This is a genomic window from Pantoea sp. JZ29 (genome assembly GCF_035190385.1).
GTDB lineage: Bacteria > Pseudomonadota > Gammaproteobacteria > Enterobacterales > Enterobacteriaceae > Pantoea > Pantoea stewartii.
This window is the reverse complement of sequence record NZ_CP045241.1, coordinates 1,728,691-1,786,361: the sequence shown is the minus strand read 5'-3', so window position 1 is coordinate 1,786,361 and position 57,671 is coordinate 1,728,691. Positions and strand designations below refer to the sequence as shown.

51 protein-coding genes, 1 tRNA gene and 6 pseudogenes (1 of these 58 running past the window's edge) are annotated in these 57,671 nt (G+C 50.7%); 7 read left to right on the top strand and 51 right to left on the bottom strand.

The window, feature by feature from the left end:
- On the top strand, positions 1 to 440 hold the end of the coding sequence (locus GC090_RS08325; RefSeq protein WP_033742089.1) for a glycosyltransferase family protein. It extends 781 nt beyond the left edge of the window; only the last 440 of its 1,221 coding nucleotides appear in the window; its start codon lies off the left edge, out of view; it ends in the stop codon at positions 438 to 440.
- A gap of 94 nt (positions 441 to 534) precedes the next feature.
- On the opposite strand, the gene GC090_RS08320 is transcribed toward GC090_RS08325, so the two are convergent.
- The 5 genes from GC090_RS08320 to GC090_RS08300 form a co-directional block, all read right to left on the bottom strand.
- On the bottom strand, positions 535 to 717 hold the full coding sequence (locus GC090_RS08320; RefSeq protein ID WP_033742091.1) for a YodC family protein: 183 nt from the start codon (positions 715 to 717) through the stop codon (positions 535 to 537).
- A 172-nt stretch (positions 718 to 889) separates the two neighbouring features.
- On the bottom strand, positions 890 to 1,021 hold the full coding sequence (locus GC090_RS08315) for a hypothetical protein (protein WP_006119592.1): 132 nt from the start codon (positions 1,019 to 1,021) through the stop codon (positions 890 to 892).
- Between the two features lie 44 nt (positions 1,022 to 1,065).
- Positions 1,066 to 1,968, bottom strand: a complete 903-nt coding sequence (locus GC090_RS08310) for a DUF808 domain-containing protein (protein ID WP_054633597.1) — start codon at positions 1,966 to 1,968, stop codon at positions 1,066 to 1,068.
- Positions 1,969 to 2,067: 99 nt separating this feature from the next.
- Positions 2,068 to 2,343 (bottom strand): hypothetical protein, encoded by a 276-nt coding sequence (locus GC090_RS08305; RefSeq protein WP_006119595.1) that lies wholly within the window; start codon positions 2,341 to 2,343, stop codon positions 2,068 to 2,070.
- Between the two features lie 65 nt (positions 2,344 to 2,408).
- Positions 2,409 to 2,888 (bottom strand): very short patch repair endonuclease, encoded by a 480-nt coding sequence (locus tag GC090_RS08300; protein ID WP_058701674.1) that lies wholly within the window; start codon positions 2,886 to 2,888, stop codon positions 2,409 to 2,411.
- Between the two features lie 233 nt (positions 2,889 to 3,121).
- On the opposite strand from GC090_RS08300, the gene dcm reads away from it, so the two are divergent.
- Together dcm and GC090_RS08290 are read left to right on the top strand one after the other, a co-directional pair.
- Positions 3,122 to 4,510, top strand: a complete 1,389-nt coding sequence (gene dcm / locus GC090_RS08295) for a DNA (cytosine-5-)-methyltransferase (RefSeq protein ID WP_263757882.1) — start codon at positions 3,122 to 3,124, stop codon at positions 4,508 to 4,510.
- A 101-nt stretch (positions 4,511 to 4,611) separates the two neighbouring features.
- Positions 4,612 to 6,228 (top strand): methyl-accepting chemotaxis protein, encoded by a 1,617-nt coding sequence (locus GC090_RS08290; RefSeq protein WP_324021553.1) that lies wholly within the window; start codon positions 4,612 to 4,614, stop codon positions 6,226 to 6,228.
- A 69-nt stretch (positions 6,229 to 6,297) separates the two neighbouring features.
- Here the strand turns inward: GC090_RS08290 and GC090_RS08285 are convergent, their stop codons facing one another.
- Positions 6,298 to 6,549, bottom strand: coding sequence for an Arc family DNA-binding protein (locus tag GC090_RS08285; protein WP_006119599.1), 252 nt, complete (start codon positions 6,547 to 6,549; stop codon positions 6,298 to 6,300).
- A gap of 73 nt (positions 6,550 to 6,622) precedes the next feature.
- Entirely contained in the window at positions 6,623 to 7,327 is a 705-nt protein-coding gene (locus GC090_RS08280; protein ID WP_033742101.1) for a phosphohydrolase, read from the bottom strand.
- A 610-nt stretch (positions 7,328 to 7,937) separates the two neighbouring features.
- On the opposite strand from GC090_RS08280, the gene GC090_RS08275 reads away from it, so the two are divergent.
- The 3 genes from GC090_RS08275 to GC090_RS08265 all read left to right on the top strand — a co-directional run bounded on the left by GC090_RS08275 (position 7,938) and on the right by GC090_RS08265 (position 9,742).
- The gene (locus GC090_RS08275) at positions 7,938 to 8,621 is read left to right on the top strand and encodes an ASCH domain-containing protein (RefSeq protein ID WP_033742103.1); all 684 of its coding nucleotides are present in this window, start codon (positions 7,938 to 7,940) and stop codon (positions 8,619 to 8,621) included.
- Positions 8,622 to 8,786: 165 nt separating this feature from the next.
- Positions 8,787 to 9,554: a DgsA anti-repressor MtfA gene (gene mtfA / locus GC090_RS08270; RefSeq protein WP_324021354.1), complete on the top strand. Its 768-nt coding sequence runs from the start codon at positions 8,787 to 8,789 to the stop codon at positions 9,552 to 9,554.
- 112 nt (positions 9,555 to 9,666) lie between these two features.
- Positions 9,667 to 9,742 (top strand) — tRNA-Asn (locus tag GC090_RS08265).
- A 201-nt stretch (positions 9,743 to 9,943) separates the two neighbouring features.
- On the opposite strand, the gene hemH is transcribed toward GC090_RS08265, so the two are convergent.
- The gene (gene hemH / locus GC090_RS08260; RefSeq protein ID WP_006119604.1) at positions 9,944 to 10,906 is read right to left on the bottom strand and encodes a ferrochelatase; all 963 of its coding nucleotides are present in this window, start codon (positions 10,904 to 10,906) and stop codon (positions 9,944 to 9,946) included.
- Between the two features lie 674 nt (positions 10,907 to 11,580).
- On the opposite strand from hemH, the gene GC090_RS08255 reads away from it, so the two are divergent.
- The gene (locus tag GC090_RS08255) at positions 11,581 to 12,819 is read left to right on the top strand and encodes an MFS transporter (RefSeq protein ID WP_324021352.1); all 1,239 of its coding nucleotides are present in this window, start codon (positions 11,581 to 11,583) and stop codon (positions 12,817 to 12,819) included.
- Positions 12,820 to 13,114: 295 nt separating this feature from the next.
- Here the strand turns inward: GC090_RS08255 and GC090_RS08250 are convergent, their stop codons facing one another.
- The 43 genes and pseudogenes from GC090_RS08250 to GC090_RS08040 all read right to left on the bottom strand — a co-directional run bounded on the left by GC090_RS08250 (position 13,115) and on the right by GC090_RS08040 (position 57,134).
- The gene (locus GC090_RS08250) at positions 13,115 to 13,726 is read right to left on the bottom strand and encodes a hypothetical protein (protein WP_324021350.1); all 612 of its coding nucleotides are present in this window, start codon (positions 13,724 to 13,726) and stop codon (positions 13,115 to 13,117) included.
- 15 nt (positions 13,727 to 13,741) lie between these two features.
- Positions 13,742 to 17,838 (bottom strand): annotated as a pseudogene (locus tag GC090_RS08245) (RHS repeat-associated core domain-containing protein).
- 10 nt (positions 17,839 to 17,848) lie between these two features.
- Positions 17,849 to 17,977, bottom strand: coding sequence for a hypothetical protein (locus tag GC090_RS08240; RefSeq protein WP_096010432.1), 129 nt, complete (start codon positions 17,975 to 17,977; stop codon positions 17,849 to 17,851).
- Positions 17,974 to 19,524 (bottom strand): hypothetical protein, encoded by a 1,551-nt coding sequence (locus GC090_RS08235; RefSeq protein ID WP_054633588.1) that lies wholly within the window; start codon positions 19,522 to 19,524, stop codon positions 17,974 to 17,976. Before GC090_RS08235 ends, GC090_RS08240 begins: the two co-directional genes overlap by 4 nt.
- 12 nt (positions 19,525 to 19,536) lie before the next feature.
- Positions 19,537 to 21,750, bottom strand: a complete 2,214-nt coding sequence (locus tag GC090_RS08230; RefSeq protein WP_054633587.1) for a type VI secretion system Vgr family protein — start codon at positions 21,748 to 21,750, stop codon at positions 19,537 to 19,539.
- Positions 21,751 to 22,061: 311 nt separating this feature from the next.
- On the bottom strand, positions 22,062 to 23,069 hold the full coding sequence (locus GC090_RS08225) for a FecCD family ABC transporter permease (RefSeq protein ID WP_375093436.1): 1,008 nt from the start codon (positions 23,067 to 23,069) through the stop codon (positions 22,062 to 22,064).
- A complete protein-coding gene (locus GC090_RS08220; protein WP_324021551.1) occupies positions 23,066 to 23,980 on the bottom strand; it encodes an ABC transporter substrate-binding protein in 915 nt (304 codons plus the stop codon). Before GC090_RS08220 ends, GC090_RS08225 begins: the two co-directional genes overlap by 4 nt.
- Positions 23,981 to 24,029: 49 nt before the next feature.
- Complete coding sequence (locus GC090_RS08215) at positions 24,030 to 24,833, bottom strand: ABC transporter ATP-binding protein (protein WP_324021348.1); 804 nt, start codon at positions 24,831 to 24,833, stop codon at positions 24,030 to 24,032.
- A gap of 247 nt (positions 24,834 to 25,080) precedes the next feature.
- Positions 25,081 to 25,377 carry a hypothetical protein gene (locus GC090_RS08210; RefSeq protein WP_033742120.1) on the bottom strand — a complete coding sequence of 99 codons (297 nt, stop codon included), beginning with the start codon at positions 25,375 to 25,377 and terminating at the stop codon, positions 25,081 to 25,083.
- A gap of 83 nt (positions 25,378 to 25,460) precedes the next feature.
- Positions 25,461 to 25,949 (bottom strand): Hsp20 family protein, encoded by a 489-nt coding sequence (locus GC090_RS08205; RefSeq protein WP_033742122.1) that lies wholly within the window; start codon positions 25,947 to 25,949, stop codon positions 25,461 to 25,463.
- Positions 25,950 to 26,179: 230 nt separating this feature from the next.
- Positions 26,180 to 26,722 carry a carbohydrate porin gene (locus GC090_RS08200; protein ID WP_324021346.1) on the bottom strand — a complete coding sequence of 181 codons (543 nt, stop codon included), beginning with the start codon at positions 26,720 to 26,722 and terminating at the stop codon, positions 26,180 to 26,182.
- Positions 26,723 to 27,190: 468 nt separating this feature from the next.
- The gene (locus GC090_RS08195) at positions 27,191 to 27,568 is read right to left on the bottom strand and encodes a hypothetical protein (RefSeq protein WP_324021344.1); all 378 of its coding nucleotides are present in this window, start codon (positions 27,566 to 27,568) and stop codon (positions 27,191 to 27,193) included.
- A 1-nt stretch (position 27,569) separates the two neighbouring features.
- Positions 27,570 to 29,381: pseudogene (locus GC090_RS08190) on the bottom strand (RHS repeat-associated core domain-containing protein); the annotation flags it as partial.
- Between the two features lie 6 nt (positions 29,382 to 29,387).
- Positions 29,388 to 29,826, bottom strand: a pseudogene (locus GC090_RS08185) (DcrB-related protein).
- Positions 29,827 to 29,837: 11 nt separating this feature from the next.
- Positions 29,838 to 30,485, bottom strand: a complete 648-nt coding sequence (locus tag GC090_RS08180) for a hypothetical protein (protein WP_324021342.1) — start codon at positions 30,483 to 30,485, stop codon at positions 29,838 to 29,840.
- Between the two features lie 211 nt (positions 30,486 to 30,696).
- Positions 30,697 to 31,248 carry a hypothetical protein gene (locus GC090_RS08175; protein ID WP_324021340.1) on the bottom strand — a complete coding sequence of 184 codons (552 nt, stop codon included), beginning with the start codon at positions 31,246 to 31,248 and terminating at the stop codon, positions 30,697 to 30,699.
- Between the two features lie 900 nt (positions 31,249 to 32,148).
- Positions 32,149 to 32,340, bottom strand: coding sequence for a hypothetical protein (locus tag GC090_RS08170; RefSeq protein WP_277282495.1), 192 nt, complete (start codon positions 32,338 to 32,340; stop codon positions 32,149 to 32,151).
- A gap of 448 nt (positions 32,341 to 32,788) precedes the next feature.
- Positions 32,789 to 33,049 carry a hypothetical protein gene (locus tag GC090_RS08165; RefSeq protein ID WP_277282497.1) on the bottom strand — a complete coding sequence of 87 codons (261 nt, stop codon included), beginning with the start codon at positions 33,047 to 33,049 and terminating at the stop codon, positions 32,789 to 32,791.
- On the bottom strand, positions 33,042 to 34,313 hold the full coding sequence (locus GC090_RS08160) for a PAAR domain-containing protein (protein ID WP_324021338.1): 1,272 nt from the start codon (positions 34,311 to 34,313) through the stop codon (positions 33,042 to 33,044). Before GC090_RS08160 ends, GC090_RS08165 begins: the two co-directional genes overlap by 8 nt.
- Before the next feature lie 3 nt (positions 34,314 to 34,316).
- Positions 34,317 to 35,015 carry a DcrB-related protein gene (locus GC090_RS08155; protein WP_324021336.1) on the bottom strand — a complete coding sequence of 233 codons (699 nt, stop codon included), beginning with the start codon at positions 35,013 to 35,015 and terminating at the stop codon, positions 34,317 to 34,319.
- Complete coding sequence (locus tag GC090_RS08150; protein WP_324021334.1) at positions 34,957 to 35,112, bottom strand: DcrB-related protein; 156 nt, start codon at positions 35,110 to 35,112, stop codon at positions 34,957 to 34,959. Before GC090_RS08150 ends, GC090_RS08155 begins: the two co-directional genes overlap by 59 nt.
- Before the next feature lie 14 nt (positions 35,113 to 35,126).
- Positions 35,127 to 37,064, bottom strand: coding sequence for a type VI secretion system Vgr family protein (locus GC090_RS08145; RefSeq protein ID WP_324021332.1), 1,938 nt, complete (start codon positions 37,062 to 37,064; stop codon positions 35,127 to 35,129).
- An 11-nt stretch (positions 37,065 to 37,075) separates the two neighbouring features.
- Complete coding sequence (locus GC090_RS08140; protein WP_324021330.1) at positions 37,076 to 38,566, bottom strand: serine/threonine protein kinase; 1,491 nt, start codon at positions 38,564 to 38,566, stop codon at positions 37,076 to 37,078.
- A 29-nt stretch (positions 38,567 to 38,595) separates the two neighbouring features.
- Positions 38,596 to 41,205, bottom strand: a complete 2,610-nt coding sequence (tssH, locus tag GC090_RS08135; protein WP_324021328.1) for a type VI secretion system ATPase TssH — start codon at positions 41,203 to 41,205, stop codon at positions 38,596 to 38,598.
- Positions 41,206 to 41,260: 55 nt separating this feature from the next.
- Positions 41,261 to 42,307 (bottom strand): type VI secretion system baseplate subunit TssG, encoded by a 1,047-nt coding sequence (gene tssG, locus GC090_RS08130; RefSeq protein ID WP_039338228.1) that lies wholly within the window; start codon positions 42,305 to 42,307, stop codon positions 41,261 to 41,263.
- Positions 42,304 to 44,181, bottom strand: a complete 1,878-nt coding sequence (tssF, locus tag GC090_RS08125; RefSeq protein WP_033742148.1) for a type VI secretion system baseplate subunit TssF — start codon at positions 44,179 to 44,181, stop codon at positions 42,304 to 42,306. The genes tssG and tssF overlap by 4 nt, the downstream gene beginning before the upstream one ends.
- Before the next feature lie 2 nt (positions 44,182 to 44,183).
- Complete coding sequence (tssE, locus tag GC090_RS08120) at positions 44,184 to 44,759, bottom strand: type VI secretion system baseplate subunit TssE (protein WP_039338225.1); 576 nt, start codon at positions 44,757 to 44,759, stop codon at positions 44,184 to 44,186.
- Positions 44,749 to 45,576 (bottom strand): type VI secretion system accessory protein TagJ, encoded by an 828-nt coding sequence (locus GC090_RS08115; protein ID WP_324021326.1) that lies wholly within the window; start codon positions 45,574 to 45,576, stop codon positions 44,749 to 44,751. The genes tssE and GC090_RS08115 overlap by 11 nt, the downstream gene beginning before the upstream one ends.
- 16 nt (positions 45,577 to 45,592) lie before the next feature.
- Complete coding sequence (locus GC090_RS08110) at positions 45,593 to 46,597, bottom strand: hypothetical protein (protein WP_324021325.1); 1,005 nt, start codon at positions 46,595 to 46,597, stop codon at positions 45,593 to 45,595.
- Positions 46,598 to 46,607: 10 nt separating this feature from the next.
- Positions 46,608 to 47,399: a PP2C family protein-serine/threonine phosphatase gene (locus tag GC090_RS08105; RefSeq protein ID WP_324021323.1), complete on the bottom strand. Its 792-nt coding sequence runs from the start codon at positions 47,397 to 47,399 to the stop codon at positions 46,608 to 46,610.
- A complete protein-coding gene (gene tagH / locus GC090_RS08100) occupies positions 47,396 to 49,246 on the bottom strand; it encodes a type VI secretion system-associated FHA domain protein TagH (protein ID WP_324021321.1) in 1,851 nt (616 codons plus the stop codon). The genes GC090_RS08105 and tagH overlap by 4 nt, the downstream gene beginning before the upstream one ends.
- Positions 49,247 to 49,765: 519 nt before the next feature.
- Positions 49,766 to 50,179 (bottom strand): hypothetical protein, encoded by a 414-nt coding sequence (locus GC090_RS08095; RefSeq protein ID WP_205958591.1) that lies wholly within the window; start codon positions 50,177 to 50,179, stop codon positions 49,766 to 49,768.
- Positions 50,176 to 50,616, bottom strand: a pseudogene (locus GC090_RS08090) (hypothetical protein); the annotation flags it as partial. The gene GC090_RS08095 and the pseudogene GC090_RS08090, both read right to left, overlap by 4 nt.
- A 208-nt stretch (positions 50,617 to 50,824) precedes the next feature.
- Positions 50,825 to 51,226 (bottom strand): lysozyme inhibitor LprI family protein, encoded by a 402-nt coding sequence (locus GC090_RS08085; protein WP_110268306.1) that lies wholly within the window; start codon positions 51,224 to 51,226, stop codon positions 50,825 to 50,827.
- A 12-nt stretch (positions 51,227 to 51,238) separates the two neighbouring features.
- A complete protein-coding gene (locus GC090_RS08080; protein ID WP_324021319.1) occupies positions 51,239 to 51,652 on the bottom strand; it encodes a DUF8812 domain-containing protein in 414 nt (137 codons plus the stop codon).
- 329 nt (positions 51,653 to 51,981) lie between these two features.
- Entirely contained in the window at positions 51,982 to 52,791 is an 810-nt protein-coding gene (locus GC090_RS08075) for a lysozyme inhibitor LprI family protein (RefSeq protein ID WP_324021317.1), read from the bottom strand.
- A gap of 511 nt (positions 52,792 to 53,302) precedes the next feature.
- Positions 53,303 to 53,854, bottom strand: a complete 552-nt coding sequence (locus tag GC090_RS08070; protein WP_324021315.1) for a hypothetical protein — start codon at positions 53,852 to 53,854, stop codon at positions 53,303 to 53,305.
- 18 nt (positions 53,855 to 53,872) lie between these two features.
- A pseudogene (locus GC090_RS08065) lies at positions 53,873 to 54,352 on the bottom strand (N-acetylmuramidase family protein).
- Positions 54,353 to 54,416: 64 nt separating this feature from the next.
- On the bottom strand, positions 54,417 to 54,731 hold the full coding sequence (locus tag GC090_RS08060) for a peptidoglycan-binding domain-containing protein (protein WP_226376246.1): 315 nt from the start codon (positions 54,729 to 54,731) through the stop codon (positions 54,417 to 54,419).
- Positions 54,732 to 54,866: 135 nt separating this feature from the next.
- Positions 54,867 to 55,106: pseudogene (locus GC090_RS08055) on the bottom strand (FHA domain-containing protein); the annotation flags it as partial.
- Positions 55,107 to 55,246: 140 nt separating this feature from the next.
- Positions 55,247 to 55,648: a lysozyme inhibitor LprI family protein gene (locus tag GC090_RS08050; RefSeq protein ID WP_052133231.1), complete on the bottom strand. Its 402-nt coding sequence runs from the start codon at positions 55,646 to 55,648 to the stop codon at positions 55,247 to 55,249.
- A 12-nt stretch (positions 55,649 to 55,660) separates the two neighbouring features.
- A complete protein-coding gene (locus tag GC090_RS08045) occupies positions 55,661 to 56,530 on the bottom strand; it encodes a DUF8812 domain-containing protein (RefSeq protein WP_324021312.1) in 870 nt (289 codons plus the stop codon).
- A 121-nt stretch (positions 56,531 to 56,651) separates the two neighbouring features.
- Complete coding sequence (locus tag GC090_RS08040) at positions 56,652 to 57,134, bottom strand: Hcp family type VI secretion system effector (RefSeq protein ID WP_033742159.1); 483 nt, start codon at positions 57,132 to 57,134, stop codon at positions 56,652 to 56,654.
- Positions 57,135 to 57,671: the final 537 nt, after the last annotated feature.

Here is a 57,671-nt window from a genome sequence, read left to right as displayed (position 1 = left end):
GCCAGTCGTGCCAGGTTGAGATTGCGGATAATTATGACCACAAGCATCAACCGCTGGCAGAGGATGACGGAACAGGCGGCCTGAAGCGCATGAGCAACGATATTGTTCAGTCGCTTTTACGTAAACTTGCCACCATGGGCGTGCCGCTCACCAGTGACTCCTTCCGCGTGCTGAAAGCCACCTACTATCGCAATGCGTTAGATATGATGGAAATCTACAATCATGAGGCCGCCATGAACGGACTGAAATTCGATCAGCACGTGGAAGAGGCTGCGGTCGAGATGTTTACCCAGGCTATCCTGGATGCGGGTCAGTCCTTTATAGAACGCCCAAATGACAAGCCGTTTATCCCAAGCTGGAGTCGGGTTCAGTCTGCCTTCCCGGATATTCTGCAACGAATTTACAAGGCGGTGGAAGAGGATAATGACGGTAACGTCTAGCATGCCATAGGTGGAAGACAGGCTATCACGTGACGTGATGCCTGGAAGGAAGACAGATGGGCCAGGTGTACAACACCGGCCCGGTCATCTGCAATCAGGACGTTAACTGCGGTTGTGACTCACGAGTGTGGCTGAGCTCGTCTGTCCGAAACGCCTCGCTTCTGACCGCATAACCATCATACCAGCGGCACTCTACCATGCCACTGGCATGACCGGTCACCACCATCGTTTGCCCGCCGTCCTTATGCTGCACTTCATCACTGATTGCAAAAACCATGTTGCGCCCTCTTTATCCATTGACATTAATTCTTAATATTTATTTATAGCATGGTAAAAAAGTTGCTGCTGTTAAGGCGCGCAGAAAAAGGGCAAATTCAGAATAAAGTAGAAGGTTATCCTGGAAAGGAATAAAGCGGATAAGAGGCTATCCGCTTCAGAGGGAGGATGAATCAGATTTTGCAGCCTTCGCAATCCGCTTCGTCACTCAGGTCGTCAGGCACTTCGGCCGCCTTTTTTTCTGCCTTGGCTTCGGCCTGCTCTAACTGAGCATCTATATCGAATTCAAACATATCGTCGCTCATTGTTTTCTCCCCAGAACGCGTAAAAGAAGGCGCTGTTATACCGATTACCCACGCAGTTTGGCAATAAGGTTAACCACTAAAAGCACGATCGACCCAATGATAAAACCAATCACCAGGTTAGCGCCGTTACTCAGCAGCCCTGACACCAGACCGCTAAACGGAGCGATAGCATTTTCAATAAAGTGGTGCAAAGGCGTTATCCCGTGAACAATGATGCCCCCTCCCACCAGGAACATGGCCAGCGTACCCACCACGGTTAATATTTTCATCAGCCAGGGTGCCGCAGCCAGCAGCACGGCACCAACTGACTGGGCCACCCGTGACGATTTTTGCTTTAACCAGAATCCCAGATCATCGATTTTCACGATGCCCGCCACAATACCGTAAACGCCAATCGTGACCAGAATGGCAATGCCCGCCAGGATCAGAACCTGATTCAGCAGCGGTGCTTCCGAAACGATGCCCAGCGTAATCGCGACGATTTCGGCGGACAAAATGAAATCGGTGCGCACAGCCCCTTTAACCTTTTTCTTTTCAAATTCACGCGGGTCCTGCTTTGCCAGATTATCCAGACGCTGCTGACGGGCCTCCGGTGAATTTTGCTGCTTGTCGTGTTGCAGGCTGTGCAGCACTTTCTCGACACCTTCATAACAAAGGTAAGCGCCGCCAATCATCAACAGCGGCGTGATTAACCACGGCGCAAATGCCGAGATAATCAGCGCCAGCGGCACCAAAATCAGCTTGTTCAGAAACGAGCCTTTGGCCACGCCCCACACGACCGGCAGTTCGCGATTGGCTTTTACGCCACTGACCTGTTGCGCATTCAGTGACAGATCGTCACCCAGAACGCCCGCCGTCTTCTTTGCTGCGACTTTGCCCATTACAGAGATATCATCCAGCAGCGTGGCGATATCATCCAGCAACGTTAATAAACTGGTTCCTGCCAAAATATGTCCCTTATTCGGTCATCGACAACGACTTACATCGCAAACAGTGAAGGCCTCATCCTCGACGAAGCCCAACGGCATACGACGCGTGCGTTGTGACTATTCCGGTTCGTTATGTTGACAACATGGGCATCGTTCGATTTCCGTTACCGTCATCTCTGCGATGCCCTCACAATCCCATTCGACGCGCACCGCTTGCCCAGCCAGTCCTTCGCTATGCAGGTATTTACTGACCGGGCTTTCCGTCATGCCGGTAATTTCTTCCGTGGCCACCAGCGTTTCGCCCACATAAATTCTGGCGGTGGCTTTGGTATTCACCATGCGCTCATCACGAATCTGGTAGAGACGTTTAACCGTCAGTTTTATGCTGCTCATCTCGGTCTCCCGGTCACGGAAAAGCGTCTATCTAACATGTTATGTTACTGATGAGCAAGGCCCGATCATTCCTGCTCACGATAATGATGAATGCCCTGATGATCGATTTCAGCACTGTCATTCATCGCCAGTAACCACTCTTCCAGTCGTTCAAGCAACGCGTCGTCGTCGAGACGGAGTTTGCCACGCAGTGCACATTCCCAGATGATGAGAACCTTCCAGCCGCTCTCACGTAACTGCCGGACATAGCGATGGTCTCGTTCAACGTTGCTGTTAATCTTGCCTGTCCAGAACTCGGTGCGCGTGGCGGGTATCTTAAACAAATAGCAGTGATGACGATGCCAGAAGCAGCCGTGCACAAAGATAATGGCCTGATGAGCGGTCAGGACAAAATCAGGCCGCCCTGGCAGGTTTTTGTCCTGAACCCGGTAAGTGAATCCGCGATCTTTAAGCAACAGTGCGATGCGTTGCTCAATCGCAGTGTCCTGCTGGCGAATGGCGCGCATGTTTTTGCTGCGCGTTTCGCTGGAGTGAACGTCGGCCATAGCATCTCCTTAAAGGCTACTCATTCAACTTTAGTCGCCGTCCTGAAAAGCGAAAGCCACCTGGACAAAAGCGGCCATTTTTTTGCCGCTTCCGGACGGTAATCAGACGTCCGGTGCTACCTGTCCTGACTTTCCCACTCGCGTGTTTTGCAGCATACCGCCGCCGCGTCAGGCGGATTTCCTCATCGGGCAAGGAGTGATAGCATAGGCGCTTCACTGTTAAGGATATTTGCATGCACGCCGTCGCAACCGCTGAACCTCTTCTTTCTGCAGCTCTGCATTCCGATGAACTGAATCTGTTACACCAGGTCCTGTCGATCTATTCCGTCAGGGATATCGTTGCCCGACTGCATCAGGCCGGCTTTGCGCACTGGTCACCGACGCTCATCAACCGTATTCGTCAGGGTAAAAGCACGCTGCCCGTGCTGAGCACTGCGGAGCGGGATCTGTTCGAACGCTTATTGCCGTCTCGTCCTGCGCATTATGATGCACCTGCGTTTCGTTTTGTTGATCTGTTTGCCGGCATCGGGGGGATTCGTCGCGGATTTGAGCGCATTGGTGGAAAATGTGTCTTTACCAGTGAGTGGAATAAAGAGGCGATTCGCACGTACCGGGCCAACCATTACAGCGATCCGCTTGAGCACCACTTCAATACCGATATCCGCCAGGTCACGCAGCCTGCCGGGCTATACGATGAAGCAGCGATCTACTCCTCCATTGATGCAGCCATCCCCGATCATCAGGTGCTGCTGGCAGGCTTTCCTTGTCAGCCCTTTTCGCTGGCTGGCGTCAGTAAGAAGAATGCATTGGGTCGGGCGCATGGGTTCGAATGCCAGGCGCAGGGTACGCTGTTTTTTGATGTAGCACGCATTCTTGCCGCCAAAAAACCGCCCTTCTTCGTGCTGGAGAACGTGAAGAACCTTAAAAGCCATGACAAAGGCCGGACCTTTGCCATCATCATGGACACGCTGGATGAGCTGGGCTATGCCGTCGCGGATGCCGATGCCAGTGCACCGGATCCGAAAGTGATTGATGCCCGCCATTTCTTGCCTCAACACCGCGAGCGTATTGTGCTGGTGGGCATTCGACGGGACATTGCCGGCTGCGAGAATTTTACCCTGCGCGACATCAAACGCTTTTTCCCTGCCCAGGTGCCCAGCCTGCAAAGTTTGCTGGAAGCCGCACCTGATGATAAGTACATCCTGTCGCCGGTGCTGTGGCGTTATCTGTATCAGTATGCCAAAAAGCATAAAGCGCTGGGAAATGGCTTTGGCTTTGGTCTGAACGATCCGCGCAATCTGCAGTGCTGCGTGCGCACCCTGTCTGCCCGCTACTATAAAGATGGCTCTGAGATTTTGATCGATCGCGGCTGGGACGCGGATAAAGGCGAGCGTGATTTCCTTGATGCCACCAATATGGCGCATCGTCCCCGTCGTCTTACGCCCCGTGAATGCGCACGCATCATGGGCTTCGATGATGCCGGCAGTGAGCCTTTTCGCATTCCGGTCTCCGACACGCAAGCGTATAAACAGTTTGGTAATTCCGTTGTCGTCCCCGTTTTTGCCGCCGTGGCGCAGCTTCTCCTGCCCTACATCCGCGATTTACAGCATAAAACACGCTAAAAGTTGCGCTTAGGCGCAACCTTTCTCCTCTTTTCCCGCTGCCAGGCGATATTGTCACAACCTCGTCATACAAGCCCAGAATACTGCTGCTTTTTCACTTGATGGGTAGAATGATGTCACCTCTCACGTTGTTATCCCTGCGCAGTCTGAAGCGTCGCTATCGCGTCAAACTGCCCCCGGTGCCCACCTGGCTTACCAGCCTGCGCGGCAATTTTATGCTGTTCGTTGTGCTGTTTTGTTTGCTGCAATCCATCGGGATTGTTCTGCTGACCGCGCAGGTCAGCCATACCAAAGTGAACCTGACGCAGGCGAGTGCCATGCGCGACCGGCTGGCGCTGCTCGATCACGCTCGCATAGAGCTGCTGACGGCCAGCGATAACAGCCACCGGGCAGGCATTTATCTGATGGAAGATCAGAAAAGTGGATCGGTGGACAGTTGGAAGAGCCTGGCGGAAACCGCAAAATCCTCACTCGTGCATGCAGAACAGCTGTTTGCTCAGTACCATGCCGTTCCCAAGGGGGAGCTTGAGCAGGGTTTCATGATGTTAACCCAGGGCCTTGAAGAGCAGCTTAAAGGCCTGGAAGCCAATAATATCGATGCGTTCTTTATGGTGCCGATGCAGGCTTATCAACAGCAGTTTAACAGCGCCTGGTTTAACGAAATCACCCAGGCCAACAAACAGCTTTCTGCCGTCAACAACCTGACACTGGAGACGCTGACCACCAGCCGTAACCTGTCGCTGCTGGTCACAGGGCTGCTGTTTACGCTGTTGCTGACGGGTGGGGTTTTGCTGCTGCGCGGCGTGATTATTCCTTTAAGACTGGCCAGCCGCCAGCTGCAGGCTATTGCCACTGGCGACTTAGTCAGTTGCCCGCAACCGCCTCGTCTGCAATCGTTAGAAACCGCCGGATTGTTTAACGCGGTGGCGGATATGCGGCAAGGGCTGCGCACCATTGTGGCAGAAATTAATACCATAGCCGCCAGCGTGGCGGAGGGTGCGCGGGAAATGCAGCATACCAATGACCAGGTAAGCGAGCACTATAAGGTGCAAAACAGCAGCTTTAGTCATATTTCACAGCGCCTGCATCGTGTCTCGGAAGAGGTTGAAAACAGTACGCTGTTTTCGCAACAGGCCGCACAGCAGGCACATGTCGCGGATGAACTGATGCAGCAGTGCGCCAGTCAGGTCGATGAAATGGAGGTGCAGATGCGCCACATCGTCGATTCCTCAGGGGAAATCGCCGGTATTGTCGAGCTGCTGGACGGTCTTTCACTGCAAACGCGTCTGCTGGCGTTGAATGCGGCGATTGAATCAGCGCATGCAGGGATTTATGGACGCAGCTTTAGCGTCGTGGCAAAAGAGATGGGTACCCTGTCGAATAAAAGCGGCGAGTCAGCACAGCAGATTAACGGGCTGGTGAACAATACACAGCTGCATATTTCTGAGGGATTCAACAAGGTGAAGTCACTGGAAGCCTTGTTTTACCAAATCAGCCAGTCGGTCAGCGCCGTGGTCACCCAGTTAAAAGAACTGGAGGAAAACGCCACAGCACAAAGTCGCCGCGTGTCTGGCATTGCCGCCGAAGTGGTGGCGCTGGACAAGGAACTGCATACTAACGAGGGGCTTACGGCGCGGCAGGTGCGTACCGCCGATACCTTACAACATCAGGCCTCACGCCTGGCCGAAAGCGTGCAACAATTTCGCATTGCCGTCTGAATACGCGCTCTGAATAAAAAAGCCGCCTTTATCAAAGGCGGCTTTCATCGCGAGAACAACCGATAACCATTATTTCTTTTTCTTACTCTGCTTCTTAAGCAGCGTACGCAGTTGTTTAATTTCGCTGGAACTTAAAGCATCCGACGCGCCTTCTTCCGTGTTCTGACTGTCGATGGCGGGCTGAGAAGGTGCTTCGAGGCTGGCCTGCAGACGTTGCACGATCTCCTGACTCATTGATACCTGGTTTTCAAGCGCCAGCTGTTTAATGTGTTCTTTCAATGCAGGATCAATTTTAATCGTCAAATTAACAGTTTCGGTCATTTCCTCACTCCTTTTTTGTTATTGCTTCCACGCTACCGGATGACTGTATCGATTCCTATACTGTCATAAAAATTTAATATTCAGCGTGTAAGGGACTAAAATCACGAAGTACTGCTTCATCCAGACTAACCAGATTACCCTGCAGCTCAGCACACAACTTGGCCATATAGCGTACCAGGAAGTCCGCGTTGTGTTCTGCGAGTCTCCGCCCTGCTTCGGTTTGCATCGTTTCAGGCAACCTTAACAGCTTGGTTTGAAAGTGATCCAGTGTCCATTTCACATCATTAAGTTCACGCGCTTTCCCCAGCGGGTCTTCACTGTTGAACAGAGGACGGTTCATCGTACCGGCCGTGTAAAACACCCGGGCCAGCCCGATTGCACCCAGCGATTCCAGCCGATCGGCATCCTGAACGATTTTCGCTTCAGGGGTTTCAGGCGTGATGGCCGCGCTAAAACTGTGTGCCTGAACCGCGTGCATCACTCCAGCGATTAATTCGGCAGGAAAATCCGTAAAGTCCTGCTGCAGGATACGCTGCGTTTCGCTGGCGGCGTAAGTGGAAGCCTTATGACGTTCAGGATGGTTTTTCGGTAAGTTCACCACGTCATGAAAGTAGCAGGCAGTCAGGACGATCAGGGGGTCGGCAGATGTACCTGCCATAATGCGCTGCGCGCTCATCCAGACCCGACGTAAATGCGCAATATCGTGTGCGCCATCATCATGAATCCAGTTTTTTTCAAACCAGGTTTCATAGCGAGCCTGCCAAAGTGCAAGTGACATAATCTTTTCCTGTAAGGGTTATTTTCGTCTCAATTGACGACCTGTTACGCGTATAGGCTTTGTCATCATAACGAATGGCTAATGACATTTTCTTTACATCGCTAAGGAAAAAGCCGGTCGGGACCTTTAAATTCCTCTTAAAAATGAGACGCTGATCATTTTTATGGCAATTTGCTACCAGGAAAACAGCCATTTGCTGCTTTTTCAGCCTTGACTGATTCAGTTTTAGGCAGGATGAATAGTTTAATATTAATAATGATTAATCAGCGCTATTTTATCTCAGAGTGAGGGAATTAATGTCATAATAAAAATGTAAAAAACAATAAAAGCGGCGAAAATTATAGATGGATAAATCTGAAAAGGTTCCTATTTTTGCCGATATAACGTACTGTATTCTCACTATCAGATGTCCGGTAATACGCGTTAACAGCAGTGCTGATGATTTTTTATCCACACCTGTCCGGTGGATTAAAAATCATCACAACTGAGCGAACCACACGGTGGCCAATTATCAGGAATAATGATTTATATTTTTTATGATATTGCCACCATTTAGGTGCCCTTTTTGTTTCAGCAGTAACCGGGATCGACTAATAAAAAGAGGTAATCCATGAAAGAGCGACCGATTCTTTTTTCCGAACAGCGGGTCCGAGCCCTGCTGGTTGGCCAACAAACCCAAACCCGGCGCATAATGAAAACGCAGGCTTTTGGTCCAGGCCAGGATCATCATGAAGGGGTACATGCCTTTGATGTGCAGGCTAATCACCTGCACGGTGACAAAATGATGGCCATGAACGACATTCGTTATCATTGTCCTTACGGCATGCCTGGCGACAAGCTCTGGGTCCGCGAAACCTGGCGTGGCCCCATCGTGCCTGAACATGCGCTGGCGGATTATGAACGCGATCCCACCCCGTTTCGCTCGCCGGACTTTTGCCAGTACCGGGCGGACAGCAATGAACTGGGCCAACATACGTCAGGCGGACCGGACGCCGAGCAGTTTGGCTGGCAAACAGCCATTCATATGCCGCGCTGGGCAAGCCGCATCGACCTGATTATTACGGATGTGCGCGCAGAGCAGATTCAGGATATTAGTGAAGACGACATTATGGCGGAAGGTGTGCAGACCGACTCGCACTTCCTGAACAACTTCTTTACCATGAACGTCAATTCTGAACTGCCCAAAGAAGCCTATCGCAAAGCCTGGCAAAAACAGTATGGGGCAACCAGCTGGCAGGTTAACCCGTGGGTTTGGGTTATTGAGTTCGAGCGTGCCACGCGCGAATCAACTTAGCCTGCGCTTTGTGGGCTGAATCACAGACAATTTCCTTGCTAACAGGTTGAATATTGCTCCTTCATCCCTGAAGCCTGACGATGCCAGCATGCCGTTTTGATGCTGGCATTTTACTGTCTGGTCGCTCAGGGTTCTGCAATTGCAGCATTCAGTGCGGAACCAACGATGTTTAAATGGCCATGGAAAACACACAGCAATACGGATCTGACTGACCTGCCCTGGCAGGCCGGGCTGACACAGCCGATTTTTACCCTCCTCAACCACGATGAACGTCAGTCGCTGCAGGCCATGGCTCAGCATTTTCTGCAGCAAAAAAAACTGGTTCCGCTTGAAGGCTGTCAGCTTGATACGCTGCGTACCGTGCGCATTGCTTTGCTGTTCTGCCTACCGGTGCTGAAGCTGGGGCTCGACTGGCTGGACGGCTTTCACGAAGTGCTCATTTATCCCGAGCCTTTCAATGTGGATGACCTGTGGCAGGATGAGCATGGCCTGGTCCATCACGCTCCCGCCGTCCATGCCGGGCAAAGCTGGACGCAAGGGCCAATCGTGCTCAACTGGCTGGATATTCAGGACTCCTTCGATCTTTCCGGCTACAACCTGGTCATTCATGAAGTGGCGCACAAACTGGATGCGCGCGGTAGCGGTTATACCAGCGGCGTGCCAATGATGCCGCTACGTGAGGTTGCCCAATGGGAAAAAGATTTGCGTAGCGCGATGGCCGGGATTGAACATGAAGTGGAAAGTGTCGGTGAGCAGGCCGCCAGCATCGATCCTTATGCCGCCAGCGATCCGGCAGAGTGTTTCGCGGTATTATCCGAGTATTTTTTTACGGCCCCGGCCCTGCTGGCGGAGCGTTTCCCGGCCATGTACTGTCATCTTCAGCACTTTTATCAGCAGGACCCGTTAAGCAGAACAGGAGCCGCTCACGACTAAATCGCCTGCTTTGCAGACGCATTGCTTTAAAGCTAGCCAGTTGAATGCTAAACGCTTTTATACTGTTGACACCCTGAGCCGACCTCGTTACTATTCGCCTCGTTCACACGATTCCTCTGTAGTTCAGTCGGTAGAACGGCGGACTGTTAATCCGTATGTCACTGGTTCGAGTCCAGTCAGAGGAGCCAGAATTAAAAAAAGCCTGCTTACGAGCAGGCTTTTTGGTTTTCAGCCGATCGCCTTTCTCTGTCTTCTCTCCGCGCGTTGCTTTACGGCCAAATTTAGCAATCTGCCATCATAAAATGCTGCAGGTTAATAAAAAAAACAAAGCCAGAATGAACGCATTCTGGCTTTGTCGCTACCGGTCTTTAACAAGTGACGGACCGCAGCTATTTCGCGCCCTCCGCCAGCTGGCGCAGCATCTCAATATGAACAGGTTTATCATTGAGCGCAGGAATATAGGTGAAGGATGTCCCACCCGCATGCATAAAGATTTCCCTGTTCTGCTCATCCAGTTCTTCCAGCGTTTCCAGACAGTCTGCCGCAAAGCCCGGACTGATTACCTGCAGGCTTTTCACGCCTTCCGCAGGCAGATTTTTAATGGTTTCATCGGTATAGGGCGTCAACCAGGGTTCCCTGCCGAAGCGTGACTGGAAGGTCATCACTACTTTTAGCGAAGGCATGTTCAGGGCGTCGGTGAGTAATTTTGTCGTTAACGCACAACGCTCCTGATATTTGTCGCCTTCGTTTGAAAACCTGACCGGTATACCGTGATAGGAGACCAGTAAGGCATCCGGCACGCCATTGGCCTCAAACGATTCAAGCACGGAGGTTTTTAACGCATCGATATAAGCAGGATGATCGGCATAGTCGTTGATGAAGTTGATCGCCGGTGTGTAGCGGTTCTTCATCGTCTGCAGGTGACGACTCACGCTGTCGAAAACGGATGACACGGTGGACGAGGAAAACTGCGGATACAAAGGAATAACGATAATTTTATCGACACCTTTCGCCAGCAGCCTGTCGATAGCGCCCCCGATGCTCGGCTCACCATAACTCATGCCCAGCTCAACAGGCATGCCTGTCAGCGCTTCCAGTGCGCGCGCCTGACGGACGCTGTACACCATCAGCGGTGAACCTTCGTCCATCCAGATAGAGGAGTATAATTTGGCCACGCGTTTGGCGCGTAGCGGGATAATTACGCCATGCAGGATCGGGCACCACAGGATCCGGGGTAAATCGACCACTCTGTAGTCGTGCAAAAATTTCGATAAAAATGTTTTAACCGCAGCAGTCGTGGGTTCTTTTGGTGTTCCAAGGTTAACAATTAAAACACCCTGTTTATTCGTCATTAGCTGGGACCTCTGAAAACCCAAGGAAAAAAAGTGCCTGAACACTGTAGCACACTCAGGGACATCATCTCCTCCGTCTGCGCCTTTTGCGTCAGTGACGGCGAAACGAAGGCCTGGCGGGAACTTCTGCGACGACGTCGAGTCAGCCTGCCAACGTCTTTGCTGACGTCTTACGCCGCCTTATGAGCCCGGGCCATGAATGAAACAGTCAGGCGGGCTTTAACGTCTTTTACGCCGTAAAAAGCGTTATGCCCTGCGAGCCCGCCTTTATTTGCTTTTTGACACGGCTTTGCCTGACGGTCAAAAAACATTGGATCGTATCTTATCATCGCTGCGTCGACGAAAGACCAATAGCTCTGATAAGTCGCGTCCCTTCCGATCGGCTCGTACATTTTCTGTGGTGAATGATAAAAAGTAATCCGTCAATTCCCCATTATTCAGCGGGTTAAAATCACATCTTGTCGATATTTTGATTTGTTAAACTGAATATTGAGCATGCTAATATTTAGGGCTCTATCTGTGCTGACTGACGCTGCCCATGTCGTGAATATCGCGCGGACCGCCAGGCAGTAACATCGCCATGCTTTAGTCAGAAAAAACCAGACCGCATCATGGTCATCAATCAGACTGAGGCAATCACTTTTGCCGCGAGGCTTTTCGGGACAGGAATCAGGATGCGTACAGGCGTTTCAACAGGCGAAGACTCGCTGCTGCAACACAGGTCATTTGTGGCGTTTTGGCTCGCCCGAACCTGCTCTTCATTTGGTTTTCAGATGTTTTCCGTGGCCGTCAGCTGGCAAATCTATGCAATAACCCACAGCGCGATGGCGTTAGGCATGATTGGCCTGATGCAGTTTCTGCCCTCAGTGCTTCTGGCGTTGCCGGCAGGACATCTGGCCGATCAGTTCGACCGCCGCCGTATCGTGGTTATCGGCCAACTGATTGAGTGGGCCGCGCTGCTCGGCCTGGTGGCGCTGACGCTATTGCACTGGGCAGACAAACTTGAAATCTGGGGGCTGGTCTTTCTGATTTCGCTGGCGAAAGCCCTGGAATGGCCAGCCATTACCTCTATGTTGCCGGCGCTGGTCCCGCCACCGATTCTGGCGCGCGCCATGGCGGCCAGCTCTGTTGGCGGTCAGGCGGCGGTGATCGTCGGGCCAACGCTGGGTGGCCTGCTGTATATAGCCGGTCCCGAGGTGGTTTACGGGGTTTCAGCCCTGTTTTATTTATTCTCGCTGATACTGGTGGGTTGCTTACGTTATGAACGCCCTCCTCAGGAACGTGTGCCGATGACGCTGTCGAACATGTTTATGGGCGTGCGCTTTATTCGCGAACGCAAGGATGTTCTGGGCGTAATATCGCTCGACCTGTTCGCCGTGTTACTGGGCGGGGCGACCGCCCTGCTCCCTGTCTTCGTCCAGGATATTCTGCACACCGGGCCATGGGGACTTGGCCTGTTACGCGGTGCGCCGTCAGTGGGTGCCCTGTTGGTCGGTGTCTGGCTCAGCCGTCATAAGCTGGAAAAACATGTCGGCATGATTATGTTTGGTTCCGTGGCCGGTTTTGGCCTGGCGACGCTGCTGTTTGCGCTCTCAACAAAACTGTGGCTTTCTCTGCTGGCGCTGGCCGCACTGGGCGGTTTCGATATGGTGAGCATGGTGATCCGTGGCGCACTGGTTCAGCTGGATACACCGGATACGATGCGCGGCCGCGTCAATGCGGTTAACGCTATCTTTATCAATACCTCAAATCAGTTGGGTGAGTTTGAATCCGGGCTGCTCGCGGCATGGATGGGCGCGGTGCCCGCCGCCGTCATTGGCGGCGTCGGGACACTGGTGGTGGTTGGGCTCTGGATGATGCTCTTTCCGAATCTGCGGAAAAGGCAGAAGCTTGAGAATGAGACGGTGGTGTGAGTGGTGGGATTAGATGTCAAAAAAGTCAGATCGAGCGCTTAATGTTTTAATTAACAGCATATGGCTGGAACACTGAATTCTAAAGTTACTTACATAAAGGCGCGTCATTAACTGCACTGAAGCTGTTGAGATGCCGTATGTTAGAGCATTTTACTTTGCCAGAATAATAATGATTAACTGTGCGAGGATCTTGATCAGGCTTAGTTTAGCAGTGCATGAAAATATGCTTACTTACTCTATAGTATAGACAAGCAATAAAAGCCGGGATGATTTACCCCTACCCGGCTCATTTTATTTATGACTGTGGAAATCGTTGCTCTTGATAACCGTTAGGGAAAACATTTGTAATGCTTTCCAGCTCATCACCTTTGTATTTAAAGATGACATTAAAATCTGAAAAGGAGGTATCATGATGCTCTTTCTGACGCACAGCTATTTTTTCCAAAGTAATACCATCGTACATATACTCAGATGTACTACATCCATACATCCCCCAATTCATCTCTTTTTTTAACATTGACGCCTCAAAAAAAGATATTGATATATTCCTCAGCACTCCTGTGCTTGTAAAATAAATTCGTTCCAAAGAATCATCAGTGTAAATGCAGAATTCTTTATTGATTATATTTTCAGACTGGCCATATGTTTCAATTAATATTATACGGTCTTGCGAATCAAAGTAGTAAACGTATGTGTTTTTTATAACTGATGGTAATTTATTAAGTTTTCGGCCTTTTTTAAAACCAGCGCGCTCTATCTCATAAGGCCGCAAGTTATACAAAGCACCTTTACTTATTACAGTACGCTTCTTTTCTGACGATATAAAAGATGTATACTCGGCCAAACATCTTTCACTATTTGAACTTACTTCGACATATTTCTTTTCAACATCGGTTAACTCACACATAATACCTCCTAAAACTTAAAATATACCACGAGATATTTCTAAATTCATTTTATTCAGTTCCTTCAAGAAGTCAGCGCTATTATTCATTGAAGTTAAACGATCAAAAACCTTCTGTTTATAAGCGTTTGTATGAATACTTGCATGGTTAGGTAAAGTATTCCCGGGAGGAAGTTGAACTTTACTATTTGTAGGCAAAAATATTCCATTTTCAGGAGTATTGATATCTATTTTAAGCTTTTTCATTTTCACTTGAAGAGCAACCATTCGCGAATCAGTAGAGTTCGACATAACAATATGGTGCGCAGAGTTTTTGAAATTAGGCTCTATTTTACCAGCAGCCACCATATTTTGCCTAAGAATCTTAGCATCTCTGGAGCAACTCAATCCTAATGGATCGATCCATGAAAGCGGATTCGTCGCATAAGAGTAGAGATTAATCCCCCCGCCAGCCCTATCGGATCCTGACTGATATACGCCGCAATCTCAGGGTCATAATACCGATAGCGGTTATAATGTAACCCCGTCTCGGCATCAAAATACTGCCCCTGAAAACGCAGGGGGTTTTCGATCTGATCAGCAAAGATTTGGCCTTTTTCACCCCAGACACCGGTTTTTTCTGCCCAGACAATCTCACCAGTAACGGATGTCAGTCTGACTGGTGCGCCATTAGGATCGCAGTGATAGTGCCAGCTTTGTTTACTGTCCCCCTGTTGCGTCAGCAACGCCAGCGGTCGAAACGTGCCGGGATAATAGACGTATTCCCGCATCGTGCTGAACAGTGCAGCCTGTGCTTTTTGTCGCTTAAGGCGACTGCCTGTATCAAAGATACTCTGCGCGGCCAGAGGTTCATGTGTGCGGGTGAGCGTTTCGCCCACCAGCGCGTCCTCCTGCCAGTAGAACCAGCGCGTTTCGCTGTCGGTTTGCTTAAACACCCGGCGGCCCAGCCCATCATAGCCATAGCGCACCTGATGGTTCCCTTTACGCACCGCAATCAGTTGTCGATTTTCATCCCAGAGGAAATCTTCTTTTTCATCCTGATCACCCGCGGTCCCCGCGACTCGGCGTCGCTGGCGTAACTCACCGGCACGATCATAAACATAACGAACGCCCTGATGCACGCCCTCCCGGAACCAACCTTCCGCGCGGTCATTAACCTCACGGGTTTGCGTCTGCAAATGGCTACCTGTTGCATCCTGCACAAACTTTCGCAGTGCCCCGTCAGGGGTGATATGTGCCGTCAGCCTGCCCACAGGGTCATAACGATAGCGATCGTTGCCCCACTGGCTGTCGTGACGCGCAGTCATATTTCCGCTTTTGTCATAGACAAAGCCACTGGCAAACAGCGGTAAATCATTTTGTAGTACCTGCTGTGACGTAAGCCGTCCCTGGTGGTCGTAATTCAGGGTGCGCGTCAATGCCTCTGACAACTGTTCATGAATACACCGTCCCGCGGCATCATAATCAAAGGTGATCGGCGAATCAGTGTTGAGTTGCACGGTGCGTAAACGTTGATACGCATCGTACCGATAAACCACCCGATGGCCACTGTCGCTTTCACGCTCGTGCAAACGTCCCTGCTCGTCATAATGGTAGCGAAGTTGAAAGCCGTCCTGATCTTCTGTCAGTAACCGTCCCGCGTCATCGTAGCGCCAGCTGAGTCGCCGCCAGGGATTCTGGCAGAGCACCAGCCTTCCGCAGGGATCATAGTGGAACGTTGCCTGTAAGGTATCACCGCTACGTCGTTCACTCAGGCGCCCGGCTTTATCGTAGCCATAGTGCACCTCACGTCCGAGCGGATCGCAACGTGCGGCCAGGCGGCTGCCTTTGTCCCAACGGTACTGCGTTTTTTGTCCCCAATAATCCTGCTCGGCCGTCACACGTCCAAGCCCATCTCGTTCCATCTGCCAGCGTTGACCAGATTGATTAATCATGGCCAGCAGGCGGTCCTCAGGATCGTATTCATAACCCAGCCGGGCACCATCAGGCGTTTCACAGGCGGTGAGCATGCCTGTGCCGTTATAGTAAAAACGCGTGGTCTGCCCCACTTCATCGGTAAACGTGACAGGCTCATCTTCACGGTCATACTCAATCCGGACATCGCCACCCGCCGGGTCGACCGTGGCGATGAGGCGATCTTTCGAATCCCAGTAAAAACGGGTCACACCGTTACTGGCATCAGCACGTTCCAGTAAATTCCCACGTACGTTGTGCCTGAAACGCGTCTCTCCCGCGCCTGCCACGCTGACCACCAGCAGGAAACCAAAGCGGTCATACCGATACTCTGTTTGCGGTGCACCCGGCTCATTCGCCTGGGTCAGTTGGCCAAGCCGATCGAACTGATAACGGGCCGTCACACCGCCCGGATCGCGACTGGCAATAAGGTTGCCACCGCTGTCATAGTCGGCGTGCCAGACCGCACCTTTCTGATCGGTGATCGCCAGCGGCAGGCCATCCTCATTGTAAACGGCCTGCACCATGCTGCCGTCGGGTAAATGCTCAGCGACCATGCGGCCCTGCGCATCATATTCCCATTGATGAATGCTGCCATCCGGTTCAATCACTTCTACCGTTCGACCAAAGTCGTCGTAACGAAATACCGTATTCCCGCCACAGGGATCGATTTCGGCGATCGGCAGACCATTGTCGTCAAACGTAATACGTGAGAGGTGGCCCAGTGAATCCGTTACTTCAACCTCATTGAGCAGCGGTTCGTAAGCAAAGTGGTAGTCCCAGACGCCGCCGTCACCCCAGGCGTGAATGACGCGCCAGTCCTGATTGTACTGGTAATGAAATCCCTGGCCGTTTCGGTCAAAGTGACTGACCAGATAAAACTGTTGATAGTCAAAACGCCGGGGATGCGATAGCGCATCAATTTCGGCGCTAAGTTGACCATTGGCATGATATTCGTAGCGCGTCAGCGGCGTGATGTCACCGTCCAGCGCATTGTGCAGGCGTAAGCTACTCAGGCGGCCCTTATCATGAGTGACAAGGACCTCTCGTCCGGTCAACCCGTTAAGGCTGAATTCGCGAAGCCGAATCAGCATCTCGTCCTGCCATTCAAAGGCCCAGCCGTTTCCGTTACGATCGGATAATTGCTGTATCGGTAACCGCCCATCGGCACCGGTGAAATGCCACAGGATCCCCGCTTCCTGCTCAACGCACCAGGTCACCTGGCCCTGGGCGCTGTCTCGCCACAGGCGGCTGCCATCCGGCAACCCCATGACAGCATGTTTACGTCCGTCTTCCTGTGGCAGGGCGGCAAAAAGCGTCATCCCGTCAGGCTGAATAAAGAGCGCAATGCCCTCTTCAGTCAGGATTTCCAGCCGGGTATCCGCGGGTGTCAGCCAGCCATAGCCACAAAGTCCTGCCGTTTCAACATCGGCCGACGAATACGTCCGATGCCAGGCCAGCGGCAGCCGGCCCGGCAACAGGAAATCCTGCTGTTCAAGACTGACGCTGCCATCCCGAATATCGACCGGTTCCGCTCGCAGAACCTTACACTTGAGAACCCCTGGCTCCATATTACGAAACAATTTGCGCCTGTAGTCGCCAAAGCGTTTCATGAAATTTTGCCATTTCACCGACTTCCGGAACTTCTTCAGCCCTTTTCCCAGACCGCTCAACCCGGCACGCATCAGCAGCGCCATCAAATTGATTGTTGGTGGCCCGCCTACGATGACATTGTTGGGGATGGCCAGGTTGAACGTCAGCGGTAGCGTCAGAGACAACGGTTTGGGTTTAGTGACGCGCTTGAGGCGAAACGGGGGAATCATACCGACAATATTGCAACTCAGTACCGGCATGCCAATTCGGGAAAACGGTTCACCATCCACCGAAACCGTTTTACTGCCCATAAACAGCTCATCTTCAATCTGTGGGCCGCCGGGCGCACGCAACGGCGGCACCCAAACGCCGCCAACGGGGATATGTATCGACATTCCACCCGTTCCCGCGCTGGCCCGTTTGATGCTGTTAACATGCACCGTAGTGCCAATCAATGGCAGATAGTCAAACACATCAAACACAATACCGATGTGAGGCGTCGGTAAAGGCCAGGGATAGGTGTGAATGTCCAGTCCTAGCTGCGGATCAAAGTGCGCACCGGAATGCATGAATCAGGCCTCAGAAAATGGCTCGCAGCAGCGCGCGCAAAAATGTTCTGACTTCCGTCGCCAGACCGCTATCGGACAGGCTTAAGAACAGCAGCGCCAGGACCGTGACGACGACAATAAGGATGATGCGGTTTTTCACAATGTGTTGCTCCCTGCAGGTTGTGTGGCTAAGGGTTCAGTGCTTCCCCACGCAGGCAGGCTTTGCCATTCACCCGGCGGGGCATCAAAAGGATGGGCGATGTCAGGTAAGCCATTCCACTGCGGATGCAGTTTTTCACGGGCCAGGTGGATGACACGGCGAAAACTGTCATCGCCATTGCGGATGAGTGTTTCCCGCTCCTCGCGAATAAGTAAAAAGGTTGCCTCGAGCTGGCGTTGCAGCAGGCTGTCAGTTTGGCGGACCTGCGATGGGGTGGGCACAGGCGGCAGGTTCGCGTCGGCCTGCTGAATAAGCCGCTGTTTATCGGATTGCCAGCGAGATGCATAGGCTTCAAGCGCCTCTGTGCGGCGTTTATCGTGACTGCGCAGAAGATCCTGAAAGACCAGCGGCAGCGTGGTTTCGCCCCGCTCGGCCAGGGGCACATTCTCTGCGGCTCGCACGGCCTTACCATAGGCTTCCATGGCAGCCGGGCGTTGTCCGGCGAGCCATAAACAGAAGCCAGTCATGCGCCAGCCCTCAATCGCAAACACAGGATGGGGGATTACCTCTGCCTCACGCGCGGCCTGCCGGTAGCACTGTGCCGCTCGAACGTACTCTTTATGTGAAAACCAGGCACCGGCTTCGCCAAACGTACTCTGCGTTCGAAGCTGGCCTTTGACAACGGGGTCCGCCACGCTGCTGGACGCGTTTTGCGCCTCACGATAGTGGTCGACGGCCTTATTGTGATCCTGGCCTTTCAGCCAGCCGCCCGCAATAAGGTTATGCAACATCGCCTGTTGATCAGGCCAGCCTCGCCGCTGTGCAATGCCTAACGCCAGACTGCCGCGCGCAGCGACCTGCTGGGCGGTCCCTTTTTCCAGCAAGAGCATCGCATCGGCAAGGTAACGCCGCAGCAATGCCCGATCGGTATCAGGATCGCTTTGCTGCTGGGCGGTTTGATGCATCACCTTCATGCCATCGACCTGATCGACAATCAGTTGGACGCGATCAGGATGCGCGTCATGAAGTGGCTGCCAAAGCGGTTGTTCAAGCGTATCAATCAGCAGTAAACGCGGCGCAGGCGCGGAGGAAGCCAGCCAGCGTTTCAGCCAGCGCATCAACGCACTCTCGTCACTTACGGCAGCGGGTTTAAGCACCAGAACCAGGTAACGTACATCCTCTGCAAAATGATCGGCGAAGTCCTGTAACAGGCCGCAAAGCTGTTCAATGGTGTAGCAGGGCAGCAACACATCGCCATCCCAATGTGCCGCATCGGGCGTGGCGTCATAATGTTCAAGAAAGTCACGCGACAGTGCATCGCTATAGCCATAACCGGTTTCAAACGCCGTAGACAGACCAAGGAATATATCGGGTACGGAACGCCCCTCCGGATGCTGCTGAAGGGCGATGAACGCATCAAGTAGTGATTCGCCTGCGGCTGGAACGCGCCAGATAAACAGACCCGCGTCGGTCTTTTCCGTGGCGGTTAACCAGCTCAGCTCCAGCTCAGTCATAACACGTTCAGTGGGATTCTTTGCGGTGCTCATTTCTCATCCCTGTCAGGCATTGAGTTCAATTTTTTTGCCATTCACCATGACACCGGCGGCATTAATGGTAATCGTCGATCCGCCCGCCGTAATTTGCACGCTGCCATTGCTGATTAAAATCCCGCTCTCACCGACGTTGATATGAAACGTATCCGTGGCACTGTCGGCCACGCTTCCTTGAGTAAAGCGGGTATCGCCCCCCGTGATACTGAGCGTGCGCCCAGCGCCGATCGTCACATCCTGCTTTTGCGCAATGGTACGGGCCTCATTGCTGTTGACACTGACGTGACGATTACCCGTCACGTCGAGTGTCTGATTACCCGTCACCTGCACGGTTCGGTTTTGCTGCACGCTAACCTTTTCATTGCCCTGCACCGTACGGGTCCGATCCTGAATCACCGTTAGCGTTTGCTTCCCTTCTACTGTGCCGGTGTTATTGCTTTTCACCGTCGTGGTATGGTTTCCGGTAATGGTTTCATCGCGGTTTTGCTCAACGCTGAGCGTTTCATTACCTTTCACCGTTTCCGTACGATTTTGCTGAACCGTGGTGGTTTCATTGCCGCTGATGGTTTTACTGCGGTCCTGTCCAACCGAGATGGTTTCATTGCCATCCACGGTCCGTGTACGGTTCTGCTTGATATGGCTGGTTTCGTCTTTACCAACGGTTTTGGTGCGATTGCTGCCGACATCATGGGTTTCGTCGTTTTCAACCTCGGTATCCATATTACGTTCAGCATGCAACCAGAGCTGCTCTTCGCCGGGTTTATCTTCAAAACGCAGCGCATTGGCATTGTCAGGCGATCCATCCTTTGAGCGGCTCATGAATCCCATCTGCGTAGCGGCAGCGGGCAAAGCCCAGGGCGGCATGCTGGCCTCGTTATAGACGCGACCGGTGATAATTGGCCGGTCAGGGTCGCCATTAATAAAGTCGACCACCACTTCGTCGCCTACGCGTGGAATCTGCACGCCGCCGAAACCTTGTCCCGCCCACGCGCTGGAAACACGCACCCAGCAGGAACTGGTATCGTCACCTTTTGCCAGCCGATCCCAGTGAAACTTAACCTTGACCCGACCATAGCGATCGGTCCAGATACTTTCGCCTTTCGGCCCGACCACCTTCGCCGTTTGCGGGCCGCCCGTGCGCGGCCACGGCGTTTTCTGCTCAGGACGAAACACCACACCCGCTGGTATCACGCTAAACTCCGTACGATGAATCGTCTGGCTGTCCGGGCCACTGGCGTAGCGATTCTCCTCAAACTGGTAGTCAGCAGCAGTCACCAGATATTCACCGACATCGCTGAAAAAGGCCGCATTGGTGAGCTGGAACGTGCTGCCCGGCACAATCCCCATTGCCGTCGCGGTGCCGTGGGTTTGTTGATGCTCTACCTGCCAACGCTCCTGACGGATGCGGGCATAAAATTCGCCATGACCATGTTCCACAAACCGCCCCGGCCAGTCATACACATCAATGGTGCCGGGTGAAGGAGATGTTGGATTTTGTCGTGCCTGGAAGAGCCAGGCGTTAGGTTTGCGAAAATCGTAGTCGTCCAGACTGTATAAACCCGGCGTCACGCTGTCAGTAAGGGCCCACTGGCTTATCCCTTCTTCACTGGTGGAACCGCCTGAAGGCGTTTGATGATAGGGGATCACTTCATAGCCACTAAATGGCGTGTACTGCGCAGTGGCATCCGTGAGCACGATGGTATGCTTACCGGCCTCATGGCGAACGTGCCAGGTAATGCCTTCCAGCTCCATCAGTCGGTTGATGAAATCAAAACTGCTTTCCTGATACTGAACACAGTAATCCCAGCTGCGATAGCTACCCGACAGGTTATTTTCCACGTTAACCTGATACTCACTGAGTAACGTCTGCACGATTTGTGGAACGGTTTGCTCCTGAAAAATGCGCAGATTCCGGTCACGTTTCATCGGCCACAGATCTGGCTCAAGCGTTAACGTGTAAACAGCATAACGCGTGCCTGACATCTCTACCGCGCTCACCGCCACCCGCGTGATCTTGCCATTAAAGTAACGTGGATTTGCCAGACTTTGCGTCGGCACCACTACGGTAGCGGCTTTACCCAGCAACGCGCTGCGTTCGATACGCGCATCGGTCCCTAAAACCTGAAGCGTTAAGATAAACGATTCAGACAGGGCCTCTCGGCCAGATAGCTTCCAGAACAGCAAGCCTTCAACGGGTAACTGAACAGTAATGCGATTGAGCATAAATCGAACCCTGACGTCAGACTGAAGTCACGCGGGACTTCGTGAGTACGTTTGTTTTAAGGTTTAGGATGGATCGGATCGATTGTTTAAGTAAATAAGACAATGGCTAATATGTTACCCGAATGCAAAGAAGTGTGAATAGCTATTACATTCATAATAAAGCCAGGCAATCCGGCAATCCTCGGTGGAAATACCTTGATTGCAGAAGATCGCTCGCCATTATTGGCCAGCTGTCTCGGAATGAAATAATGAAATTACCTTACTGAGTCAGGCACCGTGAACCGGTCTTACTCAGCGGCGGATTTCAGCATTCAGGGTCGGGCGCGCGTCAGTTGGACAATCACAAACATCCCCCCAATGCCCGCCGTGATAATGCCAATGGGTAGCTCCTGCGGGGCCAGCAGCGTCCGACTGGCAATATCGCCAGCACACAACAAAATGGCGCCCCAGAGCGCGCACAGTGGGATCAGCAACCGGTGTTTCACACCCGTTACGTGCCGACACAGGTGCGGCACCATTAGTCCGACAAAGCCAATGACGCCGGTCAGTGCCACCAGCAACGCGGTTGCCAGCGCACAGCACAGAAACACCTCGATGCGTAACCGGTTGACGTGAATACCAAGCGAGAGTGCGGTTTGCTCGCCCGCCAGCAATCCATCCAACTGCCGCCCGCGCAGCGCTACAAACCCTGTCAGTAATGCCAGACTTACCAGTGCATAAGGCAGATTATGCCAGCTGGCTAATCCCAGCCCGCCCAGTGACCAGAACATCACCGAGCTGGCCGCGCGCTGGTCGCCTGAAAAAATCAAATAGCTGGTCACCGCACCAAACAGAAATGACACGGCCAGCCCGCAGAGAATCAAGTGCTCTGCTGAACGTTGCTTTTTGAAATGAAAAAGCAACATGACGGCGGCGGCTGAAAACAGCCCACCCGCGAAAGCGGCAACGGGCAAGGTTAACGCCGACAGCCGATCGCCAAAGCGGGTAATCACCAGTACAGCACCGGCTGAGGCCCCAGAGGACAGACCAAATAAAAACGGATCGGCTAAATCGTTACGGGTGGTGGTTTGCAATAAAGCCCCGACCATGGCCAGGCCAGCCCCCGTCATCACGGCCAGCAGCGTGCGCGGTAACCGTAGGTCGATCACGATTCGGGTTACCATTTCAGAGACGGGCGCGTCTGCCATGTCGAGTGCGGACAGCACCTGCGTTAAAGACAATGACACGGTGCCTTCCGCCGTGCTGATCAGCATCAGGATCGCCAGCAGCAGGCAGGACGCACTCATTATTCCTGGATAACGATACGGCGATCGATTCACGGCGCATCCGGCGAATAGAGCGCATGAGCCAGCTTCTCTACGGCCTGAATATTGGCCGGCCCCGGTGTGAGTTCAGCGTACTGTAACTTCAGGTAGCGATGGTGTTTTACCGCAGGCGTCAGCTTCATAAGCGGATGATTTTCCAGGAAGTGGCGCAGTGCCTCTGCCCCACTGCCGGTCTGATAGTCCAGCAAGATAATAAAATCCGGCTGCGTGGCCGCCACGCTCTCCCAGGAGGTGGTGCCCCAGCTCATCTCCAGCGATTCCATCGCGTTTTTACCTCCGGCGGCCTCAATGATGGCGGTCGGCATGGCATATTTTCCGCTGGTGAACGGTTTGTCTTCGCCTGAGTCGTAAACGAAGACTTTTCGAGGCGGCGTGTCAGCCGGACGCTGAGGTAAGGCCTGCAGTTGCTGTTTCCAGTCCTCTACCAGCGCCTCGGCCTCGGCCCGCTTGCCAAAAATTTTGCCCAGTTTAATCTCGTCGTTATAGAGCAGATCCATCGTCGCTTTCTGCTTGTCCTTCTGCGTAAAGACGCAGCTTTCACTCAGCACCAGGGTTTTAATGCCGTAGTGACGCAGTGAAGCAGGCGTAACGTCACCGCCCACTTTCATCCCGTAATTCCAGCCAGCAAAAAAGAAATCAGGGCTCGCGGCCAGCAACGTTTCCAGTGAGGGATATTTCGGTGCCAGCTCAGGGATGGATCCCATGGCCTGCTTAAAGGCCGGCGTCATCTTGTACCAGCCACTGATGCCGGTGAGACCGACAATACGGTTCTGCAGATGCAGCGCAAAAGCCATTTCTGCCATATTGAGGTCGTTAATCACGGCTCGCGCAGGCGGCGAGGTGAACGTCACGGGCTGGCCGCAACTGTCGACGGTGACAGGAAAATCACTTGCGCTGGCCCACATGGCTGGCGTCACGGCCAGAAACGCGGCAAAACCGATTTTACTCAATGCATCATGCACAGTCGGGCACCTCAAAAATACGTAAGCGCTTACCGCTGGCAGGATGTTTTACGGTAAAGCTGTTTAAGCCGAACACAGGCTGGAGATAGCGCGACGTCAGCGCGCGCGACGGGTGATCACACACAATTTGCTCGCCCTGCGACAGGATAAGCACACGATCGGCAAACGTATCAATCAGGGACAGGTCATGCAGTACCGCTATTGCCGTAATCCCTTTGTTTTTAATGAGTGCCAGTAGCTGCTGGCGGGCCAGCGGATCAAGATGGTTCGTCGGTTCATCCAGTAAGATCAATAACGGCTTTTGCGCCAGCACGCGCGCCAGTGCAGCACGTTGTCGCTCTCCCCCGGACAGCGCAGCCAGCGGGCGTGTTTTTAGTGCTGAAAGACCGGTTTCATCAATAGACTCGTGGACGATCCGTTGATTTACTCCTGCCGGGCAGGCGCCTAGATGCGGAATACGGCCCAACGCAACGTACTCTTCAACCGACAGCCTGAGATCGGGCATATCATTCTGCGCCATCACGGCTATGCAGGTGGCAAGCTGTTGCCGTGAAAACGTTGCCAGACATGCGCCGTTAAGCTGAATCGCCTGTGGCGGTGACGATAACTCACGGCACATTGCCCGCAGTAATGACGTCTTGCCACTGCCGTTTGGCCCGATGATGACCAGCCGCTCTCCCTCTCTGACGCTGAAGTGAATGTGATGCAAGAGCGGTTCGCCGTCCGTTCGGTTCAACTGCGCAATGTTGACCTGCAAAACAGGAGCGGATTGAGGTAACGCTATGGACGACGGCATGTTTTCACCCCACAAATAGATATGTTATAACATAACAATTGAGACGCAGAAAGACAAGCGGCGGGCACGAATGAAACAGGGTGCCGCGATGTCGGCACCCTGAAGAGAGAAAACGAAAACGGCTTATTTAAAACGGTTGTGAAACAGGCTGGCCGTCATCGCTAGCATGCCAGCACCCAACGAGGTATGTAGCATGAGTGTGTTGAGCATCGTCACCTCCTCTTCGTTTTGGTTGCACTTATTGGTTTTACACCGCCTCAGCCAGTTTTTCCTCACTGGCCTCTTTCTCAATCAGCCGCATTAATAGCGACAATCGACGTTCAGTGCGCTCTGGCGTATCGGGCGGCAGGTTGTAACGCAGGGAGTAAAGCTTGCCTTTTTCGTTGTAGAAATCCACCACCAGCACCGGCATGATACCGCCAGGCACTTTGTTGTAATTCACCGACAACCGGGTGCGGCCTAACTGTAACTTTGCCGCCATTACGGTTTCGCCAACCAGTTTGGGATAAAGAGCACGATCTTCGGGCACGCTGATGACTTTCATTACCGCCTCCTGATTCTCTGGCACCTTGATGACAAAGCGCGGAGAACGCCGTCAGCGCCCTCCGCTTTTTCGTTAACCTGCCATTAGGCCTGATGTTCAATGGCTTCCGCCGTACGGTGTTCGATCGGAATGCGACGAGGCTTCTCGCTTTCCGGTATCTCATGGTGCAGGCCGACGCGCAGCAAACCGTCCTGCAGGCGTGCGGTGGTCACTTTCATATGTTCCGGCACGCTGTAGCTCAGACGGAAGTCTGAACGACTGATACCACGGTGCAGCCAACCGCTGTTCTGCCCTTCTTTTTCCGTATCGTTATCGCTGACCTCCTCTTTCTGTCCGGTCACGGTCAGACGACCGCCTGCCACTTCGATTTCGAGCTCGCTTTCTTTCCAGCCCGGCACGCTGACGGTCAGTTCGTAGTGTTCGTTATCAACCTGCTTCAGGTCGTAAGAGGGGGAAACCGACACGGGCGCATCGCCGGTCAACTGGCTGAACAGCCTGTCGATACGGTTAAACCGGTCTGAAAAGGCAGAATCTGCGATAGAAGGAAATACGGGAAAATTACGTAATGCCATAGTGATAACCTCCTGAATTAATGGTTCATTCAAAAGCTCATCGGCGTGGGGATCTCCCCCGCTGCTCACAGACATTTATAGGATCATTTAGTGGGATTTCAAGCGAGGAAAATGAAATTTTTTTGGGCGTGAGTGGCTACATGGTTTTGCTCTTATCTCAGACGGACGCCCCATGTAAAAATGCCGTTTCATCCCTATCTGGTGCGGCGGTTTGGCGATCAGAAAGGGTATTAGAACCAGACACGTGTACCGTAGCGTTCGTTATCGCCGCTGTGCCGTTCAGCATTGATTTGTGACCAGCAAGCACCAAGGTAGACATCGAAATTTTGCATGTTCAGAACATGGCGAAAGTGGTATGAGGAGTGAAGGGTATGAATGGCATAATTGCCTGGAATAACGTCGTTCAGGCTGGCACCGTTCATTGGCTGTATTGTGAACGCTTTCACATCATTACGCACATAGATATAGCCAGGCTGGATGTCGCGCCACAACCCGTTCAGGCCGGCACTGAAGTTTTGTTCTTCCGTTGCATCCATATACGCCGTGCTGAGATTAATGACCGCCCCTGAATCCGGATTAGCTCGTTGCCCGTTCCAACTCAGGGTAGCGCCATATCCATTGCGTCTGGATTGATCCTTAAACTGACCCTGGCTGTTTGTGTAGCCATAGGCATTCTTCACCACGTTACTTTCCATTCCGACAGCGGCTGTCACGTCGCTGTGGTGCCACGCGATGACCGGACGTAAATAGTTGACATTTTTTGAGCTCCACAAAAACTTAAGACCGCAGTAATATCTGTAGTAATAAGACACTGATTGCATAAAACAAGCACAATTATTGGCGGACAAAGACACTAAATAACAACATTAGATTCGGGACTGATGCAAAAAAACATAGCAAACAATAAATCTGTTCACAGGGAAAAACCAGAGAGACTAATAAATATAGCGTGTCAATTCTGGTGTTAAACGAAATATGCAGAGTAGCAAAAAATCAATTTCCTATGTCATTACCTTATCAGACTCATGATGAGGATTAATCGTTCTGTGGCAACACCCTCCCCTAAATATAATATAAGAAAAAAATTAGTAGCAACCAACACCATTGAAAATACACATAACAAAAACTGCATTCAAATTTCAATTAATTCAAAGGAAATATATTGAAATGCTATTTGCAGCATTGAGACATAAAGTAAACTGAAAAATCAAAGCAGTATATTACCAACCTATACCGCTATATTACTCACTAAAAATCAATGTTTCACTTGCAAGGCCATGCTCTTTTAAATAATTACTCTCCCATTCATAATAATCATCAGGAGCCACTCGACTAAATCCCTTTTCAAAATATCTATCTCCATGAGACATTACCATAGCCCAATAATATTCATCGTCATGCCCTAACAGGCAAGCCTCAAAATAATCATGGGGAGGATTGTTAAAAAGAGGGTTGTCATCAATAATAGACTGCGCCTCATCTTCAGTCTTCATACCATAAAAGATCATGATCCCTTTAATGAGATTAACCCATGAGTAAAAATTTACTGTAACTGTTTCGTTAGAATTATTTTCACTTACGTATTTCAACCCATCTTTGATTTTCTCAGTACCAGCCATATCAGTTACATCCTCTTTTGAATTTATTAAATAATTCCGCAGCTTTTTGACTATAGATTGCAAACTGTGTCCCACCGGCTTTTGGTGGGCGGCCTCGTTTAAAATCTCTCAAATTTAAGAGCATAGGTCCACTGACTGCATCGTGACCATGCGATAGAGTCCCTTTACGTGCTTGGGCAACAAAATCTGCCCATTCGCTATTGGCTGAATCGAATACTTTAATATCAAGTTTAGCAAGTTCAGTATTTGGAACATCAAATTGAGTTATTGACATATTCCTGTCAGTTCTCATCTGGGCCCACTTTTCAGCCTGAGCTCTATCTGTCGTTACATAAAAGCCGCCTTTATCTGCAGGATCAAAATCCTTGTTTCCTTGACCAAATGAAGGATCAATGGGGCCTTTGATATCTCCCGCATGATAAAAAGTAGTAACATCTTTTCCTGTCAACCCCCACGGATCCACCCATCCCAGCGCATTCGGCGCATACTGATAAAGGTTGATCCCCCCCGCCAGCCCTATCGGGTCATGCTGGGTAAACCGGCCGCTGTCCGGGTCATAATAACGGAACAAATTACAGTGAAGCCCCGTTTCCCGGTCCAGGTACTGGCCCTGCATACGCAGGTTCTGCTCTACCACCGGAATTCGTTGATCCGATTCGCGCAGCAGTTTGCCCCACGGGCTGTTCACACCTTCCCGGGTCTGCTGGCCTTCAACGTCGGTCAGTCGCTCGGGCGTGCCGTTAGCCGCGCAGTGGAACCACAATATCTCCGGACTTTCCACGCCATCAATACGGGCCAGTGGCTCATAGCTCTGGCTGTCACTGTAGACATAAGTCAGCGGAATATCGTCGTGAATTTCCTGCAGCAGACGGTAACCTTCCCACACAAACCGCGTTGTGACAGCATGACCAGACGGCTTACCCTGTAACGATTGTTGGCAGGTTTTACTGATGCGTCGGCCCAGCGGATCGTAACGGAAGCTCACTTTGTTGCGTGGCTTGTTGCGATCACGCGGCTCGCTGATGACATCCGTCAGACGATGCTCACTATCGTAACGGTAGCGCCAGCGGGTCTGGCCGTCATCCTTCTCAGTGGTGCGGCCATGGATATCGTACTGCCAGCGAATCCCGTTGAGTTCGGTCACGCGGTTATGCATAACGTGGGAAGCGGCATGGCGATCCAGCGGGTTGCCTGCACCGTCCCAGCGCCAGTGTTCATTACCAGGCTGCGCGCCTTCCTGGGACAACAAACGACCTGCGTTATCGTAGTGCCATAATGTCTGGCTGAACGGATTATCGTCACGCTCTTCACGGATCAGGTTGTTGCCGTAATCGAAGTCGCGCCGGCGGGACCAGACGCGCGGTGCAGGTCGCTGGGCTTCCCCCCTGAAAACGTCACGGCGGCGCAGTCTGCCAAGACGATCGTATTCACTGCGCGTGGTCAGACCGCCCTGCGTGCGGCTGAGTTCCCGATGCAATTTGTCACGGGTAAACTCGGTCACCGGCAGGTTGTCGAGTGCGATGCTCAGTAAATGACCGCTACCGTAGTAAAGCTGCTTCAGGTTGCGGCCATCCGGCAGAGTTAGGGCTGTGCAATTACCCAGCGCGTCGTACTCCCAGGCCAGTGTGCCCTGCTCTCCCTGTTCACTCACGATGCGGCCCAGCGCATCATAGGTAAAGGTAATCTCCTGCTCAGCCTGCTGGCTCCACTCGGTGTCAGACAGTGGCAGATGCTGTGACACTTTACTTAGCTGACCACCACCACGGTAGTGATAGCGCGTCTGACCTTCCGGTGTCGTGCGCGCCAGCAGTTTCATACCCTATGCTTTCCGTAGATTGTTCAGACTCAAACTGTGTTTAAAACTCTCGCAGTTCTCTTCATCTTCTTCGTTTAAAGGACGCATTGCGGAGAGGGTAAAGATTATGAAAACATTGCTATCAGGAACCTAAGTGGCCAACTGTCGCTGCCACACAGCTTGTCCATTGCGCTCGAATGCGGTTTCGACCTTCAGCGCCTCTAGCGCTATCAATCCCAGCCATACCCCGTACAAACGCTGTCTACTGAATAGCGCCCATCTGACTGCGTAATGTATCCCATTGACGCTGGAACTCCGTCTCCGCATCGCTACCTTCAGGAATGACACCACGACTCACAACGAATGCCAGCCCACTGGCCTCATCCCGCAAAATATTCATGGTGGTGTCCTGCCACGCAGCAGGAAACAGCGCAAATGCGCCTTCATTGAACTGATAATTCATAGGGTGTACGTTTATTGATTGGGTGTGGCTGACGTATTCAGGCTTCGATATGTGCCATCGGCATCATCGGCGTTAGTGAGTATTTGAGTGTTGTCACGCGCCACTTTAATGTCGAAAAGACGAGGGGAGATATCCGGATCGCCGCCACAACTGACGTCATGGTTGTCTTCGCGAACCGTAATGATAAAGAAACTTTTATCACTGCTGTCGTCAACATCATACCTGAGACATTGATCGCTGAGTGTTGTGAGGTGATAAGTATGAATGGCTTCCGTTGCCGAACTGACAGCCTGGTCTGCGTTGATGTCATGCTGTCTGGCACTCATAGTGGTATTCAACATGATATGGCTGACCTTTTGCTGGTCAATTTCAAACATCAACTGCTTCTCACCCAGCTTATAGATAAGCCAGTGTTGATTATCGCTGTCACTTTCTTTGCCTGGGCCATAGGCTTGCCGGACCTGTTCCACGCTATCGCCCACCACTATATTGCGAGCCGTCGGCACGCTGGCAGCGTCCACAAGAATCTCCGCCAGAATGGTATGGCTGGCATTTCCCACCGCCGTTGCGCTGAACAACGCAAAGCCGTCATAGGTGTGTTGGAAATAGTTGTATCGCTGTTCATCGATGACCACTTCTCCGGCCACAACCGAGCTCAAGGCTTTGCCTGCACGGACGAAGCTCTGATTGTTCCATGCGTCACCAGGGGTGAAAGCGTAGTCGTTGAGCAGGACGGAAAAATCTCCCTCATTTAAAGCGGGAGCTACGGTTTCTGCAGTGGATTCAGCCCTGGCAATGCACGATACCAACATAAGGACAGCCACAAACAAAAAGCTGCCGAAAAGACGATTTATGAACATGGTGTTTTTATCAGGATAAAGGCAGAAGAGTATCAAATGAAACTGGTGTTGGCATTAGGTTACCATCAGGATCTTCAACAAGTTGCCACGAAAGATTTGCCCCTTTTAAGGTGACTTTGACTTTCCTGCGGTCGGGTTCGCCTGACGACGAAGGGAATGAAAGCATAACAGTGTTGCCACTCACGCGTCCGTGTAATATATGGGGATTATCATCACCCGGGCAATCAATTTGGTCGGCGTCCTTCATGTAACAATAGGTGCCAGTGACATTCTCATCGTGCTGAACCAAACTTACCGTTAACACTCCATCCCGGTCACTTTCGCCACGCCAACGTCCAGTGAAAGGTTTTGAAGAATTTGACTCTTCTTCGCGAATGGTCATCAATCTCAAAGAACAGCGCTGGCTTGAAGACAATTCAGCCTCATTATCCGCCGCGCTAGAAATCAGTGCATTGTAAGCGAAGCCATCGGAAAACTTTACTTGTTGAGCGATACATGCATTGGTGATAAAAACTGATGCTGATAAGACTAACGATAAGGAAAAAAATTTAAACATGATCATTATTTACTCAGCTAATATCGGAATGAACTTAAAGCCCTGGAATGAACAATGGATAAACTGAAGATGGCTTTAGTTAAGTTAATAAGTTAGAAGCTCGCAATCAAACAGCTAATAAATAGGAAAATGAACATTCATACAAGATGTAGATGAAGAAAAAGACCACCATAACAGAACAAAAAAAACCAATTAAAACTCACCTTTTATAATTTTTATTACTAACTTTCTTTATAAAGGATTGACACCATCATTCCCACTCCCCACTTTGCTCAAGAATTACTTCCTTATCCTGATCCACTTTTAAAGTAAGTGGGTTAAAAATTACAGTATAACCCACATTACTATTACTGAAAATCATTCCTTGCGCTTTATTAGAGTTTTCAGGCTGGAAGGTTTTACCGTCAAGCGTTATTTTCTTCCCATTTTTATTTTTTAGACCTATGTATTTAACTTTATCACATATAGTATAAAATCAGCCGTAGGTGTTCAATAAATCAACTGTAAAGCCGGACGTTGAAAAAACTTTCATATCGGAGTTTACATTTATTTCTTTTACTTCTTTAGTCAGTACATCATTTTTTGGAGCATAAAACTCTCCGCTTTCTGGGTTTTTAGCTAGCTTCCATAAAACTTTACCGCCTTTTAGTTCTAAACCAGCCTTCCCGTTTACCCCGCCGAAACTTGAGTCAAATTCGTATAATATTGCTCTCTGATTTTAGCAATGCATTTTGTTAGACCTTTCGAATCTTCAACATTATTGCCCACCACGATATTACACGCCGTTGGTACACTGGGTGTGTCCAAAAGAATCTCTGCCAGCACAGTCTGGCTGGCGTTTCCAACCACCGTTGCGCTGAATAACCGAAAGCCTTCATAGGCACGTTGGAAGTAGCTGCACCGCTGTTAATCGATGACCACTTCTCCAGCCACAACTGAACCCAGAGCTTTGCCTGCGCGTACGAAGCTTTGAGTGTTCCATTCGTCTTCTGGCGTGAAAGCGTAATCATTAATTAATACTGAGGAGTCGTTGTTATTAAGAGGGGGAGCTATTAATGTTTCAGTATAAGCCACCGCATAGACATTCCATGCTGGCATAATTATCATTAATATAAATAATGGTGGAACTAAAAAAACGATTTAATTTCATATATCACACCCTGAAAACGAAATAATCAACTAAAAATAGTCTTATGGAATCATTTCAGGGACGAACGATTTACTACTACTTAAAAAAAACATTAAAGCAACATCTGACATCAAAATACTTCCAGATGAGCAAGAGTACCAACCAAATAAAAATTAACGGGCACCTTGCACACTTCAGAATGTATTAACCAGCAAGCATCATCAATGTATCAAAGCACTGAAACAATCCAATTAATATTGAACAATTAAATTTTCTTCTTTCTAGAATTCGCCTGCCTGACTCTGTTTTTTAAATACAGAAACCACCAAAAAAACGCCCTATAGCAATTCAATATAAAAACATTAAAATGCGCTTTTTTGGGGAAAAATAAGTATTTTTTAATTACCTGATAAGAAATCACTTCACGACTTTAATATTTTTAACTTCTCTATCAGAGAATTTAGTCCAATCCTTACGGATAGACTCGGCCAACCTGATCAAATAATCAAAATCATCTTTATGAAGAAGATCATTTTCATCCAATACAAACTTCTTACTAACATCAAAATGCGAATTTGGGTAGAAATTTGGAATAAGAACGCCTATAAACCATTCACTACCCGAACGCAGTAAATTAAAATCACCCTGGCGTGACTTAACAATCTTAGCTTCAATCATAAACCTCTCCTGTTTTTAAGTCATAAACTTGATAGTCTATCCCTTTATTTAAATTCTTCATGGAAATAACCGCTTCATAATCACCATTAGGCAATTTACCACCAGGTAACCATAAGGGTTCAACATCTCTCGCTCCCCATTCGTTTCCAGAGGGTATTTTAGCATTATATTTTTCAGTTGGGTAAAATTCAACTTTAAGCAGATCTCCACTTTCCAACTGTTCTTTAGGAATACCTAATCTATCAGACATTATTGAATAATCACCATCAGATTCTTTTATAATAGCTTCCATATTACGCTGTGAGCTTACAAACTCTGATCTAAATTCATCTGGCTTACCTAAACCGTACTCTTCGTAGTCAGACCTTGATACGATTCTGGTAGCACCATCCGAGAATTCTTCAGCGTGTTGGCGTATATATTCTTTGGGCAAATATGTTGATGGATCAGGTTTTTCACCCTTTGGTATCCTAACTATTTCATCAAACTTTGATTCACTTATTGGAACACCGTTTGTTTTCTCGTATAAGCTTGATCGCCAGGCATCAAACTTCATCCCACCCTTGCCGCCGGCATATCCTCCAATGAAACTTCCCGCCAGCATAGACCATTTTTGACCATCGCTGCCTTCGCCAAATATCTTCCCACCCAGCCAGCTTCCTGTATAACCGCCACCAAACGCGCCCGCCACACCCAATAAAGCAATAGCTGGTGAGGCAATAACAGCAACAGCTGCACTCCCTACGCCCATCATCACCCAGTTAACCCAGCCCGGAATTTCAGGATTAATTACATCAGTTTGGTATTTACCACCGCCGATAAATACGTTACCAGAACCACTACTGATCTCTGCACTACAAGTTAAACGATCACCTATGCGTGCCGCCGGAAAATTGTTAATAAAAACCTTATCTGAACCTTCTGCAACTAACTGAAGCGAGCCACTATGTTCATCGCAATTTCCTTTAGACAAATGTGCACGCATTGCTGCTCTGCTATTCACAAACACGTTGAGAGAGCCGGATGTAAGTTTGCCTGTATTGTGCCGTTGAGCCCAGGACATACTTCCCAGAACTTCTCCTATTCCGCCTGCGGCACAAGCGCCCGCCGCCGCCGCTGAGACAACGGCTAATGCCGCACCACCTGTCACCACTACAGCTGCCGCACCTAATATTGCGCCGCCGATTAGTCCTGCAACCATCCACCCCTTTGAAGCGGTGTGTGCTATATCGTCAAGGTCTCTCGCCGCATTAAACTCCGCCATTCGCTATGCATCCTTCTGCCTCAGTAAAAATGCAATGACTTGCTCCTCACTGGACAATCTCTCTGGTCCATCGAAACCTTTAGCAATACCAATATTGTTCAAAAGTGACGAGACTTTGCTACCTGGTGAATGCCAAAGAGCGTAGCGTATTGGTTCTTCATCGTTCAACGCGGCGATATGCAAGGGATTACACTTAGAATCAAAAAACAAGTAATTTCCATTTAACGCTCTCTTTAAATCAACATGTTGATAGAGAGCGTTAACACCTTCGTGCGCTGTAATGATTTTGGTATCGTTATCAAGAGAGAAAAATATCTCAGGAGAATCTGATGCAACAGGCGTGGATTCACTCTCTTTCTCAACATGATTGAACTTAATGCTGTTGATGATCGTTTGATACTGTTTTTGATAATACTCGTTAAATTGGGAAGGGCATGTACCAATATAGCAAACAATTTTCTTCCCACCCAGCGGTTCATCAAGTAAGACAACTGTTTGTTTTTGCCAAATCTGAACCCCACCATTTTCAAAATGGTAGAAAAGCTCAACAGCCTGCACCCCATCAACTATAGTAAATTGTGATGTAATATTGGTAAACGCCTCAACAGTTGTACCCATTTCTTTTATGATTCGAGCTGCAACTTTATTGAACTGAATCATCACTTGATGCGGACGCCCGCGATACCACAAAAGTAAACTCACTTGCACTATTTTCACTTAGTGTGAATAAATTCATAGTGCGGTCTTTATATATATCGGGTAATTCAAGTGAAGCTTCCTGAAGTGTATAAATTGCCATTTTAAATCCCGGGACTATTTATCTGAAGAAGTAAAATAACTGTCTATTTCACTCTCAATTTTATTTTTTTGACCGCCACCTGGCGCTACAATTTCTGCTACTCCACCTGTGGGATTTAATTGCAACTTGCCACTCGAGGTGTTTATCTCACCGTTTTGGCCGACTGTCAGGTTGAAATTTTTGCCAATGAAGTTGATATCACCAGCCTGAGTTAACTCAATCGCACTTTCTCCACATTCGATTCTGATTTTATCGCCAGCAGCGATAATATAAGCGCCAAGAGCACTTTCAGAACGGTTCCCGGATGTTAACGTTTTACTGTCACCCTTCACACCTAATGTATGGTTGCCCTGAACACGCGTTTCGTGATCAGCGCCAACCGTCACGCTTCGATTATTAACGACGTTGTGACTTTCATCATTCTTGACATTAGTATCCAAATTACGCTGTGCCTGAAGCCATACCTGCTCCTCACCCGCCTTATCCTCAAAGCGCAATGCGTTAGCGGTGTCCGCCGTACCGTCTTTCGATCGGCTCAGAAAGCCCATCTGTGTGGCGGCAGCGGGCAGTGCCCACGGCGGCATACTGGCCTCATTGTAAACCCGGCCGATAATCAATGGACGGTCGGGATCGCCATTGATGAAATCCACCACCACTTCATCGTTGACGCGCGGGATCTGCACCCCGCCAAACCCCTGGCCTGCCCAGGCGCTTGACACCCGCACCCAGCATGAACTCGTGTCGTCACCCTTCGCCAGACGGTCCCAGTGAAACTTCACCTTCACCCGGCCGTATTTGTCCGTCCAGATGCTCTCGCCCTTCGGCCCTACCACCCTGGCCGTCTGCGGGCCGTGCGTCTTCGGCCACGGTGTTTCCGGGCGCGCACGGAAGGTTACCGCGGCAGGCAGCACCGTGAAGTCGATGTTGTGGCGCGTGGCACCCACGTCGCCGCTGGCGTAGCTGTTCTCTTCAAAGTCATAGTACGCCGACGTGACCAGGTATTTGCCGTTGTCGCTGAAGTGCGGCGCGTTCAGCAGCGCAAAGGTGTAGCCCGGCGCGATGCCCGTCGCCGTTCCGCTTCCGCTCACCTCGTGGTGCTCTGCCTGCCACACCTCCTGGCGGACGCGCGCGTAGTATTCGCCGTGACCGTGCTCGACAAAGTGGCCAGGCCAGTCGTACACGTCCACTGAACCCGGCGTCGGCGACACCGGATTCTGGCGCGCCTGCAGCATCCACGCGTTTGGCTTGCGGAAGTCGTAGTCGTCGGTGCTGTAGATGCCCGGCGTCACGCTCTCCGTCAGCGCCCACTGGCTCACGCCCTCCTCCGTCACGCTGCCGCCCGACGGCGTCACGTGGTACGCGATTGTCTCGTAGCCCGGGAACGGCTGATGCTGATCCGGCGCGTCGCACAGCACCAGCGTGTGCTTGTCCGCCTCGTGGCGGAAGAAATAGTAAATACCCTCCAGCTCCATCAGCCGGCTGATGAAGTCGAAGCTGCTCTCCTGATACTGCACACAGTATTCCCACACCCGGTAGCTGCCCGCCAGGCGCGTTTCCACGTTTACCGCGTACTCCTTCAGCAGCGTCTGCACAATCTGCGGCACCGTCTGGCTCTGGAAGATGCGCAGGTTGCGGTCGCGCTTCATCGGCCACAGGTCCGGCTCCACCGTCAGCGCGTAGACCGCATAGCGCACACCGCCCAGCTCCTCGCTGCGCACTCCTATCCGGGTGATTTTGCCGTTGATATAGCGCGGGTTCAGCGCGCTCATCAAGCCGTCCGTCGGCAGCGTGAAGGTGACCGGTTTACCCAGCAGCGACTGGCGGTCAATGCGCGCGTCCGTGGAAAGCAGCTCCGCTTCCAGCACGAACGATTCAGACAGCGCCTCGCGGCCGCTCAGACGACGGAACAGCAGTCCCTGCGCGGGAAGTTGTACAGTAATACGTGAAAACATAGACATACCTGTTAAATATGAGGATCAAGTAACCAGACGCCTTCCTGATTAATCGTCAACGTCTGTTCGCGTTCGCCGCTTTGACCTGTCACTGAAAACGTGTAATTGCCTGGTGCCAGTTGCAGTGCGGCAAAACCATTGGCTGCCGGTACAACCGCCTGCGGCTGGCCGTTCACCTCAACGCGCTCGCCGGGCTGTAATTTGATATACACCTGCGCGACGGGCGCAGGTGGCGGTGCCACCGGCTCCTGCGCTTTTTCCGGTTGGGCCTGAGCAGTCTGCGTTTGTGCTGGCGCCGTCTGGGTTTGAGCCGGTGTAACAGAGGGCTCCGTCGGTGCCTGCGACGCGGAGGAAGCTGCCGGGGCCGTTTCCGTCTGCGCAACGTTAGACGGTTCACCGTCCTGTTTGTCGCCGCCCGCCATCAGTAGACCTGCACACACGCCCACCAGCACGCCCGCCGCGACCAGGCCCGGTAACGCAAAGCGGTTACGCATCAGTTTCTTCAGCGGTGTGGCCGGTGCAGCGGCCTCGTCGTTTTCTTCTACCGGCACCAGCATCGTGCCCGGCCCGGTGTTTTTCACTTCCGGCAGCGGTTCGGGCGCTTTTTCTGGCAGCACCAGGGAGGCCGCAAAGGCGTCAATGCTTTGCGGACGATCTTCCGGTTTCAGGGCCAGCGCGCGATCGACTGCCGCCAGCAAGGTCTGGCTGTAGCCGGCCGGCGCACGCTGAACCAGAGGTTGATAATTATCTTCAATACTGCGTACTACGCTCACCGGCGGCGGTGCGCCAGTGATTAGCGTGTGCAGTACGGCACCCAGCGCATAGATATCGGTCCACGCGCCCTGTTCACTTTCATCGTTGTCGCTGTATTGCTCAATCGGCGCATAACCCGGACGCAGCATGGTTTCGCTTTCATCCGAAAGGTTACCGATGGTTTTGCGCGCGGAGCCGAAATCCAGTAGCACCGGATCGCCGTTACTCTGAATCTGGATGTTATCCAGCGAGATATCCCGATGCAGATAACCCGCATCATGGATGGTCTTAATCGCACCCAGCAGGGGCGGCAGCAGGCGACGAATCCAGTTCTCATCGATCAGCTGCGGATTGCGCTCACGCAGGGCTGACAGTGTGGTCCCGCTGTAAAACACCGTGCCCATGTAGGCGGTGTCGTTTTGCACCCAAAAGCGCAGTACATGCAGTAGATTAGGATGGTTAAAACGCGCCAGCAGACGAGCTTCCTGAATAAAACTGTTCAGGCCGGCATGGAACGTCTTGCTGAACCGTTCACTGCGCAGTACCAGATTCAGATCGTCGCTGCGCACAGCCAGTGAGGACGGCATAAACTCCTTGATGGCGATATCGCGTTCCAGCTGGTGATCCCACGCGCGATAGACGATGCCAAAGCCACCGCCGCCGATGACTTCCTTGATTTCAAACTCATTGAACCGGTAACCAATCGGTAGCGCATTGGGTACAGTCTGGTGATTATCGTGTTCCGACATATTCGAACGCTCTCTGATAACGAACGGCTTTAGACAGCAAACTGGCAAACAAACTCGCCCTGCTCACAGCTGACCTGCACACGACGATAACGTTCGTCACGGGCATGGGCGCTGAGCAGTATCTGGCTCATTTGCGGCAACAGGGTATTGGTCAGGATGGCGTCGACCATGCGACCGCCAGACTCCACTTCCGTACAACGCTGCACGATCTGGCTGACCACCGAATCGTCAATAACGGCCTCAATACCGTGATTCTCTTCCAGCCGACGGACAATGCGTCCCAGCTGAAGTTTAACAATCTCCGCCAGCATCTCATCACTCAGCGGATAATACGGTACCACCAGCAGACGGCCCAACAGCGCAGGCGGGAAAACCTCCAGCAACGGTTTACGTAACGCGGTGCTGAGAGCCTCTGGCTCCGGCATCAGTTCCGGATCGGCGCACAGAGCGCTGATCAGTTCCGTACCGACGTTGGAGGTCAGAATAATGATGGTATTACGGAAATCGATGTGACGGCCTTCCCCGTCTTCCATCCAGCCCTTATCAAACACCTGGAAGAACAACTCATGCACGTCAGGATGGGCTTTTTCAATCTCATCCAGCAGTACCACGCTGTAAGGGCGACGGCGGACGGCTTCCGTCAGTACGCCCCCTTCCCCGTAACCGACGTAGCCCGGAGGCGCACCTTTCAGGGTTGATACGGTGTGCGCTTCCTGGAACTCGCTCATGTTGATGGTGATAATGTTTTGTTCACCACCGTAAAGCGATTCAGCCAGCGCCAGCGCGGTTTCGGTTTTGCCCACGCCCGACGGGCCGCAGAGCATAAACACACCGACCGGTTTGTTGGGATTATCCAGTCGTGCGCGCGAGGTGCGGACGCGTTTGGCAATCAGATCCAGACCGTGGCGCTGACCAATCACGCGCTGGTTCAGCGTATCGGCCAGATTCAGCACAGCGTCGATTTCGTTCTTCACCATGCGTCCCAGTGGGATACCGGTCCAGTCAGATACCACCGCTGCGACCACACTGGCATCCACGGCGGCAAACAGCAGGGGCGCTTCACCCTGTACCGCCTGCAGCTTCTGCCGGGTGTGATCCAGCGCCTCACGCAGCGAGGCTTCTCCTTCCGTCACGCAGCGGGCACGGAGTGCAATCAACTCTTCGACCAGTTCGCGCTCCTGCTGCCAGCGGGCGTCCAGCGCATCACGCTCGGCCTCCAGTGCGCTGCGCTGCGCGGCAATGGCGGCCTGACGGATTTCATCGCCCAGCCCGACCTTCGCTTCGCGTTCCGCGATGTCTGCTTCAATGTCCAGCGCCGCCAGGCGGTGCAGACAATCTTCCAGCGCAGGCGGCTGAGCGCCCTGGCTGACGGCCACGCGGGCGCAGGCGGTATCCAGTAACGCCACGGCTTTATCCGGCAACTGACGGGCAGGAATGTAGCGGTGAGACAGCTTCACGGCGGCGCTGACGGCTTCATCCAGGAGCAGTACCTGGTGATGTTTCTCCAGAGCACTGACGGTGCTGCGCAGCATCAGGATCGCTTTCGCTTCATCCGGCTCCTGCACCTGCACGGTCTGGAAGCGGCGGGTTAAGGCGGGATCTTTCTCAATGTATTTTTTGTATTCGGCCCAGGTGGTTGCGCCAATCGTGCGCAGCTGGCCACGGGCCAGGGCGGGTTTTAACAGGTTGGCGGCATCGCCTGTGCCCTGTTGTCCACCCGCGCCTACCAGTGTATGAATTTCATCAATAAACAGCACAATCGGCGTGGGACTGGATTGCACCTCGTTGATCAACGCCTGTAAGCGCGCTTCAAATTCGCCTTTCATGCCCGCACCAGCCTGTAGCATACCGATATCCAGCAGCCACAGTTGTACGTCGCGCAGCGGTGCAGGTACGTCACCAGCCGCGATGCGCAGCGCCAGCCCTTCTACCACCGCCGTTTTTCCCACGCCGGCTTCACCGGTGAGTAACGGGTTGTTCTGGCGGCGGCGCATCAGAATATCCACCATCTGGCGGATCTCTTCATCACGGCCTGCGACCGGATCGATTTTTCCGTCCCGTGCGCGGTCCGTCAGATCCTGTGCATACTGCGCCAGCGTACTGGTGCCCGCTGCCGCTGGCGCGGCGGCCTCACCGGCAGGCGGCACAACGGCCTGCTGAACCTCCTTGCTGTTCGCCAGCAAGGTATCAAACTGCGCCAGTAACGCATCGGCATTGATGCGCGAAAACTGCGGCGAGATGCCTTTCAGCACGCTGGCCAGATTAAAGGTTTTCAACATCCCGATGAGAAGATGCCCGCCGCGAATGCGGTTCGCGCCATATTTCAGCGACGCATAAACCCAGGCGCGTTCAACGGCGCTGTCGATGTGTTCTGCGAGATCGGAGACCGCACTGGCGCCGCGCGGCAGGCGGTCCAGGGCAGCGACGATATCCCGCGTCAGCGCGTTTTCATCCAGTGAAAAGTGCTTAATCACCTGCTGAAGATCGCCATCCTGCTGCTGCATGAGCTGATGCAGCCAGTGCACCAGCTCCACGTAGGGGTTGCCACGCAGTTTGCAGAAGGCGGTCGCACTCTCAAGCGAGGTAAATAACAGCGTATCCAGTTTGCCAAATAGTACGGCACGGCTGATTTCTGACATATCGGTTCTCTTTAATGAAAGAAGCGGCTAAATATCGGGGAAAGCGGTTGCGCCGTTACGGCATGGCCTCAACCTCAAAAGCAAAATCTTCACGATCTATGGGCTGCGGTTGCTGTCCAAGCCAACTGGTATAGCCCAGCCGCGCCTCACCGCCCAGGGTTACCCCTTTCACGGCGTCGGCCGCCAGGATCAGGCTGAGATCCCACTGCATCTCAATCCCTAAATAGTGACGTACCCAGTCGCGCACTTCGCACGCGCCCTGAGCATTGGGTAAAAAACGTTCATACTGCTCGGCACTGAGTGGCCCGATGCGCAGGCGGAAGCGATGCTGCACATCACGCACGGCCACGCCAAGGAAAGCGGACTCACCCAGCCGCGGCATGTGGCGTCCTGCTGACAACCGCGCCTGATCGCGGCTGTCCAGCGCTAACCATTGCGGCACGTTCTGCTGCAACATCACCGGCACACCAAAGTAATGACGCAGAATCCGCACCAGGCCTTCGGCATCATGACCGTGACGGCTGAGGTGGCCGGACAGCATCAGGCGCGCATGCAGGCTGAGCGAACTGGCTTGTTGCTGAGCCGGTAAGCCAATGCCTGCCACGCAGGCCAGGTAATCCTGAAAGCGTCGGTCATCACGGCGATCCAGCGAGCTGGTGGGCTGAGCATTCGCCCAGGCTCGGTAAAACAGCAAGGTGGCGCGATGGTGGAACAGATCGGCAAAGGCGCTCAGGCTGTGATCCTGGTGGTGATCGATGCGGCCACGAACGTATTCCGTTAAGTGCGTCGGTAACGGGCCGTTAGGGCCGAACAAGCCAAAGCTGTAGATGGACACGTCATAACGGTCGTCCTGCTCGCGCGGTTTAACCTGTGACACGGTGGACGGTGCAAAGGCCAGCGAAGGGGTTTGTCCGATGCGCACGGCTTCAAATTTTGGCAGCGGCGCTTTACCTAAGGCATAACGCTGACCGCTCTGGGCATCCAGCTTACGCAACAGCTGAAACAGGTCGTAGCGCCAGGGGGCGGCCATGACCGCCTGCCAGAAATCATCGGGCAGGCGAACGGCCCGCTGTAAGGGAATGATGTGCGCCGTTTCACTCATAGCAGCGCCTTTTTACCCATGCGCGGTGGCCAGTAGCCCACTTCGCCGCGCTGCTGGCTGCTCAGGGTGAATTCGGTAAAGCTGTTCAGCGCCACGAGGCGAGAGAAGACGCGCTCCAGTACGCTGCCAAACAGCCACGGACTGGCACCTGAAAAAGCCTGTTCATCGACTTCCAGCGCGATGCTCACGCCGCGTGCAAAGACCACCGGGCCCGGTTCCGGTACGCGACGGTGCACGGCTTTCAGGTTGCAGTGCCGTATGCCGTCGATCTGGCGCGTTAGCGGCGTTTCCGCCAGGCTCGCATACAGACTCAACATCTGGCGCAAGGCCGCCGCGCCTTCCCCCTCACTGCTGTCCATCAGGCTGAGATAGTTCATCTGCAGATGACTGATCAACCGCCACGCTGACAGCCCTTCTGCCAGCGCGGGACGTGGCGGCGTGGGCCCTTTGCATAAGGTAAGCTGCCCGACCGGAATTGAGTCGGGCATAACAAAGTTGCCCTGCTCCTGCTGTAACAGCATTAACGGCAGATCGCGGCTGGTACACATCACCTCGGCAGACAGGTAGCGGATATCGCTGTTCCACGGCGTGTGGTTTTGATCGACCAACGACAAAAATACTTCAGAGCCGATATAGCCTGTGCGGGTGCCATAGCGCAGCGCATGTTCGGACAGTGTGCGCTGTTCGCGACGCAGCGAGAAATAGGCGCCGTAATCGCCGCCATCGTGGCTGAAGGTGCTCCAGAAGGGACGGAAAATTTGCTCTTCACGCTGCCCTTCCACCGAGGCAAACAGCCGCTTCACCGAATGAATTTCATAGTCCAGTGGGCGGATGTTATCGACCACCAGATGATATTCATGCTGACTGTCACTGACTTTGAGTCGCTCAGCCGTTTTCGGGAACAGGTTGATCACCGGCGTGCAGTGCAGCGCCAGGTGCGTATTGTCGACCACGCTTTCCAGCGCGGCATCGGCTTTATCCAGCAGGATAACGATGTCAAAAGACTGTGTGTTGTCGCAGCGGCGCAAAAACGGCGCGAGCTGGCGCAGGCTGACAAACTGGAAACGTGCCGGGAAAGCGAAATATTCCTGTAGCAGACGATAGCCATCGAAATTACGCAGGTCATCCGGCAGCAGCGCCTGATCCGGCGAAAAGCCTTCCTGCTCCAGCGCATCGTCTGGCAGCGACTGGCGCTGTGGTTTTGCTTCCACGGACTGCAAAATAATGCCGCTACGATGCTGCATCAGCAGCTCCATCAGCTTGAGCGCCTGAATATCCGGGCCGCTGAGGAAAAACATAATGTCGTCCAGACTGAGCTGGCTCAGCGAGGAAATGCCTTCGCAGGTCATACGGATGCGCAGTGCACTGGACGCCCCGGACGATCCGCGTGCCTTCAGTTCTCCCAGCGGAATATCCGCCGGTACGCCCCCCAGGGAGACATCGCTGATGCGCAGCGGCTGCAGCATCACATCATGTGCCGTGCTGTAGCTGCAGGTGACACCGGTTTTTTTCAGGTTCTGGCTTTCCATCATCGTGCCGCGCGGCACTAAAAAACCATTGCTGATATCGCCTTTCCGGCTGTCCGGCGTCAGTTGCGCAATGGCCATGGACGGCGTGGGAGACAGATAGCCGGGCGCCACCATTTCCAGCATGCGCTGCGAAAAGCGCGGGAACTCCGCATCCATCTTTAGCTGCACACGGGAGGTCAGGAAAGCAAAACCTTCCATCAGCCGCTCGACATAGGGATCGGCAACGTCAATGCCGCGCATCCCGAGCCGTCCGGCGACTTTCGGATACTGCGCAGCAAATTCCGCGCCCATCTCACGCAGATAGGCCAGTTCACGGTTGTAATAATCGAGCAGCTTGCTGTCCATGATTAACCTGCATCCTGTAGTTCAAAATGGCCGCTCTCTAAATCCACCTGAGTGCGGAACAGAAACTCCAGCGGGTAAGGTACGCACCATAACCGGCCTTTTATCTCGATCGACAAAACGTTGTGCAGGCTGAGGGAGGTCAGATCGCTGACGCAGCGCACCTGCAGGCCCTGCGGTATAATACGCGGTTCGAAATGCAGGATGGCATCGGTCATTTTCCGCTGCATATCCTGCCACTCAATGTCAGAAATATTCTGCCCGGCCAGCGGCGCGACGCCAAAGTTCAGCACAGAGCGCTGTACCTCATTCAACCCGCTAAGATCGTGCTGTGCTTCATTGTTAATGGTGTTGAACAGCCACTGAAGATCGCGCAGTACATTGCGTCGCAGCGTGCTGTGGGTAATCACCGAACTGTTGCCCGATTCTGTCGCTTTCTCGGGTGCATCATCCGTCAGTCTGTCCAGCAGCGATGACTGAAGCTTATCGCGCGCGGTCAGCGTTTCGCGATTTTTACGCGAACGATAGCCGCCATGCAGCTGTGAATAGCCGTCACCGGATGAATTGTCGTTACGACTCATGAGGTAACTCAGTTTCGTTGAAAATCATCTGTTGCAGCGTCAGTAAGGGAAAGTCTGCCTCGTCACTGAGCCACATTTTTTGTCCGTGCCCAATGAACTGCCCTTCGTCACCGTCCAGTGCCTGCCATTCTGTGATACTGGCACGCAGGAAGCGTTCGTCCGCGCCTTCCTGAAGAGGATAACGAACCGGGATCTGACAGATTTGCTCACTGCCATCCACCAGTTGCAAACGCGTATGACGCCAGACCAGATCCGTCACGCTTGCTGGTGCCTGGAATTCCATTTCCGCGATCGCCGCAAACGGGATCCAGTAATAGCGACCATTAGCAATCGCTTCACAGATCGGTCCGAAGCGACTGTCGCCGTCCATCAGCCAGGCGAACGGGCTTTCGCCCTCCTGCGCAACGGCACGACCGGCAGTCGCTTCTGCGCTGTCCAGCGCCTGAGCACGCAGTGTCGCCCCTGCTACGCCATCCCCGGCGATATCGGCTTTTAACGCGGCCAGCATCAGATTGCACCAGGGCCAGGCACTGCCAGGCAGTTGTGGATCGGCCTCGCCGCGCAGGACAGCCTCACGTAATACTTCGCCCGCAATTGCCTGTTGCAGCAAGGTGACGGTGGGCTGCGCCTGCGGCAGCATCGCCAGCCAGGATTTCAGTTGTGTCTGTGCCCGCTTCCAGTTACCGGCAAGGCACAACAGCTGGACGAAGGCAGCCCGTAAATCGGCATCCGCAGGGTTTGCCTGGATTTGCGCGGTAATGCTGGCCAGGTTTTCTGCCAGAGAGGCGTTAGCCAGACGCTGTTGTAAAGAATCCATTCAAACTCCTTATGCCTTAGTTGATGGTGCGATAGACGGCGGCGGCCGGATCTTTCAGTTCCGGATGGAGTTTTTCCACCAACTGCACTTTGATTGAGGCAGGGCTGCTCAGCCAGGGTGACCAGGTTTTCCGCACTTCCTGCAGGCGCGCCCGCAGGGCATTTTCATCTGCGGCTTCGCTGGCAGGCATCGCCACAACGACCTGATTCACCGCCTGCCAGCCGTTGAGTTGTGGGCTGAACGGCAGCACCAGCCAGCTGTCTGGCGATTTTTCATCGCTCAGCACCATACGCTCGCTGTTGACCGTGGTAATCGTCAGCTCATCAAGCTGTTGTTTGTCGCTCAGGCCCGCCACCGGGAAACCCTGTAAGAAGCTGACAGAGACGGGTTTGCTCTGGCCCTTGCCCACTTCCGTTAAGGTACTGTAACCGCTCAGCCAGCCATCTTTGCCACAGGTCACGCCCTGCTTAGCGGGCACGAAAACGGCACTTGACTGCGCGGGCTGATGCCACCAGGTCCGGAAATGACAGCCATCCAGCAAACTGAACTGCAGCCATGGCGTGGTATCGGCGGGTGGGGAATTCAGCACGACCGGCGCGGCGGGTTGCGTCTGCGTCACCGGTGCCTGCTGCTGTGCAGTGGCAGCTGAAGCAGGTTGGGAGGTTGCCGGCGGTGTAATAACCACTTTCCACTGCTGCGCTTTTGCCGCACTGCCGTTACCCAGTTGGGCACCTTCGGTATCGGTTAATGTCCAGTGCAGTTGTTGCAGTGGCTTACATTGCGAGCCCATTAATCCGGCGACACGCGGCAGAAAATCATTTAATACTGAAGGATCTTTATCCCCGTGCGTCACAATGCGCAGGTTCACCGTGCTCTTACACCAGCTTGCGAGCTGGTTATCTTTAACATCATCAATCCAGACATCCAGTTTCTGAGTTGGCGACTGCACAATGCGATAGTTCTCAGCAAAGGCATGGGTACTCAACAGCATTGCAGCCAGGCCCACTAATCCATATTTCATGTTGGCGTTCTCAATCTCGAAGAGGGAAAAACTGCGCCGCATCTGACAGCGAGTGCAATAAAGTGGTGTCTTCCGGGGAACCTACCCAGACAGCCATGGCGCTGAAGTTGTCCTGCTGACCACCCTGCGGTTGGCTGTTTTTGATAATTTGTTGCATCAGGGTCAGCCACTCTTCTGGCGTGTTCACCATATGCAACGATTGCTGCATTTGTTCCAGCGTGACGCCATGCCAGAAGCCGTCCGTGCACAGCAGAAAGGCGTCGCCGTCTTCAATAGGCACCACGTCGCTATAGCTGGCATCACGCTGTTCATCGCCCATGCCCAGGGCGAAATAAAGCAGGTTACTGTTGATGCCTTCGGTCTGATGACCGGCATCTTTCATTTGCTGCACCAGGCTGTGATCGGTGGTGACATGATAGAGATAGCCGCGGCGAAACAGATACAGGCGGCTGTCGCCTGCGTGGGCCCAGTAAGCCAGCTCATAGTCTCTGTCGATAAACAAACTCACCAGCGTGGTGCCCATGCGACTGTGCTGACTGTTGGCTTTTTGCTGTTGCCGGATTGCGTCGTTGGCATAATTGACGTAATCGCGGATAGTTTGCGCATCCAGGTGCGCATTGCCATCGAAGGCTTCCATCAGGCTGCTGCGCGCAATTTTCGCTGCCACAGCACCGCCAGGAAACCCTGCCACACCATCGCACACCACAAAGCAGGCCGAACGTTCACCGATGCGCTCACCGGTTTGATCCTGATTGGTGGCGCGGTCGCCCTGATTCGACGTGGAAGCAGTAGAGATATTCATGCGTCATCCGTGTGGGTTTGTGAGTCTTTATACTGATTTACTTCCATGTCGTACGCGTGCAAGAAGGCTTCGCCAAACAAGGTATGGAAGTCATCTTCGATTTCACCGGCGGTTTCGCCATAGCGCTGAACAAAATGTTCCCACAGCGCGGCTTTGCGATTACCGAGCAGACCAATGCGTGAGATTGATCCGTTCTGACGCGCCTCTTCTTCCAGCTGATCGGGATTAAACGATTGCAGCATGGAGGCGATAATCGCACGAATACCGGCAATCATACCCAACTGGTGGGCCTGCAAATCAATCAGCGCATCGCGTACCGCCTGACGTGGTGGCATAAAGCCTGGCATACGGCTTCCAAACATCTGCATCAGCACGGTCTTGCCCGAGGGCAACAGTTTAAACGGGTTATTCGCGTCGTCGAGAATCACCGTCATATCCGCCTTCACGCCGCGTTTCAAAATTGAGCGCGACGAGAGCAGCGCGACCGTTCCCTGTGAAAACATGCTCAGCATCTGGCCAAATTGCCGCATCTGCTCACGGTCGAATTGCGGGGTTGGTTGCAGATCCTGCAGACCCATGCCTTCGAGCAACGCATCCAGCAATTCACCTTTCAACGCATCACCGCTACTGCTGTTTCCTGTCGTCTGCTCTGCCCCACCGTTATTGTTGTGCGAGGCAACCGGATCAATACGCAGTCGTCCTTTTGGCGTCGGCGAAGGCGCACGCTGAACCGCCTGCGGCGTCGGTAACGTAATGCCACCGTAATCAATTGGACTCTGCGCCCCTTCAGGCTGCGCAGGCTCCGGCTCGGTTTCGAATACGGGATCGTGAGTGGGCTGCGTTTCAGTGTGATCAAACAGCGGTGAGCTGCTTAACTCGGCCAGCTCAACCGGCGCGCTGTCACGCGGTTCGGGAGCAGGCTCAGGCGTTTGCGGGGCCGGTTTCTGCTGGGCTGGCCGTGCTTCAGGTTGTGTAACCGACACCTCAGGTTGCGCCAGCGGTACCGCGCCGCTCATCATTAATCCAAGGGGATCGTCATGATGACGTGGGTCGGGCGTATTCTGACTGCCAAACAGATTCAGGGGATCCAGATCGCCCGATGGCGCCTCGACTTTCGGCTGTCCCTGAGCATTTTGCTGGGCTGATAAGGTGCTCGGCGTACGATCATCAAAGATGCTTTCCTGCGCAAAGAGCGCATCGCCTTCATCAAACAGACTGCTGGTTTTAGGCTGCTGCCCGATATCCAGCGGCTTATCGCTGATCAGCTGTGCCAGCGGATCTTCCGGATTACGGTTTGCCGACGTCGAGGTTAACGGATTGGCATCTGGCATATCGGAGGCCGGCGTTTTACGCTTCGACAAATCGTCTGAAATGGAAAACTCTTTTGCCAGGCTGTCCCAGATTTCACTCGGAATGGCCGCCGTACTTGCTGTGGCAGTGACTGGTGCGGCGACCGGTGGCGCATCGTTCATGACCGGCGCTTTGGCTGGTGCAGCCGTCACCACAGGCGACGGCTGGGGTTGCTGTTCACCATTAAGATCGTTAACCAGCAGGCGGTAGTCATCAATACCCAGCACGTCGCCATCCTGCAATTCCACCTGGCGTCCCCGCTCCAGTGGGATATCGTTTAACAGCACACGCGTCACGTTACCGCGATTCGTCAGGCGGCATTCACCTTCAGCAGTGATATGCACAATCGCCTGCAGGCGGGAAATCGTGCGATCGTCGTCGGGCAGTACCAGATTGTTATCCACTCCACGACCAATTGTGCCGCCGGGAGGAAGAAAATCAAAACTGGTTTGCGGCGGTTGATGGCCGGGTTTAGCGGTTATTATCGTAAAGCGCATCACGGATTCCTGCGGTTAGCTGTTCGACATCTATATCGCGCGTCTCTCGGGGAGAAAGGCGGGATATAGAGGCTTAGTGGATTGTGCTGCCTGGTCTTCATTGTTTAAATGATAACTCAGTAACGTTCATTTCATCATTAAAACATGTGCAGGCTTCTTGCTCATTATTGCTAATGGCAGCCTACGGTCATTTACCCGGGCCTATTGTCTCAATAAAATGGCCTATAACTTTTCCATTTTCAGACCAAGCGATGAAACAAACAGATTACGTCGTATTAACTCAGGCGCTTTCCTGAATAAGCGCTTCAACTTCTTTACTGTCGTTAAGATGCAATGTTTGACTATGGTTAATATCAACACACTTGTTAACCCAAGTTATGAATTTCAATTTTCGGAAGTAGAACGCTATCATCCGGGAATGACCTAAAAGGTGAAAGTGTAAAGCCCGCAAAACGTAAACACCTAAAAAACATCATTACCAGCTCGAGATTTATTTTCTCACTTTAATTAATCGGTAAACTAGTTGAGTATGTAAACAAAGAAAAACAAAAGAAAACCAAAAACCGCAGTCAGGGCAAATATAGCTTTATAAAAAACAACTAAATCAGCGATCCACGCCGTCATATTTTTTGGTTGCGACTGAATAAAATTATAAGCTTCCTCCCTTACTTCTTCATTTTGTCTGAATTTCATTTTCACACCTTTTTGAAGGCGATATAAATATGAAAGCTTTTGATAATTTGCATAAAACCCCAAGTTACTTGAAAATTTAGTAGTAGTATCAAGCTGGAGACCTGCATTATTAAAGTCACGAATTATCTTAGCGTATTTTTCACTGTTTTTCTTAAAAAGAAAAGAGGCATAAATATGCAAAAAACCAATAAGGAAAAATAAAAAAATAATCGTATACATGGTGATATCATATAATGTCATAAGATCTTATCCATGATAAAGTCCACGGCTTTTCCACCGGCTTCACCAAAACCATATCCACCTGCGGCACCACCAACTATACCACAAGCCAAGGCACCAACTCCGCCAGTTGCCACTCCCAACGCAACGCATGCGCCTGTGGCAAGTGAAGCTGACAACGCCCCACCATAAAAACCAGCCACTGTACTTCCTGCAAACTTCGAATATTCTTTTACAGCAACTTTTGTACACTCATTCTCGCGATCAACTGTGCATCCTTTATAGACATCATTAGTTGTGTTCAATGCACTGAAACCGATAGCAACCCAACCTCCATACTTCATGAATCTTGCGGCCTTAGCTGCTGCATCAACGTAAGTTGAGTATCCTCGAATAGCACCTACACCTGCCGTTTGCCACTCATGGACTATTGATGAACTTGAAAGATTTAAAGCATGAACTGCAAGGGTGCCTCTGTAAAATTTTTAATACGAGCTAAAACATCCAACCCTGCCTTGCCAAAAAGAGGTGCATACATTTACGATCTATTTTTAAGCATTAATAAGGTCAAATCTTTTAAAAGACATCACTTATCCTATGCGATATTCACTTGACGACAGCTGAAAATAAAAATGCACCCCAGAGGAATTGATTATTATAATTTAATTAATGATAAGGTATCATCTTTAACTTTTTAATTCTTTGTTCATTGTGCTCATACAGGCAGATATTGATATAAGAAAGACTTGCATCACTACCTTTATCCGCTGCAAAAGAGGCAAGTTCACAATCATTTTCTCTGTACTTTAACCATGCCCGTTGTGCTTCAGTTAATGTGCTTATGTACTTATTAAGCTCCTCATCATTGCCTTTATAAAGCTCCTGAACCCTTGATTTAGCCGCTTTATATTCCTTATTCAACATCACTTCTGTTTCAGATTTATTCTTTTCTGCACAGGAGTAAACTTCTTGATCATTATTTCCTTGTGAGCAATCACTTAAAGCATAAACCGGATTAAGCACTTGCATACCAACTATGAGCAAAGTAGAAAGCAATATCTTTTCCATGTAACCTCTTATCTATCGTCTACTTCTGAGATAACGAGCACGATGACGACCCTTTTCAAACTTTTGGAGATATGCTGAGCTATCAATAAAATCTGTCAATTTATTGATATCATTATGCATAGCCGCCTGCATATTTATCGTCGAATCTGCACCTTGATAAATTAAATCCACAATAATATCTTTGATTGCGGGCTTCAGCTTATCCCAGTCCGTTCTTTCATGATGACTGGCAGTTTTAGATAGATAAGAAGATTTAGCACGACTTACATAGATTGGGTAAATAATCTCAAAGAGCCTTGCCTGCAACTCACGTGATATGATGCCGCATTCATCCCTGTATTTTTTAACCCAGGAATGTGCCGCACTTCCTTTTTTTGTAGAGCCTAAAGAAAGACGCCTTGCCTGCTCTTGCTCAACCCCCACCATCAAAAGATCAGAATAAATTTAACCTGAACTTCTTCCGCCCATTTCGTAACCATCTTCCGATGGTTACCCCTGAGTTATATCCTGGCCAATGTATATGCCTACTGAAATAAGGACTATGAATGTTGTCATTACCTTCGGCATCAAATGTAATTTGTCCCGCATTAACGGTAAGACGGCCAGAATTAACATTTGGATCATCGACTTTCCCAGGAGGTAAAACTTTACTGGTATTGTTACCTGAGCGAGAGAGTACACTCCATTTTTTCAATGAACATTAACCAAACCATCTGACCGTGACATGAAACGTGCTTGTTTAAAAAGGCATTTATTTATGACTTCGCAAGCTCAATAAGTTCGGCAACACGAGCCTGCATTTTTTTCTTTATACAGGTAGAATTAGCAGAACACGCATTTCTGGCGTCAAGCCAGTGCTTTTGGTTTTGATGGAACTGAGCTAAACGTATCTTGGCATCTAAACCTGTATTTGTAATTTGCTTTAATACAATATTATATGCCTCGGCGACACTCACATCCCAGGAAGACAAATCTGGATCATGGCAAATCGTTTTTTCACTATCATTCGTTGCCCTTTCGCACGCGAACGAAGGTGAAAATCTGGCATTATCTGATAACTTTTTTAGTAATATGTAAGACTGGTTATCCCAGTTCAGTAATACCAAATTAACATTAAGTTTCACAAGCCAGTGTTCAATATGCTCATCTGAAGGACTGATCTTCCCATTCTGACAATGAATACTATAAGGATGTATATTCAGCGTTCCTTTGACCGGCAGAGAATAGCTTTTAGCAGGGTCGTATTGAACCCCTTCTGTCGTACTGCTCATCAAATGATTTAATATTGTCACATTCATAGAATGATAATCTGGGAACTCGCAGCCACTATCTGGCTGTATAGACGTCTTTATTTTATCCGACGTGAATTCAAATATACGTCCTTTTAGATTCGGATCATCAGGAATTAGCGTTATCAGCTTCGCAGAGGCAACATCCTCGTCAACATATACATGTTCAACTTTCCACTTACCATTAAGATTTAAAGAATATCCCTGTTCAGAAAAACACTTTAAGGACATGACCAACGACGCGATAAAAAGTAACAAATAACCGGTTCTCTGCATGATGGACGCCTGAAAGTGGGATACAGTAAAAGAAAATATTTCAAAATACAACATTAACTGTAAGGGATTCTTCTCGACTTATTAATGATTTCTTTGTCCAGACTTGCTACACAGGTGTTTTGTATGCCATGCTCGCGGCAGAGTTCTTATCCGCCGTCAGTGAGGCGAACGCGCAATCCTTCATGGCGGTATTTAAGCCATGGACGCTGTGATTCAGTAAAAAGCTGCAGAGACTTATCTTAGCTTTTGAAAGGGCTATAATAAAATCATTGATCCTTAATTTTATTGCCTGGCATTCTTTGTTAAATTGCCTCTCGTCTTATTAATGATTCTTTCTGTACAAGCGCATACTTACTGCTCGTTGCTACCGTTGCAGAAATTTTTAATAGCGGCAAATTCATCAATTTCAACCAATAGTACAAAGGAGTTTAATCATATATCTCATATGCAAACCCCTTTAATTAAAATTAACATAAGCCTTGTTTGTTTTGCTAAAGAGGTTTGATTAAAATTACTTTTGATAAGCCTTACGCAGTTCAGTGAGATTTTTTATATATGAATTTTGAAACTTTTCAGTAACACTCTGATCGTAATAGATACTGTCATCACCACTTTTTAATCCCAAAATGTAGTAATCATTTCCGTAGTGATCAGGGGCTTCAGTGGTATAAATAACCGCAACTTTCGTAGCAGGAACGTCTTTTTTTGATATAAGGCCAACTGAATCAACTTTATGGCAACCTACTGTTTCCCAATCCCCTTGACCGATTGTTTGAATAAACTGATCAGATTTTTTACTATCCTTTGTCCAGGCAATAAAACACACAGGCTGGACATCTCTTATCCATCCTTTTCCTTGTACAAGAGTACCTAATACTTTGCCATTTTTGATTAAATCGAAACTTTGAGCTTTATCTAATTCAACTCGCTCAAGACCTTCATGCTGAGCTTCCTGAATAATAGTCTTTTCATAATGATTTGAATGAGGTTTAGAAAGAGTTATGGAAGCATTTGCTATAGGGCTAATAACAAGTAAAGACAATACCAGATTGAAAATTTTCATATTATATAAAATCCTGAATTAATTATGCATGGCTCTGTCATAATTTCTTGATAAATGAACATCATAATTATTCTTTTTATAATCACTACCATTGTTGTATCTGGCAAAACTTGATCAGTTCTTCGTTCGGATTGCATTCAAAAGAGTCTGCGTATGAGAAACATGATTAACAAAAGCGTATACCTGCCCCGGAATAGTATTCATTCCTTTGACAAACTCTTCGATATTTTCGTAACCCGAAGTGACATAATTACTACCCATAATTTGAAATGCTCCCCAGTAAGCTGACTGGAGCGCTGCTGCACGATCAAGTGCTATTGCTTTGTTTAATTTGTCGTATTATTCACTAAATTTACCATAATGATTGTATGGCTTTCCTGATATTTCAGGATGAGTTGCATCATATTTGTGATTTGTTAATCTACTGAAATAGTGCCTTTCATATATAATTGTCGGCCGACCTGATGAATCGAATGGACTTTGCTTGGTTTCCGACATCACAACTGCTTTTATTGCTGCTGGTTCGCAATTTAATGCTTTCGCCATACTAACATACATTTCATCAGTAACAGCAGAGGCTGTAGTATCGAGGCTTAATTTTTATATTGCTGACCGGCGTAATATTTCCATGTAACCTACGCATTGTAGGCCCCCGGGGTGAAACAATACCGTCCGGGTTGCGAAGACCCACAATCTTTTCCTGGAGTATTTTTATTTTATCAATAGTTTTTGGTCCCAAAAAACCATCAACTTTTAATTCACTACCAGGAGGTGTAACAGACTTATTGGAATTTAATAATGATTGAACGGTTTTAACATCACGTGATTTATTAGGTTGTCTTAAACCAACGCACTGGCTTATCTGTATTGTAGTCACGTCAAATCCCTCTCGACTCAGCTTTAACAGATTAGTGTAAAGGGCGCCTCCTGATGGAGGCCCATCTTATTAAGCTTCTTTATTCTCTTTGATGTTCCAGCCCGCGCTGGTTTCTGCACCTTTACCAGAAGAGCTCTGCTCCAGTGGGATATCGTTTAACAGCACACGCGTCACGTTACCGCTATTCGTCAGGCGGCATTCACCTTCAGCAGTGATATGCACAATCGCCTGCAGGTGGGAAATCGTGCGATCGTCGTCGGGCAGTACCAGATTGTTATCCACGCCACGACCAATTGTGCCGCCGGGAGGAAGAAAATCAAAACTGGTTTGCGGCGGTTGATGGCCGGGTTTAGCGGTTATTATCGTAAAGCGCATCACGGATTCCTGCGGTTAGCTTTTCGACATCTATATCGCGCGTCTCTCGGGGAGAAAGGCGGGATATAAAAATAGATAGAGTTACTAAAGCGTTACAATATAATATGCACCTGGATTACAATAGGTGCATATTAAAAAAATCAATCGTATGGGATCTGTTCCAACTGTTTAGTTCTTGCCTCATCAAGTTCTGCAATACAATTATTCGTAAATACCGTATAAGGATTACTGTTTTTATCGGCAACATGCGCAAATAACTTACACTGCCCATCGCGATATTTTAGCCAGCTTCGCTGTGACTCAAGAAATATATTCAAATATTCTTTTTTGACTTCCGCTTCGTTTTGAAAGACTTTATCGATGCGTTTCTTTGCCGCCGAGTACTCATTATTTAACTTTTGCTCTGCAGTGTTTTTGTTTTTTTCAGCACAAGTAAACACTGCAGGATCACTTGTTTCCTTAGAGCAATCATCCATCGCATAAGCTGAATGACCAAATATAAAAAAAACAAAAGCCAAACTATAAATATATTGCTTGCACATAAAAACTCCCGCCTATTTATGTTTTCTCAGATAATTTGCTCGTTGGCGTCCACCCTCATAACTTTTTACTTGGGCATTATTTTCAATAAAATCTATTAACTTATCGATATCGTTGTACATGCAGGCTTTCATGGTTCTTTCAAAACCCAGCCCTTGATATACAAAGTCTACAGCTATATCTTTTATAGGAGGTTTAAGGTTTTCCCAAGGGGTTCTTTCTGGGAAGCCAGAAGTTTTACTAAGATAAATTGATTGCCCTCTAACCAGATATTTAGGGTATATCATTTCAAATAATTTAGCTTGAGCCTCACGAGTAATAATACCACACTCATTACGGTGTTCTTTTACGAACTTGTCTGACTGTGAAGGTGATAATCGAGCGCCTCTTGCCAGAAGAATAGCTTGTTCCTGCGGAACACCAGCCTGGATCAAGTCTATTTTCACCGTCTCACCAGAACGCCCACCCATATCATAACCACGTCCGATTGTTACGCCAGAAGCCCCTTTAGGCCAATGGATATGACGACTAAATCCTGGGCTGTTAGGCCAATCATTACCTTCTGCATCAAAAGTTATTTGCCCTGCATTTACAGTTAAGCGACCTGAATTGAGATGGCGATTTTCTTCTGGTGTGGGCTGCGTTCGGTTAGTTTTATCAGAATTAGATAATTTATTCCAGGTCCGACCATGAACATCAACCAAACCATCTGGCCGTGACATGAAACGTGATTGGTAACTTTTGATAGCTTCGATAGTTTTTGGCCCAATTCTGCCGTCATCACGAAGCTGGGGAAAACCATTATTTTGTAAAAGCCGTTGTACCGTTTTTACATCGCCGTAATTATTACGGCCACCTATACCAACTGACCCTGTAATACTCATTTACTATCTCCACCCAATGAATCTGATCCAGAGAAATCCTTGTAAATTGGCTGGGAGCCTAACGCATAAAAAGAAAAAACCACTTAGCGAGAAACGCCTCCCGATAAGGAGGCGTTTTTTCTTACGCTTCTTTATTCTCTTTGATGTTCCAGCCCGCGCTGGTTTCTGCACCTTTACCACCAGAAGAGCTCTGCTCCCAGTACTGCTGTTTCACTTTCGCAGCCTGGAATGCATAAGTTACGCCCAGGGTGTCATCGTGCTCTGAACCCACGAACTGAACGTTGGTTACCAGCACATCTTCCAGGGTAATTCGGGTGTATTCGATTTGCGTGCCGCCCGCTTTACAAACTGACACTTCAACCTTAGAAACGTGCTTACCGCTGGCACAGTTTTTCAGCAATGCAGTTACCGCTTTGTCGATTTTGGCATTAATGTGCAGGTCGTTGAAGTTAACTTTACCCGCACCGCCACCGCCGCCCACGCTCATATTACCCGGCTGATTAGCGCCCCAGGAGAAAGAGGTAATATCAATCCAGCCGGTATGGTTAGAATCTTTAGATTCACCCGTAATGCCGTCTACCTTCAAATACATATCAATAGCCATAATATTTACTCTTCGTTATGGAAAAAGTTGTCGCTTTCGAAAAAGCATCTATATGGCAAAGAGAAAAGCATGGGGCTGAATAAAACAGTCCATATTTTACTTTTGCCTCGACTTCGGGAGTGCTACAGGCTTCCCGAAGGGTCCCACTACAATAAACTGCAACAGCAGGAGATTTTTTTGCCGTATCGGTATGTCAAATGAATGCTGACGCACATAAGGCATCCGTCGTATATACGCTAAATTTAATTATGTCATTCATTCTGTTGCAGGCTGATGACTTAACCCCTATCCATTCTCACAGCGATAACAGAACAGTTAAGCTAATTATTTATCTGGCCGACCAGTAACAGCAAAATATCTGATTGGGCAGCCTGCCATTATACCTTTATAGCCCGGTCGAAACCCGTAGACCTTCTACCGGAGCCAGTATTTTCAGAAAAGGTTTATTTTGCGGGCAACAGAATTTTTGATGTGAAAAAGGTCATGCTTAATCGTCTGAAAAAGCACGCCACCTGGACGTGCTTTACATTGCAAAAA

Coding starts and splice junctions, on each gene's coding strand:
- dcm (WP_263757882.1), top strand. CDS start 3,122: ATGCACGCCGTCGCAACCGCTGAACCTCTTCTTTCTGCAGCTCTGCAT.
- tssF (WP_033742148.1), bottom strand. CDS start 44,181: ATGGACAGCAAGCTGCTCGATTATTACAACCGTGAACTGGCCTATCTG.
- GC090_RS08210 (WP_033742120.1), bottom strand. CDS start 25,377: ATGAAAGTCATCAGCGTGCCCGAAGATCGTGCTCTTTATCCCAAACTG.
- tssG (WP_039338228.1), bottom strand. CDS start 42,307: ATGAGTGAAACGGCGCACATCATTCCCTTACAGCGGGCCGTTCGCCTG.
- GC090_RS08080 (WP_324021319.1), bottom strand. CDS start 51,652: ATGGTGGGGGTTGAGCAAGAGCAGGCAAGGCGTCTTTCTTTAGGCTCT.
- GC090_RS08095 (WP_205958591.1), bottom strand. CDS start 50,179: ATGACATTATATGATATCACCATGTATACGATTATTTTTTTATTTTTC.
- GC090_RS08070 (WP_324021315.1), bottom strand. CDS start 53,854: ATGAAAATTTTCAATCTGGTATTGTCTTTACTTGTTATTAGCCCTATA.
- GC090_RS08255 (WP_324021352.1), top strand. CDS start 11,581: ATGCGTACAGGCGTTTCAACAGGCGAAGACTCGCTGCTGCAACACAGG.
- GC090_RS08235 (WP_054633588.1), bottom strand. CDS start 19,524: ATGAGCACCGCAAAGAATCCCACTGAACGTGTTATGACTGAGCTGGAG.
- GC090_RS08170 (WP_277282495.1), bottom strand. CDS start 32,340: ATGCCAGCATGGAATGTCTATGCGGTGGCTTATACTGAAACATTAATA.
- GC090_RS08040 (WP_033742159.1), bottom strand. CDS start 57,134: ATGGCTATTGATATGTATTTGAAGGTAGACGGCATTACGGGTGAATCT.
- GC090_RS08150 (WP_324021334.1), bottom strand. CDS start 35,112: ATGGCAATTTATACACTTCAGGAAGCTTCACTTGAATTACCCGATATA.
- GC090_RS08315 (WP_006119592.1), bottom strand. CDS start 1,021: ATGAGCGACGATATGTTTGAATTCGATATAGATGCTCAGTTAGAGCAG.
- GC090_RS08285 (WP_006119599.1), bottom strand. CDS start 6,549: ATGACCGAAACTGTTAATTTGACGATTAAAATTGATCCTGCATTGAAA.
- mtfA (WP_324021354.1), top strand. CDS start 8,787: ATGTTTAAATGGCCATGGAAAACACACAGCAATACGGATCTGACTGAC.
- GC090_RS08045 (WP_324021312.1), bottom strand. CDS start 56,530: ATGAGTATTACAGGGTCAGTTGGTATAGGTGGCCGTAATAATTACGGC.
- GC090_RS08305 (WP_006119595.1), bottom strand. CDS start 2,343: ATGAGCAGCATAAAACTGACGGTTAAACGTCTCTACCAGATTCGTGAT.
- tssH (WP_324021328.1), bottom strand. CDS start 41,205: ATGTCAGAAATCAGCCGTGCCGTACTATTTGGCAAACTGGATACGCTG.
- GC090_RS08220 (WP_324021551.1), bottom strand. CDS start 23,980: ATGTGGGCCAGCGCAAGTGATTTTCCTGTCACCGTCGACAGTTGCGGC.
- GC090_RS08205 (WP_033742122.1), bottom strand. CDS start 25,949: ATGGCATTACGTAATTTTCCCGTATTTCCTTCTATCGCAGATTCTGCC.
- tagH (WP_324021321.1), bottom strand. CDS start 49,246: ATGCGCTTTACGATAATAACCGCTAAACCCGGCCATCAACCGCCGCAA.
- GC090_RS08075 (WP_324021317.1), bottom strand. CDS start 52,791: ATGCAGAGAACCGGTTATTTGTTACTTTTTATCGCGTCGTTGGTCATG.
- GC090_RS08320 (WP_033742091.1), bottom strand. CDS start 717: ATGGTTTTTGCAATCAGTGATGAAGTGCAGCATAAGGACGGCGGGCAA.
- GC090_RS08280 (WP_033742101.1), bottom strand. CDS start 7,327: ATGTCACTTGCACTTTGGCAGGCTCGCTATGAAACCTGGTTTGAAAAA.
- GC090_RS08275 (WP_033742103.1), top strand. CDS start 7,938: ATGAAAGAGCGACCGATTCTTTTTTCCGAACAGCGGGTCCGAGCCCTG.
- tssE (WP_039338225.1), bottom strand. CDS start 44,759: ATGAGTCGTAACGACAATTCATCCGGTGACGGCTATTCACAGCTGCAT.
- hemH (WP_006119604.1), bottom strand. CDS start 10,906: ATGACGAATAAACAGGGTGTTTTAATTGTTAACCTTGGAACACCAAAA.
- GC090_RS08145 (WP_324021332.1), bottom strand. CDS start 37,064: ATGTTTTCACGTATTACTGTACAACTTCCCGCGCAGGGACTGCTGTTC.
- GC090_RS08050 (WP_052133231.1), bottom strand. CDS start 55,648: ATGTGCAAGCAATATATTTATAGTTTGGCTTTTGTTTTTTTTATATTT.
- GC090_RS08175 (WP_324021340.1), bottom strand. CDS start 31,248: ATGATCATGTTTAAATTTTTTTCCTTATCGTTAGTCTTATCAGCATCA.
- GC090_RS08140 (WP_324021330.1), bottom strand. CDS start 38,566: ATGTCGGAACACGATAATCACCAGACTGTACCCAATGCGCTACCGATT.
- GC090_RS08300 (WP_058701674.1), bottom strand. CDS start 2,888: ATGGCCGACGTTCACTCCAGCGAAACGCGCAGCAAAAACATGCGCGCC.
- GC090_RS08215 (WP_324021348.1), bottom strand. CDS start 24,833: ATGCCGTCGTCCATAGCGTTACCTCAATCCGCTCCTGTTTTGCAGGTC.
- GC090_RS08250 (WP_324021350.1), bottom strand. CDS start 13,726: ATGTGTGAGTTAACCGATGTTGAAAAGAAATATGTCGAAGTAAGTTCA.
- GC090_RS08105 (WP_324021323.1), bottom strand. CDS start 47,399: ATGAATATCTCTACTGCTTCCACGTCGAATCAGGGCGACCGCGCCACC.
- GC090_RS08085 (WP_110268306.1), bottom strand. CDS start 51,226: ATGGAAAAGATATTGCTTTCTACTTTGCTCATAGTTGGTATGCAAGTG.
- GC090_RS08195 (WP_324021344.1), bottom strand. CDS start 27,568: ATGGCTGGTACTGAGAAAATCAAAGATGGGTTGAAATACGTAAGTGAA.
- GC090_RS08165 (WP_277282497.1), bottom strand. CDS start 33,049: ATGATTGAAGCTAAGATTGTTAAGTCACGCCAGGGTGATTTTAATTTA.
- GC090_RS08230 (WP_054633587.1), bottom strand. CDS start 21,750: ATGCTCAATCGCATTACTGTTCAGTTACCCGTTGAAGGCTTGCTGTTC.
- GC090_RS08160 (WP_324021338.1), bottom strand. CDS start 34,313: ATGGCGGAGTTTAATGCGGCGAGAGACCTTGACGATATAGCACACACC.
- GC090_RS08115 (WP_324021326.1), bottom strand. CDS start 45,576: ATGGATTCTTTACAACAGCGTCTGGCTAACGCCTCTCTGGCAGAAAAC.
- GC090_RS08110 (WP_324021325.1), bottom strand. CDS start 46,597: ATGAAATATGGATTAGTGGGCCTGGCTGCAATGCTGTTGAGTACCCAT.
- GC090_RS08290 (WP_324021553.1), top strand. CDS start 4,612: ATGGGTAGAATGATGTCACCTCTCACGTTGTTATCCCTGCGCAGTCTG.